The 55667-nt window shown below is 71.3% G+C and carries 54 protein-coding genes (1 of these 54 cut by a window edge); 34 read left to right on the top strand and 20 right to left on the bottom strand.

What is annotated here, in order from left to right; translation table 11 throughout:
* The 3 genes from ACZ4TO_RS01135 to ACZ4TO_RS01125 all read right to left on the bottom strand — a co-directional run.
* A protein-coding gene (locus ACZ4TO_RS01135; RefSeq protein WP_468023034.1) for a gamma-aminobutyraldehyde dehydrogenase crosses the window boundary here: on the bottom strand, positions 1-71 show its 5' end (the start). Its footprint begins 1369 nt before the window's first position; the window shows 71 of its 1440 coding nt (coding positions 1-71); it begins with the start codon at positions 69-71; its stop codon lies beyond the left edge, outside the window.
* A 17-nt stretch (positions 72-88) separates the two neighbouring features.
* Positions 89-487 carry a YybH family protein gene (locus ACZ4TO_RS01130; protein WP_382784295.1) on the bottom strand — a complete coding sequence of 133 codons (399 nt, stop codon included), beginning with the start codon at positions 485-487 and terminating at the stop codon, positions 89-91.
* A 72-nt stretch (positions 488-559) separates the two neighbouring features.
* On the bottom strand, positions 560-2095 hold the full coding sequence (locus ACZ4TO_RS01125; protein ID WP_468023033.1) for a purine-cytosine permease family protein: 1536 nt from the start codon (positions 2093-2095) through the stop codon (positions 560-562).
* 109 nt (positions 2096-2204) lie between these two features.
* Here ACZ4TO_RS01125 and ACZ4TO_RS01120 point away from each other — a divergent pair, with 109 nt between their 5' ends.
* Positions 2205-3653, top strand: coding sequence for a PucR family transcriptional regulator (locus tag ACZ4TO_RS01120; protein WP_468023032.1), 1449 nt, complete (start codon positions 2205-2207; stop codon positions 3651-3653).
* A gap of 100 nt (positions 3654-3753) precedes the next feature.
* On the opposite strand, the gene ACZ4TO_RS01115 is transcribed toward ACZ4TO_RS01120, so the two are convergent.
* Positions 3754-4386, bottom strand: a complete 633-nt coding sequence (locus ACZ4TO_RS01115; RefSeq protein WP_468023031.1) for a TetR/AcrR family transcriptional regulator — start codon at positions 4384-4386, stop codon at positions 3754-3756.
* A gap of 61 nt (positions 4387-4447) precedes the next feature.
* On the opposite strand from ACZ4TO_RS01115, the gene ACZ4TO_RS01110 reads away from it, so the two are divergent.
* Both ACZ4TO_RS01110 and ACZ4TO_RS01105 read left to right on the top strand, forming a co-directional pair.
* The gene (locus ACZ4TO_RS01110; protein WP_385037114.1) at positions 4448-5329 is read left to right on the top strand and encodes an ABC transporter ATP-binding protein; all 882 of its coding nucleotides are present in this window, start codon (positions 4448-4450) and stop codon (positions 5327-5329) included.
* The gene (locus tag ACZ4TO_RS01105; RefSeq protein ID WP_468023030.1) at positions 5319-6077 is read left to right on the top strand and encodes an ABC transporter permease; all 759 of its coding nucleotides are present in this window, start codon (positions 5319-5321) and stop codon (positions 6075-6077) included. The genes ACZ4TO_RS01110 and ACZ4TO_RS01105 overlap by 11 nt, the downstream gene beginning before the upstream one ends.
* An 8-nt stretch (positions 6078-6085) precedes the next feature.
* On the opposite strand, the gene ACZ4TO_RS01100 is transcribed toward ACZ4TO_RS01105, so the two are convergent.
* Positions 6086-6691, bottom strand: a complete 606-nt coding sequence (locus tag ACZ4TO_RS01100; RefSeq protein WP_468023029.1) for a TetR/AcrR family transcriptional regulator — start codon at positions 6689-6691, stop codon at positions 6086-6088.
* A gap of 198 nt (positions 6692-6889) precedes the next feature.
* On the opposite strand from ACZ4TO_RS01100, the gene ACZ4TO_RS01095 reads away from it, so the two are divergent.
* Positions 6890-7909, top strand: a complete 1020-nt coding sequence (locus ACZ4TO_RS01095) for an aldo/keto reductase (RefSeq protein ID WP_468023028.1) — start codon at positions 6890-6892, stop codon at positions 7907-7909.
* Between the two features lie 185 nt (positions 7910-8094).
* Here ACZ4TO_RS01095 and ACZ4TO_RS01090 read toward each other — a convergent pair whose 3' ends face one another.
* From ACZ4TO_RS01090 to ACZ4TO_RS01080, 3 genes are all read right to left on the bottom strand, one after another.
* A complete protein-coding gene (locus ACZ4TO_RS01090) occupies positions 8095-10464 on the bottom strand; it encodes a galactose-binding domain-containing protein (RefSeq protein ID WP_468023027.1) in 2370 nt (789 codons plus the stop codon).
* A gap of 99 nt (positions 10465-10563) precedes the next feature.
* Positions 10564-10977, bottom strand: a complete 414-nt coding sequence (locus tag ACZ4TO_RS01085) for a S26 family signal peptidase (protein ID WP_468023026.1) — start codon at positions 10975-10977, stop codon at positions 10564-10566.
* 69 nt (positions 10978-11046) lie between these two features.
* Positions 11047-11475, bottom strand: a complete 429-nt coding sequence (locus tag ACZ4TO_RS01080; RefSeq protein ID WP_385037131.1) for a hypothetical protein — start codon at positions 11473-11475, stop codon at positions 11047-11049.
* Between the two features lie 317 nt (positions 11476-11792).
* Here ACZ4TO_RS01080 and ACZ4TO_RS01075 point away from each other — a divergent pair, with 317 nt between their 5' ends.
* From ACZ4TO_RS01075 to ACZ4TO_RS01065, 3 genes are all read left to right on the top strand, one after another.
* Complete coding sequence (locus tag ACZ4TO_RS01075) at positions 11793-12503, top strand: VanZ family protein (protein ID WP_468023025.1); 711 nt, start codon at positions 11793-11795, stop codon at positions 12501-12503.
* A 68-nt stretch (positions 12504-12571) separates the two neighbouring features.
* Positions 12572-13315: a response regulator transcription factor gene (locus ACZ4TO_RS01070; protein WP_468023024.1), complete on the top strand. Its 744-nt coding sequence runs from the start codon at positions 12572-12574 to the stop codon at positions 13313-13315.
* Positions 13308-14411: a sensor histidine kinase gene (locus ACZ4TO_RS01065; protein ID WP_468023023.1), complete on the top strand. Its 1104-nt coding sequence runs from the start codon at positions 13308-13310 to the stop codon at positions 14409-14411. Before ACZ4TO_RS01070 ends, ACZ4TO_RS01065 begins: the two co-directional genes overlap by 8 nt.
* Positions 14412-14484: 73 nt before the next feature.
* On the opposite strand, the gene ACZ4TO_RS01060 is transcribed toward ACZ4TO_RS01065, so the two are convergent.
* Positions 14485-15075 (bottom strand): TetR/AcrR family transcriptional regulator, encoded by a 591-nt coding sequence (locus tag ACZ4TO_RS01060; RefSeq protein WP_382784330.1) that lies wholly within the window; start codon positions 15073-15075, stop codon positions 14485-14487.
* 159 nt (positions 15076-15234) lie between these two features.
* Here ACZ4TO_RS01060 and ACZ4TO_RS01055 point away from each other — a divergent pair, with 159 nt between their 5' ends.
* The 3 genes from ACZ4TO_RS01055 (at position 15235) to ACZ4TO_RS01045 (ending at position 17792) form a co-directional block, all read left to right on the top strand.
* Positions 15235-15687, top strand: coding sequence for an iron chaperone (locus ACZ4TO_RS01055; RefSeq protein ID WP_468023022.1), 453 nt, complete (start codon positions 15235-15237; stop codon positions 15685-15687).
* Positions 15688-16017: 330 nt separating this feature from the next.
* Positions 16018-16677, top strand: coding sequence for an RNA polymerase sigma factor (locus ACZ4TO_RS01050; protein ID WP_385037147.1), 660 nt, complete (start codon positions 16018-16020; stop codon positions 16675-16677).
* Complete coding sequence (locus ACZ4TO_RS01045) at positions 16674-17792, top strand: CU044_5270 family protein (protein ID WP_468023021.1); 1119 nt, start codon at positions 16674-16676, stop codon at positions 17790-17792. Before ACZ4TO_RS01050 ends, ACZ4TO_RS01045 begins: the two co-directional genes overlap by 4 nt.
* Before the next feature lie 21 nt (positions 17793-17813).
* On the opposite strand, the gene ACZ4TO_RS01040 is transcribed toward ACZ4TO_RS01045, so the two are convergent.
* The gene (locus ACZ4TO_RS01040; protein WP_451075160.1) at positions 17814-19223 is read right to left on the bottom strand and encodes a DEAD/DEAH box helicase; all 1410 of its coding nucleotides are present in this window, start codon (positions 19221-19223) and stop codon (positions 17814-17816) included.
* 357 nt (positions 19224-19580) lie between these two features.
* Here ACZ4TO_RS01040 and ACZ4TO_RS01035 point away from each other — a divergent pair, with 357 nt between their 5' ends.
* Positions 19581-21242 carry a sigma-70 family RNA polymerase sigma factor gene (locus ACZ4TO_RS01035; RefSeq protein ID WP_385037154.1) on the top strand — a complete coding sequence of 554 codons (1662 nt, stop codon included), beginning with the start codon at positions 19581-19583 and terminating at the stop codon, positions 21240-21242.
* A 138-nt stretch (positions 21243-21380) separates the two neighbouring features.
* Here the strand turns inward: ACZ4TO_RS01035 and ACZ4TO_RS01030 are convergent, their stop codons facing one another.
* A complete protein-coding gene (locus ACZ4TO_RS01030) occupies positions 21381-21977 on the bottom strand; it encodes a TetR/AcrR family transcriptional regulator (protein ID WP_385037157.1) in 597 nt (198 codons plus the stop codon).
* Positions 21978-22216: 239 nt separating this feature from the next.
* On the opposite strand from ACZ4TO_RS01030, the gene ACZ4TO_RS01025 reads away from it, so the two are divergent.
* Positions 22217-22825 carry an ATP-binding protein gene (locus ACZ4TO_RS01025; protein ID WP_385037160.1) on the top strand — a complete coding sequence of 203 codons (609 nt, stop codon included), beginning with the start codon at positions 22217-22219 and terminating at the stop codon, positions 22823-22825.
* 54 nt (positions 22826-22879) lie between these two features.
* On the opposite strand, the gene ACZ4TO_RS01020 is transcribed toward ACZ4TO_RS01025, so the two are convergent.
* Entirely contained in the window at positions 22880-23695 is an 816-nt protein-coding gene (locus tag ACZ4TO_RS01020) for an alpha/beta fold hydrolase (protein ID WP_468023020.1), read from the bottom strand.
* A gap of 318 nt (positions 23696-24013) precedes the next feature.
* A complete protein-coding gene (locus ACZ4TO_RS01015; RefSeq protein ID WP_382784355.1) occupies positions 24014-24985 on the bottom strand; it encodes an MHYT domain-containing protein in 972 nt (323 codons plus the stop codon).
* A gap of 263 nt (positions 24986-25248) precedes the next feature.
* On the opposite strand from ACZ4TO_RS01015, the gene msrA reads away from it, so the two are divergent.
* A complete protein-coding gene (gene msrA / locus ACZ4TO_RS01010; protein ID WP_382784358.1) occupies positions 25249-25761 on the top strand; it encodes a peptide-methionine (S)-S-oxide reductase MsrA in 513 nt (170 codons plus the stop codon).
* Between the two features lie 151 nt (positions 25762-25912).
* Here the strand turns inward: msrA and ACZ4TO_RS01005 are convergent, their stop codons facing one another.
* Positions 25913-27346: an MFS transporter gene (locus ACZ4TO_RS01005; protein ID WP_468023019.1), complete on the bottom strand. Its 1434-nt coding sequence runs from the start codon at positions 27344-27346 to the stop codon at positions 25913-25915.
* Positions 27347-27526: 180 nt separating this feature from the next.
* Between ACZ4TO_RS01005 and ACZ4TO_RS01000 the strand changes: the two genes are divergently transcribed.
* The gene (locus tag ACZ4TO_RS01000) at positions 27527-28519 is read left to right on the top strand and encodes an Lrp/AsnC family transcriptional regulator (RefSeq protein ID WP_382784365.1); all 993 of its coding nucleotides are present in this window, start codon (positions 27527-27529) and stop codon (positions 28517-28519) included.
* 19 nt (positions 28520-28538) lie between these two features.
* Here ACZ4TO_RS01000 and ACZ4TO_RS00995 read toward each other — a convergent pair whose 3' ends face one another.
* The gene (locus ACZ4TO_RS00995) at positions 28539-28904 is read right to left on the bottom strand and encodes a nuclear transport factor 2 family protein (protein ID WP_382784368.1); all 366 of its coding nucleotides are present in this window, start codon (positions 28902-28904) and stop codon (positions 28539-28541) included.
* 255 nt (positions 28905-29159) lie between these two features.
* On the opposite strand from ACZ4TO_RS00995, the gene ACZ4TO_RS00990 reads away from it, so the two are divergent.
* The 4 genes from ACZ4TO_RS00990 to ACZ4TO_RS00975 all read left to right on the top strand — a co-directional run bounded on the left by ACZ4TO_RS00990 (position 29160) and on the right by ACZ4TO_RS00975 (position 34348).
* The gene (locus tag ACZ4TO_RS00990) at positions 29160-29471 is read left to right on the top strand and encodes a WhiB family transcriptional regulator (RefSeq protein WP_468023018.1); all 312 of its coding nucleotides are present in this window, start codon (positions 29160-29162) and stop codon (positions 29469-29471) included.
* An 89-nt stretch (positions 29472-29560) separates the two neighbouring features.
* Complete coding sequence (locus tag ACZ4TO_RS00985) at positions 29561-29920, top strand: HflX-like GTP-binding protein (RefSeq protein WP_468023017.1); 360 nt, start codon at positions 29561-29563, stop codon at positions 29918-29920.
* Between the two features lie 774 nt (positions 29921-30694).
* Positions 30695-32245 (top strand): peptidoglycan-binding protein, encoded by a 1551-nt coding sequence (locus tag ACZ4TO_RS00980; protein ID WP_468023016.1) that lies wholly within the window; start codon positions 30695-30697, stop codon positions 32243-32245.
* 183 nt (positions 32246-32428) lie between these two features.
* Positions 32429-34348 (top strand): glycoside hydrolase family 5 protein, encoded by a 1920-nt coding sequence (locus ACZ4TO_RS00975; protein ID WP_468023015.1) that lies wholly within the window; start codon positions 32429-32431, stop codon positions 34346-34348.
* Between the two features lie 111 nt (positions 34349-34459).
* On the opposite strand, the gene ACZ4TO_RS00970 is transcribed toward ACZ4TO_RS00975, so the two are convergent.
* Entirely contained in the window at positions 34460-35095 is a 636-nt protein-coding gene (locus ACZ4TO_RS00970; RefSeq protein WP_468023014.1) for a MerR family transcriptional regulator, read from the bottom strand.
* A 79-nt stretch (positions 35096-35174) separates the two neighbouring features.
* Here ACZ4TO_RS00970 and ACZ4TO_RS00965 point away from each other — a divergent pair, with 79 nt between their 5' ends.
* A complete protein-coding gene (locus ACZ4TO_RS00965) occupies positions 35175-35672 on the top strand; it encodes a DUF4188 domain-containing protein (RefSeq protein ID WP_382784384.1) in 498 nt (165 codons plus the stop codon).
* Between the two features lie 23 nt (positions 35673-35695).
* Here ACZ4TO_RS00965 and ACZ4TO_RS00960 read toward each other — a convergent pair whose 3' ends face one another.
* From ACZ4TO_RS00960 to ACZ4TO_RS00950, 3 genes are all read right to left on the bottom strand, one after another.
* The gene (locus ACZ4TO_RS00960; protein ID WP_468023013.1) at positions 35696-36427 is read right to left on the bottom strand and encodes a hypothetical protein; all 732 of its coding nucleotides are present in this window, start codon (positions 36425-36427) and stop codon (positions 35696-35698) included.
* 333 nt (positions 36428-36760) lie between these two features.
* Positions 36761-37429: an alpha/beta fold hydrolase gene (locus ACZ4TO_RS00955; protein ID WP_451075171.1), complete on the bottom strand. Its 669-nt coding sequence runs from the start codon at positions 37427-37429 to the stop codon at positions 36761-36763.
* 236 nt (positions 37430-37665) lie between these two features.
* Positions 37666-39216: an FUSC family protein gene (locus ACZ4TO_RS00950; RefSeq protein ID WP_468023764.1), complete on the bottom strand. Its 1551-nt coding sequence runs from the start codon at positions 39214-39216 to the stop codon at positions 37666-37668.
* A gap of 171 nt (positions 39217-39387) precedes the next feature.
* On the opposite strand from ACZ4TO_RS00950, the gene ACZ4TO_RS00945 reads away from it, so the two are divergent.
* Together ACZ4TO_RS00945 and ACZ4TO_RS00940 are read left to right on the top strand one after the other, a co-directional pair.
* Positions 39388-39891, top strand: coding sequence for a MarR family winged helix-turn-helix transcriptional regulator (locus tag ACZ4TO_RS00945; protein WP_382784393.1), 504 nt, complete (start codon positions 39388-39390; stop codon positions 39889-39891).
* A gap of 11 nt (positions 39892-39902) precedes the next feature.
* The gene (locus tag ACZ4TO_RS00940) at positions 39903-41219 is read left to right on the top strand and encodes an alpha-amylase family glycosyl hydrolase (protein ID WP_468023012.1); all 1317 of its coding nucleotides are present in this window, start codon (positions 39903-39905) and stop codon (positions 41217-41219) included.
* A gap of 262 nt (positions 41220-41481) precedes the next feature.
* On the opposite strand, the gene ACZ4TO_RS00935 is transcribed toward ACZ4TO_RS00940, so the two are convergent.
* Positions 41482-42096, bottom strand: a complete 615-nt coding sequence (locus tag ACZ4TO_RS00935) for a helix-turn-helix domain-containing protein (RefSeq protein ID WP_382784398.1) — start codon at positions 42094-42096, stop codon at positions 41482-41484.
* Between the two features lie 440 nt (positions 42097-42536).
* On the opposite strand from ACZ4TO_RS00935, the gene ACZ4TO_RS00930 reads away from it, so the two are divergent.
* The 13 genes from ACZ4TO_RS00930 to ACZ4TO_RS00870 all read left to right on the top strand — a co-directional run bounded on the left by ACZ4TO_RS00930 (position 42537) and on the right by ACZ4TO_RS00870 (position 55335).
* Complete coding sequence (locus ACZ4TO_RS00930) at positions 42537-42806, top strand: phosphopantetheine-binding protein (protein ID WP_468023011.1); 270 nt, start codon at positions 42537-42539, stop codon at positions 42804-42806.
* A complete protein-coding gene (locus tag ACZ4TO_RS00925) occupies positions 42799-43566 on the top strand; it encodes an SDR family NAD(P)-dependent oxidoreductase (protein ID WP_385037204.1) in 768 nt (255 codons plus the stop codon). The genes ACZ4TO_RS00930 and ACZ4TO_RS00925 overlap by 8 nt, the downstream gene beginning before the upstream one ends.
* Before the next feature lie 25 nt (positions 43567-43591).
* A complete protein-coding gene (locus ACZ4TO_RS00920; RefSeq protein ID WP_382784404.1) occupies positions 43592-44065 on the top strand; it encodes a MaoC family dehydratase in 474 nt (157 codons plus the stop codon).
* The gene (locus ACZ4TO_RS00915) at positions 44065-44871 is read left to right on the top strand and encodes an SDR family NAD(P)-dependent oxidoreductase (RefSeq protein WP_328444547.1); all 807 of its coding nucleotides are present in this window, start codon (positions 44065-44067) and stop codon (positions 44869-44871) included. The genes ACZ4TO_RS00920 and ACZ4TO_RS00915 overlap by 1 nt, the downstream gene beginning before the upstream one ends.
* The gene (locus ACZ4TO_RS00910) at positions 44861-46222 is read left to right on the top strand and encodes a beta-ketoacyl synthase N-terminal-like domain-containing protein (protein WP_468023010.1); all 1362 of its coding nucleotides are present in this window, start codon (positions 44861-44863) and stop codon (positions 46220-46222) included. Before ACZ4TO_RS00915 ends, ACZ4TO_RS00910 begins: the two co-directional genes overlap by 11 nt.
* The gene (locus ACZ4TO_RS00905; protein WP_382784410.1) at positions 46219-47532 is read left to right on the top strand and encodes a beta-ketoacyl-[acyl-carrier-protein] synthase family protein; all 1314 of its coding nucleotides are present in this window, start codon (positions 46219-46221) and stop codon (positions 47530-47532) included. Before ACZ4TO_RS00910 ends, ACZ4TO_RS00905 begins: the two co-directional genes overlap by 4 nt.
* On the top strand, positions 47529-48251 hold the full coding sequence (locus ACZ4TO_RS00900) for an alpha/beta hydrolase (RefSeq protein ID WP_382784413.1): 723 nt from the start codon (positions 47529-47531) through the stop codon (positions 48249-48251). The genes ACZ4TO_RS00905 and ACZ4TO_RS00900 overlap by 4 nt, the downstream gene beginning before the upstream one ends.
* Positions 48252-48515: 264 nt before the next feature.
* Positions 48516-49517 (top strand): ACP S-malonyltransferase, encoded by a 1002-nt coding sequence (locus tag ACZ4TO_RS00895; RefSeq protein ID WP_468023009.1) that lies wholly within the window; start codon positions 48516-48518, stop codon positions 49515-49517.
* Between the two features lie 554 nt (positions 49518-50071).
* Positions 50072-50299, top strand: a complete 228-nt coding sequence (locus ACZ4TO_RS00890; RefSeq protein ID WP_382784418.1) for a DUF397 domain-containing protein — start codon at positions 50072-50074, stop codon at positions 50297-50299.
* An 81-nt stretch (positions 50300-50380) separates the two neighbouring features.
* A complete protein-coding gene (locus tag ACZ4TO_RS00885; RefSeq protein ID WP_468023008.1) occupies positions 50381-51184 on the top strand; it encodes an SAM-dependent methyltransferase in 804 nt (267 codons plus the stop codon).
* A 219-nt stretch (positions 51185-51403) separates the two neighbouring features.
* Positions 51404-53449, top strand: a complete 2046-nt coding sequence (locus ACZ4TO_RS00880) for an FHA domain-containing protein (RefSeq protein WP_468023007.1) — start codon at positions 51404-51406, stop codon at positions 53447-53449.
* Between the two features lie 135 nt (positions 53450-53584).
* A complete protein-coding gene (locus ACZ4TO_RS00875; protein WP_468023006.1) occupies positions 53585-54196 on the top strand; it encodes a TetR/AcrR family transcriptional regulator in 612 nt (203 codons plus the stop codon).
* Between the two features lie 158 nt (positions 54197-54354).
* Positions 54355-55335 carry a patatin-like phospholipase family protein gene (locus ACZ4TO_RS00870; RefSeq protein ID WP_382784429.1) on the top strand — a complete coding sequence of 327 codons (981 nt, stop codon included), beginning with the start codon at positions 54355-54357 and terminating at the stop codon, positions 55333-55335.
* Positions 55336-55667 lie beyond the last annotated feature (332 nt).

Raw genomic sequence — 55667 nt, 5'->3', positions numbered from 1 at the left:
ACGTCGAGCGTCCGGCCGTCGACGGCATCCGCGAACGCGCCGTCGATGTAGTTGCGGAACGTGCTGCTCATGGAAACGTCTCTCCTGGTCAGGCGGCGGTACGGGGCGAAAGGTGCTCGTGTACGGCGAGCCAGGCGCCGTCCTCGGAGCGGGCGAAGACGATGGTCTCCCGCTCGAGCACCGTCTCCTCGCCGGTGTGGGTGGCGACCTGGGTCTCCACGTCGTGGCTGAAGACGGCGGTGTCGCCGAAGGGCTGGATCGACTGCGCGGACGAGGTGCAGCCGAGGACGCGGAAACCGTCCTGCTCCACCCACTGCCGCCACAGGGCGCGGTACTCGGCCGTGGAGTTCAGACGCTGCGGCGTGGTGTGGAAGACGAACGTCGCGTCCGGCGCGAAGGCCCCGAAGTAGTCGTCGAGGCGGCCCTCGGCGAAGGCGGCGACGAGCGCGTCCGCGGCGGCCCGGATCTCCTGCACGGTGGTGCTCATGCTCGGCTCCTGATCAGGGGCGCCCGGCGGTCAGGGCCGGGCGCCCAGTCTGTGATGGGTGGCTGTGGTGGGTCAGACGGCCGCGGCGGGCTCGGCCGGCTTCTCCTCGGTGCCACCGGTGATCGGCGTGATCTCGGCGTCGGTCGAGCCGACGAAGCGGGGGCCTTCGGGCCCGTACACGGCGCGCGGCTCGGGGAAGAGGGTGAGTGCGGCGAGGTAGAGCACGACCGCCAGACCGAGGCCGACCGGCAGCGAGATGTCCGCGCCGTTGGCGAGGTTGCCCAGCGGACCGACGAACTGGCCCGGCAGGTTGGTGAAGAGGAGGGCCACGACGGCGCTGACGATCCAGGTGCCCATGCCGCGCCAGTTCCAGCCGTGCGCGAACCAGTAGCGGCCACCGCGCTGACGCCGGTTGAAGACCTGGAGCGCCTCGGCGTCGTACCAGCCGCGCCGGGTGACGTAGCCGAGCGCCATGACGACCATCCACGGCGCGGTGCAGGTGATGATCAGCGTCGCGAAGGTGGAGATGGACTGCGTGAGGTTGAGCGCGAAGCGGCCCAGGAAGATGAAACCGATGGACAGGACGCCGATGAAGAAGGTGGCCTGGACCCGGTTGAAGCGCGGGAAGACGCTGGCGAAGTCCAGCCCCGTTCCGTAGAGGGAGGTCGTGCCGGTCGACAGGCCGCCGATCAGGGCGATCAGGCAGAGCGGCAGGAAGTACCAGCCGGGGGAGACGGCCAGCAGTCCGCCGACGTAGTTCGGGGCGGCCGGGTCGACGTACTTCGCGGCCTTCGTCGCGATGATCGACGCCGTGGCCAGCCCGAAGACGAACGGCAGCAGCGTGGCGATCTGGGCGAGGAACGCGGCGCCCATCACCCGGCGGCGCGGGGTGTTCGCGGGGATGTAGCGGGACCAGTCACCGAGGAAGGCGCCGAAGGAGACCGGGTTGGAGAGCACGATCAGCGCGGCGCCGATGAACGAGGGCCAGAACAGCGGGTCGGCACTCGATGCGAAGGCGCCCGCGTATCCGGGGTCGAAGTCACCGGCGAAGGCGAAGGCGCCGAGCACGAAGAGGGCCGAGGCCGCCAGCACCGCGATCTTGTTCACGAGCAGCATGAAGCGGAAGCCGTAGATGCAGACGACGAGCACGAGTCCGCCGAAGATCGCGTACGCGATGCCGTAGGTGACGTCCGTCTCCGGGACGTGGACCAGCCGGTGCGCGCCGCCGACGAGGGCGTCGCCCGAGGACCACACCGAGATCGAGAAGAACGCGATCGCCGTCAGCAGCGAGAGGAACGAGCCGACGACCCGGCCGTGCACGCCCAGGTGTGCGGAGGAGGAGACGGCGTTGTTCGTGCCGTTGGCGGGGCCGAAGAGCGCCATCGGGGCCAGCAGGAGCGCACCCGCGACCAGGCCGAGGACGGTCGCCGCGAGCCCCTGCCAGAAGGAGAGCCCGAAGAGGATCGGGAAGGCGCCCAGCACGCAGGTCGCGAAGGTGTTGGCGCCGCCGAAGGCCAGCCGGAACAGGTCGATCGGCCGGGCCGTGCGGTCCTCGTCCGGGATTCGCTCGACGCCATATGTCTCGATTTCGGTGACCGAGGTCGTCACGGGCCCTCCAATGTCCGTTAGTGCACCGTTCAAACGGTGGCCTCCACAGTGTGAGGCCCCCGGTGACCTGCGACAATGGTGTCCATCACAGATGCGTACGATGTCATTTGTGGCCAGCGACAAACTCACCATCCAGGACCTGCTCTCCTCCCCGGCCCTTCAGCTCACGCTGAAGGCGGGCGGCGGTCTGGACCGGTCCGTCTCCTGGGCCCACGCCAGCGAGCTCGTCGATCCGACGCCCTGGCTCCTGGGAGCCGAGCTGATCATGACCGCGGGCCTGGCGATCCCCCGTACCGCGGCGGAACAGCGCGCCTATCTGGAGCGGCTGGACGACGCCGGGGCGTCCGGACTCGCGCTCTCGGCGCAGCTCCACATGCCCCCGCTGCACGACGCCTTCTTCCGGGCCGCGGAGGAGCGCGGCTTCCCGGTCCTCGAAGTGCCGCTCGCCGTCCCCTTCATCGCCGTCGCCCAGGAGGTCGCCGCCTCGGCCCAGGAGGAGGCGCGGCACCGGCTGGGCGCGCAGCTCCAGGTCTTCGGCGCGCTGCGCTGGCTGGTCACGGAGAACCTCGACACCCCGACACTCCTGCGCCGGCTCGAAGGCCTCTCGGGCTACGACGTCTGCCTCTGCACCCCCCAAGGGCGCCCCCTCCTGCCCGGCGTCCCGGTGCCGGACCCGGCCGTGCTGCCCACGTCCGTCGACGCCCCGCCGACGATCCCCGGCGGGTTCGTCCTCCCGGTGCCGGCACCCGGCGGCCCCGCCGGATTCCTCGTCGCCTACGAGCGCGAGGGCGCCCGTCCCGCGGGACTCGCCGTCGTCCAGCACATCGCCACCGTCGCCGCGCTGAGGCTGGCGATGGTGCGCAACGAGCGGGAGACGCTGCGCCGCGAGGGAGCGGAGACGTTCGCCGAACTGCTCCAGGAGGTCCTCGACCCGGAGGCGGCCCGCCGCCGGCTCGCCCGGCACGCCATCGAGGGCGACACCGTGCTCCTCATCGTGCGCCGCACCACCGACGAGGCCCTGCTGCGCTGTCTGGAGGACCGGCCCCATCTGCTGCTCACGCGGGGCGAGGACCGCTATGTCCTCGGGGCGCCGGAACTGGCGGCCGCCGTCGGCGAGCTGTCCGGCGTGGCGGCCGGGGCCAGCCGCCCCTTCCTGCCGGGGGTCGCGCTGAAGGTCGCCCAGCGCGAGGCGCTGTGGGCGGTGTCCAAGGCGGTCGAGTCCGGCCGCGCCGTCGTCCACTACGGCGACGACGGGGCGGGCCGCTGGCTGCCGGACGATCCCGCGGTGCTGACGGCGCTGGTGGAGCACGTGCTCGGCGGAGTCCTGCGGTACGACGAGAGCCATGACTCGCGACTGCTGGTCTCCGCCCGCACCTGGATGGAGCGCGACCGCCGCACCGAGTCGGCGGCCGCCGCGCTGCACATCCACCCCAACACGCTCGCCTACCGGCTGCGCCGTTTCGGCGCGCTCACCGGCCGCGACCTGACGTCGACGGCGGCTCTGGCGGAGGTCTGGCTGGCGATCCAGGCGGCGGGCGCGCTGGGCCTCACCGACTGAGCGCGCCCGGCGCGGCCCACACCCGGTCCGGCCTGCGGGTCCGGGCCATGGGTGCCCTACGTGCCCGGGTCGCGCGCGCTTCGTTTGGCCGGGCTACGGATCATTCCTCGCGTCGGGCGACCGCCTCGACCAGGCGGGTGATGTCGGCGAGATCGGCCTCGAACTCGGCGGTGAGGTCGAGGGGCAGGTCCAGCCACGGCCCGAGCGTGCTGTGGCCGGGGAGTTCGCTGTCGTCGAGGCGGCCCCGGCTGCCGCGCGGGTCGTCGACGCCGGGAGTGAAGCGGCCCGAGGCCTCGGACGCGGCGAAGCCGATGACGAACGTACTGATCAGGCGTTCCAGCCGGGGCACCTGGGGCTCGGGGACCCCGGCCTCGATGAGTGCGGTGTAGATGATGTCCACCGCCCGCAGGCCGTCCGGGGTGACAGCGGGCCGCGAGAAGAGCAGATGCGCGGCCCACGGGTGCTGCTGCGTCACCTTCCGGGCCGCGCGCGCGAGGGCGCGGAGCCGCGCGTCCCAGGTGACGTGCTCGGCCGGATCCGCCGGCAGCAACGCGGTCAGCAGCCGCCCGACCATGCCGTCCAGCAGCGCCGACTTGTCCTTGACGTGCCGGTACAGCGCCATTGGCGTCACCCCGACGCGATCGGCCAGGGCGCGCATCGAGACGGCGTCGACCCCGTGCTCGTCGGCGATGGCCACGGCGGCGTCCAGGATCTCTTCCCGTCTCCCACTCATGGGTCTACAGTGTAGACGTATACGGTGTAGACGTGTACGGCGTAGACCTCGTGAAGGACGGATGATGCTGATCGCAGAGGGACTGGTGAAGCGCTACGGCGCACACCGCGCGCTCGACGGGTTCGACCTGACGGTCCCGGCCGGGGAGATCGTCGGCCTGATCGGCCACAACGGCGCGGGCAAGACGACGTTCGTCGAGATCGTCGCCGGGCTCGTACGCCCCGACGCGGGCCGCGTCACGATCGCGGCGCTCGACGCGCTGCGGGACGGCCGGGCCGCGCGGCGCCGGCTCGGCCTGGCCCCGCAGGAACTGGCCCTGTACGGCGGCGCCACCGCGCGGGAGAACGTGCGGCTGTTCGCCGGTCTGGCGGGATTCCGTGGACGGCGCGGGGAGGCGGAGATCGCCCGGGTCCTGGACGAGCTGTGCCTGACGGCCGTGGCGGACCACCCCGTGGCCGCCCTCTCCGGAGGCCAGCGCCGCCGGGTCCAGGCGGCCACCGCCATGGTCGGCTCACCACCCCTCCTCCTGCTGGACGAACCGACCGCCGGAGCCGATCCGGAGACCCGCTCGGCCCTGCTGAGTGCGGTCAGGGCTCGGGCCGAAGCGGGCGCGGCCGTCGTCTACACGACCCACTACCTGCCGGAACTCGTCGACCTCGACGCCACGCTGGCCCTGGCGCGGTCCGGACGGATCATCGCGCGCGGCACACAGGAAGAGCTCACCCGCCACCTGCCGGGCGAGCTCAGGGTCACCTTCGCCGACCCCGGCGAACCCGAACTGCGCCGGCCGACCACGGACCCCGGCGCCGATCTGGCGGCCCTGCTCGCGTCCGGTCGTACGCCCGTGTCCGTCGACGTCCGCCGCCCCGGACTGGACGATCTCTACCGGTCCATGGAAGCCGCGCGGACCGCGACGCGGACGGAGGCCCTCGATGCCGCGTGAGTCCGCCGCCCGCCTGGCCGTGCTGGTCCGCCACAACGTGCTGCTGATGGCACGCGAACCCGGTCCGGTCCTGAGCCGGATGATCCTCCCGCTCGTCTTCATCACGCTGCTGCGTCCGCTCTATGTGACCGGGCAGGGCCGCACGGCCGGAACGGAACAAGCGGTCGTCGGCACGATGGTCACCTTCTCGCTGCTCGCCCTCAGCATCTGCGGCGGCGCGATCCTCACCGAACGGCTCGGGCGGACCTGGGACCGCCTGCGCGGAAGCGCCCTGCGTCCCGCCGAACTGCTCGTCGGCAAGGCCGCTCCGGCCTTCGTGGTGCTGCTCGTCCAGCAGTTCCTCGTCGTCGGCTTCGCCGTGTGCTTCCTCGGACTGCGTGTCCCGCATCCGTTCCTGCTGCTGGGCGTCCTGCTCAGTTGGAGCTGCACGCTCCTCGGCCTCGGCACCCTGCTCGGCGTGCTGGTCCGCAGTCTGGGCGCGCTCTCCGCCGCCTTCGACATCGGCGGCATGCTGCTGAGCAGCCTCGGAGGGGCGCTCGTCCCGCTCGCCGCGCTGCCGGCGTGGGTCGCGGACGTGGCTCCCGCCTCACCCGGCTACTGGGCCGCCCGCGGCCTGCGGGCCGCCCTGTCCGGCGACACCTCTGCCGTGGCGGAGTCCTGCGGCACGCTCCTCGCCGTGGCACTGGTCTGCGGCGCCGTGGCATCGGTCCGACTGGTGGGCCGCAGCGGCCGGTTGGTGGCGCTCTAGGCGGGCGGTCACGACTCCGCAGGCTTCGGCAGGCGGAGTCCGGCGACGAGGGTCTCGACCAGTCGTCGCGCGTCGTAGCGGGGGTCGTTGTGGGCGCCGATGCACAGGTTGCCGATGCCGCGCATCAGTTGATAGGCCGTCAGGTCCGCGCGGATCTCGCCGGCTTCGGCGGCGGCGTCGAGAAGCCGGGTGCACACGGGGAGCAGCCGGTCGAGGAAGTACCTGTGCAGCGCGTCGAACGCCGTGTTGTCGGGCTGCAGGACGGCGGCGAGCCCGTGCTTGGTGACGAGGAAGTCGACGAATAGGTCGGTCCATCGTGACAGCGCCGTGTACGGGGACGCGCAGTCGTGCAGCAGGGCCGGACCCGCCTCTGCGCAGGCCTCGACCTGGTGCCGGTAGACGGCGACGATGAGATCGGCCCGTGTCGGGAAGTGGCGGTAGATCGTGGCCGTACCGACGCCGGCCCTGGCCGCGATGTCGCGTACGGGGGCCTCCACGCCTGACGTGGCGAAGATCGCGGCGGCGGCGTCCAGCAGTGTCTCCTGGTTGCGCCGGGCGTCGGCCCGCCTGGGCCGGGTCGCCGCCTGCCCCGTGCTGTCCTCGCTGTCGCTCATCGCGCCCTTCCTCCTGCGGTCCGTCTAAACGGAACGGTGTTCCGTATCGCCTTGCTAAGTGGGACAGTGTTCCGTATCGTCAAACGGGACGGTGTTCCGTTTGTTCATGATGGCAGAACGGGGGCCGGGCGACCAGCCGCGCCGTCATCACGCTTCACCCGTATTCGAAGGCGTCACCCGTATCGAAGGAGTCAGGACATGCAGTACCGCACCTTGGGCCGCACCGGTGTGCAGGTCGGCTCGCTCGCGCTCGGCGCGATGAATTTCGGCAGGATCGGGCGCACCACCCAGGACGAGGCCACCGCCATCGTCGACGCCGCCCTGGAGGGCGGGATCAACCTCATCGACACCGCCGACATGTACGGCGACGGGGAGTCGGAGGAGATGGTCGGCAAGGCCATCGCCGGCCGCCGCGACGACATCGTGCTGGCCACGAAGGCGGGCATGCCGATGGGGGAGGAGCGCAACCACCGTGGCTCCTCGCGCCGTTGGCTGGTCACCGAGCTGGACGCCAGTCTGCGCAGGCTCGGTGTCGACCACGTCGACCTCTACCAGATCCACCGATGGGACCCGGCCACCGGCGACGAGGAGACGCTGTCCGCCCTGACCGACCTGCAACGCGCGGGCAAGATCCGCTACTTCGGTTCCTCGACCTTCCCCGCCCACCGCATCGTGCAGGCCCGCTGGGCCGCCCGCGAGCATCAGCTGAGGCCCTACGTCACCGAACAGCCCAGCTACTCCATCCTGCAGCGGGGCATCGAGGCCCATGTCCTGCCCGTGGCCGAGGAGTACGGGCTCGGAGTCCTGGCCTGGAGCCCGCTGGCCTCGGGCTGGCTGTCCGGCGCGGTCAGGAGGGGCCGGGAGATCACCACCAGCCGTTCGGCGTTCCTGCCGCAGCGATTCGACCTCTCCATCCCCTCCAACCAGGACCGGCTGGAGGCCGTGGAGCGCTTGGCGGTCATCGCCGAGGAGGCCGGGCTGACGCTGATCCAGCTCGCGCTCGGCTTCGTCACCGCACATCCCGCCGTGACGAGCGCGCTGATCGGCCCCCGGACACCGGAGCACCTGCGCAGCCAGCTCGCCGCCGCGGACACCGTCCTCTCCGCGGACGTGCTCGACGCGATCGACGCCGTCGTGGCCCCGGGGACCGACCTGGCTCCGGACGAGAAGTTCGACACCCCGCCCGCCCTGCTCGACCCGGCCCTGCGCCGCCGCTGACGGGCCCGGTGGAACGGGCCTGACGACCCCGCCCGGGTCAGAGTTCCGGAGCGGGGCCGCCAGGAGTCCGCCGGCCGAACGGGCTTTGCCGGCCAGTGTGTTCCCCGATCAGTCGATGATCAGGCGGTGATCAGGCGGTGATCAGCCGTGGATCAGCCGTGGATCAGCGGTGGATCAGCGGTGGATCAGCCGGTGTACGCCTCGATCTCGGACAACTGCCCTGCGGGCCAGCCGGTGTTGCCCGTGACGAGCACCCGCAGATGGCGGGTCGGGGTGCCCGACAGCGCGATCGTCACGGTGTTTCCGCTCGACGGATCGAAGGTGTATCCCGCCGACGGCTTCAGCGTGGTGAACGTGGTGCCGTCGGTGCTGCCCTGGATGCTCAGCGTCTGGGTGCGCGTGGCCCACGCCGTAGCCGGCGGCAGCTTGAGGACGACGCGCTTGACCGCCTTGGCGGCACCCAAGTCGACGGTGACGGACTGCGGGAAGGCGTTGTTGGCGCTCTCCCAATAGCTGTTCGCGTTGCCGTCCACGGCGTTGGCGGCGGGATAGACGTCCGTGTGGCTCGACTCGGTCACCGGCCGGTTCTTGGCGAGGTTGACGGTCGGGTCCGTGGGCGGGTCGGTCGGCGGGTCCGTCGGAGGATCGGTGGGCGGGTCGGTCGGGGGCGTGGTGCCTCCGCCGGGTACGCCGCCGTTGGTCCACTGGGGAGCGGGCCAGTTGCCGGTGCAGGCCGGCGGGTCCGCGTACCAGCCGCTGTTGCCGGCGCCACGGGTGATCACGAAGCCTGGACCGACGCAGTTGTGGATCGGGTTGGACTGGGCGATGTGGGTCGCCGTCACGTTGGTGAAGGAGGCCGTGCCGGTCGCCTGGATCTGCAGGGCGTAGGTGCCCGCCCCGTCGATCCGTACGTTCTCGAAGTGCAGCCCCTTCGTCGCGCCCTCGATGTTCATGATGGCGGCGTAGGAGCTGTCGAGGATCTCGCTGTCCGTGATGTTGATCGTCGCGTCCAGGGCTTCGTTGAGGCCGCTGAACCAGACCGCGCCGACCCCGAACTGCCAGTTGTAGTCGTTGTTGCCGGTTCTGATCAGGGTGTTGCGCGCGGCCGTGGTGGTGCCCGAAACAGCCGTTCCCTGACCGGAGTTGACGCCGGGATAGCGGTTCGCGACGTGCAGGCCACCGCCGTTGGTGATGGTGTCCGCCATCACGTTGTCGGAGATGGTGATGTCCTTGCCGCCGTACGTGACGATGTTGTTGGCGAGAATCGGCAGGATCACCGTGTTGAAGGTGAACTTGTTCTTGACGTTCGGGACGCTCTCCGCCCACATCGCCAGACCGTCGTCACCCGTGTTCCGGACGAACGTGTTGGTGACCGTGGAGTTGGTGACGCCCATGTGGAAGTTCACGCCGTCCGCGGTCTGGTCCAGGATGCGGCTGTTCTTGATGGTGAAGTTGTCCATCGGGCCGTCCATCCAGGCCCCGCACTTGGTGTGCTGCATCCACACGTTGTCGACCGTGGAGTTGGACAGCGCGCCGCCGATGGCGTTCACCTGGTCGTCGTCGACGCGCTCGCGAATGTCGCCGATGATCGCGAAGTCCTTGAGGGTGACGTTCTTGCTGCCGCCCTGGTTCGCGTACTTCCCGTACACGCCCACGGCTTTCGACCGGTTCACCGGGTCACGGCCGGTGAGGACGCTGTACCAGGGGCCCGCGCCGGCCAGCGTCACCTGGTCGACGACGATGTGGTCGCGCACCTGGAAGGTGCCCTGGGGGATGTAGACGGTCTTGCCCTGGGCCTTGCCCGCGTCGACGGCCGCCTGGATCTTGGCCGTCGAATCGGCCGCGCCGGTCGGGTCGGCTCCGAAGTCGCCGACGACGTCGAGGGCTCCGGACGGCTTGCCGATGGGCGCGCCCACCTGCTCGAAGTCGGCGAGGTCGATGGTGAAGGACGGGGAGGCGCTCGTGGACGACACCTGGAGGCGCACCTTGGTCCCGGCCGGCAGCGTCGAGCCGAGCAGGGTGCGGGTCTCGTCGTAGAAGTGGTGGGGGTTGGTGTCCCCGGGGTTGTTGTTGAACGGATAACCGCCGTAGTACCAGCCGTACTTGGAGGTCACCGGCACCGACTTGAGCTGGGTGCCGTTGATCTTCAGGTCGAGGTCGGCGTCGCGGCCGGTGCCCGCCGCGTTGTCGGGCAGCGAGTAGCGGAACGACATCGCGTTGGCCGGGGCGGTCAGCGTGAACTCGACGTACTCGCCCGCCGCGTCCAGCGTCACGGCCTGCCGGCCGGACGCCTCGGAGGGGAGATGGCCGTAGAGCCGGTCCGGGCCGATGAGGGTGCCGTTCGTGGCGGCGTACTCGGCCTCCTGTTCCTTGAAGGGGACGGCCGCGCCCCGGCCGGAGATCCCGACGGGGGAAGGGGCGGGTACACCGGCGGCGACGGCGTGGGGGGCCACCGCGACCGCGACGACGGTCCCGGCCGCGGCGAGCGCCAGCGACAGCGACAACGCCGTGCCGCGGCGCGTGAATCTGCCTAGGGGAGAGGGAGTCACAGGCATGCGTCCTCAGGGCTCGTGGGGTGAGCGGACGCAAGAAGGCTAGGAGTGGAGGCAAGAGAAGTCCATGAAGCTGCGCAAGATTGATACAGACTCTCGCAATTATTCGACGGACGCGTCTTTGGGGCGGTCGTCACCGTCGGTCCCGGCCGTCTGCCCGCCCTTCGGCCCGGCTGTCAGCACCTTGGCCGCGGCACCCGCCCGGGGTGTCCCGTCGACCGCGACACAGATACCGAAGACACGGTCGTGCCCGGTCCGGCCGTTGACGTGCCCCCGGTTGTTGCTGATCTGCACCCGCCTCCGCGCGGGTTCGAGCGACGACACCAGATGCAGGTACACGGTGCCGGCGACCCGGGCGAGGACGATGTCACCGACCGTCAGCTTCGAGCTGTCGACGGGAGCGACGGTCACGAGCTGACGGCTGCGGATCAACGGGACCATCGAGGTGCCGCTCGGCCGGAACTCCACGGTCTGCCCACTGGCAACTCTGGCTGCCACACTGTCCAATGCGCCCATGCGAGGAGCGTGACAGCCTCGGCGGGCCCGGCCCACCGATTTTCGACCCTGGGCCGGGGCGGAACCGGGTCAGCCGGCCGCGGGTCGCCGGAGTTCGCGGCGTGTGGTGAGCCAGTGCCCGGTGACGAAGAGCAGACCGATCGTGGCGGCCACGGTGAAGAGGGCGAACGAGGGGAACCCGTCGTCGCCGTCCGGGTAGCGGTCACCGCACAGCCGGGTCAGCCGAGGCTGCTCGCGGGCCGCCTCCAGACACACCCGAGTCCCCTTCGGCGGAAGGGGATAGCCGCCGTTCGGCACCTTGCGAACGGTGTAGCGCCGACCCGCCACGGTGTACGCGATCTCGTCGCTCTTCTCTCCCTTGCCGGTCGGGACCACCACGCGGATGACGACACCCGTGACCCGTATCCCGGTGTCGTCGAGCAGCTCGGCCTGTCGCCAGTCGTGCCGCATCACGCCTCCGCCGAGGGCGACGCAGACGGCGAAGACCGCTGCGGCCACCACATGCCTCCTCGCCCTGGGGGTCCGTATCCGCGGAGTCCTCAACGGCCGCTCACTCTCCTTCGCGTGGGCCGACGTCTGCCCCGGCCGCTCCTGTGGGCGGGCGAAGCGGTGCACGACCCCGCCCCTGCCGAACGCTGCGCCGATTCTGGCAGGCCGGCCTCCCACCGGAGGACCCCCGGTAACAGCCGATTCCGAAGGGCGAAGGGCGAAGGGCGAAGGGCGGAAAGCGGGAACGCGCATCAGGGCTCGATGTATCGCGGGTGTATCGAAAACCGCATACGTCCCCGCAACCGGTGACCCCCTTCACTGGGAGCATGAGCCACAACGCCTTCTCGCCGGCCTCGTCCCGCCGCATGCTCAGGTTCGTGCTTCTCGGGCTCGTCCTGCTCGCTCTGGCGAGTGGTCTGTTCGCCATCCGGCGGATGCTCCTGATGTCGGCCCCGCGGTGCATGGCCGGGCACTGGCACGGCTGCTACGACACGTTCAACGGTGTGGTGCTGATGACGCTGGTCGCGATACCGGCGGCCGTGCTCGTCACGTGGGCCCTCGCCCGCCGACGGCAGGCCGCAGGCCTCGCTTCGACCTGGGCCTGGCGCAGGTCGCTGGCCGAGGTGGGCATGGTCCACGGCACGGTCCCGTTCGTGTGGCTGACCATGATGCCGGGCCTCGCGCCCGGCGTCGCTCCCCGCCGGGTGAGCCTGGTGCCGCTGCGGGACTTGGTCACCATGGGGGCGGGCGGCATCGTCGGCAATCTGCTGGTCTTCGCGGCGCTGGGGTTCTTCGCCCCGATGCGGTTCGCGGCACTCGCGTCCCTGCCGCGGATCCTGGCGCTCGGCGCGGGCTGCTCGGTCCTGGTCGAGATCGCCCAGTACGTCCTGTGGCTGGACCGGGTGTCCTCCGTGGACGACGTCCTGGTCAACGCCACCGGCGCCCTGCTGGCCGGACTGGCCTCGCGCCGCTGGTGGCGCACCACCGAGCGGGCACCGTCGGATCGGTCCCGCCCCGCCCCGGCTCCGGTGGGCTGAACCGTGGTCCGCCGCGCACACCTCATCGGGATACATCGGCGATACGGCGTGCTGTCTAGGCTTCCATCATGCGTGTACTGATCGTGGAGGACGAGCCCTACCTGGCCGAGGCCGTCCGTGACGGTCTGCGGCTGGAGGCGATCGCCGCCGACATCGCCGCCGACGGCGACTCCGCCCTGGAACTGCTCGGCGTCAACTCCTACGACCTCGCGGTCCTCGACCGCGACATCCCCGGCCCCTCGGGCGACGAGGTCGCCCGGCGTATCGTCGCCTCCGGCAGCGGCATCCCGATCCTCATGCTCACCGCCGCCGACCGGATCGAGGACAAGGCCTCCGGGTTCGGGCTCGGCGCCGACGACTACCTCACGAAACCGTTCGAGCTGCGCGAGCTCGTCATGCGGCTGAGGGCGCTCGGCCGCAGGCGCGCCTACGCCCGGCCGCCGGTCCGCGAGATCGCGGGTCTGCGGCTGGACCCGTTCCGCCGGGAGGTCTTCCGCGACGGACGTCATGTCGCGCTCACCCGGAAGCAGTTCGCCGTGCTGGACGTCCTCGTCGCCGCCGAGGGCGGGGTCATCAGCTCCGAGGAACTGTTGGAGCGGGCCTGGGACGAGAACGCCAACCCGTTCACCAACGCCGTCCGCATCACCGTCTCCGCCCTGCGCAAGCGGCTCGGCGAACCGTGGATCATCGCCACGGTGCCCGGTGTCGGCTACCGCATCGATACCGGAGCGGACACCGGCGCGGACACCGGCGGTGACACCGGCGCGGACACCGGCGGGGACGACGCGCACCCCGGCGACGGCCATGGATAGAGCCCCAGGGCGCAGCGCCCGGCTGAAGCTCACCCTCAGCTATGCCGGATTCCTCTTCGTCGCCGGCACGCTCCTGCTGGTCGTGATGTGGGTGTTCGTGCTGCGCTGGCTGCCCACGAACGACCCCCGGCTCATCCAGAAGACGTACGGCGCCGTGATCATCGTCGGTCCCAGCCGCGCCGACCTGCTGCGCGGCTTCGCCCCCGCCGCGGCCGTCTCCCTGGGCTTCCTGCTGGTGTTCGGCCTCCTCGGCGGGTGGATCCTCGCCGGGCGGATGCTCTCACCGCTCGCACGGATCACGGACGCGGTACGGACGGCCGGGAGCGGGTCGCTGTCCCACCGGATCCGCATGAAGGGCCGACAGGACGAATTCCGCGAGCTCTCCGACGCGTTCGACTCGATGCTCGAACAGCTCGAGGCCAAGGTCGCCGAGGAGCAGCGGTTCGCCGCGAACGCGTCCCACGAACTGCGCACCCCGCTGGCGATCTCACGCACCCTCCTGGACGTGGCCCGCAAGGACCCCACGCGGGACCGCGACGAACTCATCGACCGCCTGGACGCCGTCAACACGCGGGCGATCGACCTCACGGAGGCGCTCCTGCTCCTCAGCCGCAGCGACCGCGGGAACTTCCCCCGCGAGGACGTCGACCTCTCCCTCGTCGCCGAGGAGGCCGCCGAGACGTTGCTCCCGTTCGCCGAACAGCGCCGGATCACCCTCGACGTCACCGGCGCGACGGCCCGGACCAGCGGTTCGGCGGAGCTCCTGCTGCGGATGGCGACGAACCTCGTCCAGAACGCCGTCGTCCACAATCTCCCCGAGGGCGGCACCGTGACGGTCCGCACCGGCACGGACGGGGGCACGAGCGTGCTGAGGGTCGAGAACACGGGTCGCCCGCTCCCACCGGAACGGGTGTCGACCCTCACCGAACCGTTCCAGCGCGGAACGGAACGCGTACGCACCGACGAGCACGCGGGCGTCGGTCTCGGCCTGGCCATCGTGGCCGGCATCGTCCGCGCCCATGACGGCACCCTCGAACTCGTTCCCCGCCCCGAGGGTGGCCTGGTCGTCACTGTTCGGCTGCCCGGCGCGGGCTGAGCGGTGCCCTCCGGCGGGTTCACCGCAGGGTGACGGCCGTTCAGCCGACTCAGCCGATGGCTCCGTACGCGGCTCAGTCAGTCGTTCCGTACGCGGCCATGAACATGTCCACGAGGCCGTCGACCGCGGCGGCGTCGATGGGGCGGGTCGACAGCAGGCTGCGGTAGTACAGCGCACCGCACAACACCTCGGCCGCGAACTCCAGGTTGGCCTCGGCCTTCAGCTCGCCGGCTCGTTGGGCTCGGGTGATCCGGTCGAGCGTGCTCCGCTCGACGGTGGCCAGGAAGCGTTCGTGCAGTGTCGCCCGCAGCTCGGAGTCGCCTTGTGCCTCGGCGATGACCGCGCGGTAGACCGGGCCGATCGGCGGGCTGGAGAGGGCCGCTCCGGAACGGAAGAACTGCTCGCGCAGATCCTCCCGGACGCTGCCGGTGTCCCGGTAGTCCAGATCGCTGGTCCACACGCGGCTGAGCGCGTCGAGCAGCAGTGCCGCCTTGGAGGGCCAGCGCCGGTAGATCGTGTGCTTTCCGACTCCGGCCCGGCGGCCGACCGCCTCGATGCTCAGACCCGCGTACCCGACCTCCGCGGCCAGGTCGAGCGTCGCCTGGAGCAGCTCCTCGGTGCGTGCCGCGCCTCGACGCCTCGGTGTGGCGGGCGGTTCCGTCATGAGACCACTCTATCGGCACGTGCCGTGCCGTTGACAACGCGGGGATCGCGCGGAATATTCGGAACTCATCGGCACGGTGCGTGCCGATGAGTTCCGGTGGCGGATCGTCACCGGCCCGCACAGGATTGCGGCGACGGATCATCGAGGGGGAGTTCTGCCATGAGCAGCACGGAAAGCGGTCGGCACGAGGGATTCACGGCCGAAGAGCGGGCCGCGATGAAGGACCACGCCAAGGAACTGAAGAAGGAGGCCCGCCGCGGTTCGCGCGCGGACAAGGCGGCCGAGGCGGAGCGGGACGTGGTCGCGAAGATCGCCGAGATGGGGGACTCCGACCGGATCATGGCCGAGCGGGTCCACGCCGTCGTCACCGCCGCGGCTCCGGTCCTCGCGCCGAAGCTCTGGTACGGCATGCCCGCCTATGCGCTGGACGGCAAGGTCGTCTGCTTCTTCCAGAGCGCGGAGAAGTTCAAGGCCCGCTACGCGACACTCGGTTTCAGCGATCAGGCGAAGCTGGACGACGGCCCGATGTGGTCCACCGCGTTCGCCCTGACCGAGCTGACCGCCGACGTCGAGGCGAGGATCGGCGCGCTCGTGAAGCAAGCGGTGAGCTGAGGCACCTCACGACGGCGCCCGCCGACACCCGGACGGTGTGTGCCTCGCCCGGCACTCGGGACGGTTGTGCCTCGCCCCCGCGCTTCCCGGACGAGGCACACACCGTCGGCACGGCACGGCACGGCACGGCACGGCTCAGCACCGGCACCGGCACGGCGCAGCACAGGCACCGGCACAGTACCGGCACGGCTCCGGCGCCCGTTCCGGTACGGCTCCGGCACCCGTTCCGGCCGCCTGGACGCCGGCGCCCTCCGAGGCGTGAACCTTTTCGTGGCCGGGGGACAAGTACCGGGTGAACGCTGCCCTTTCCTCCGACGACACGGACCACTCATGACTGATTCGCTGTGCCGCCCCCCAACGGGGGACGGCACGCCCGGCGACGCCGAGCAGGCCGAAGGCGCGCGGAGCGATGCCGCTCTGATCGCGGCCTCGCTCGACGAACCGGAGCAGTTCGCGGCGCTGTTCGACCGGCACGCGCCCACCATCCACCGGTACGTGGCCAGAAGACTCGGCGCCGACGCCGCCGACGACGTCACCGCGGAGACCTTTCTCACCGCCTTTCGGATACGGGGCCGTTACGACAGCGGCCGGGCCGGGGTGCGCCCCTGGTTGCACGGGATCGCGGCCAAGCTGATCAGCCGGCACCGCCGCGAGGAGGTCAGGGCGTTCAAGCTCCTCGCGCGCACCGGGCAGGACCGGATGGCCGAGACCTGGACGGACTCGGTCGACGACCGCGTCACCGCGCAGGCCGCCTCCAGATCCCTGGCGGGCGCGCTGGCCAAGCTCCCGCAGGGCGACCGGCACACCCTTCTGCTGTTCGCCTGGGCCGACTTCACCTATCAGGAGATCGCCGAAGCCCTCGACATCCCCGTGGGCACCGTCCGGTCCCGGCTCAACCGCGCCCGCAGAAAGCTCAGAGCGGCGACCGGCGAACGTGACCCGCTGACCGGCCCCCGCGAAGTGCCCGTACTCGAAGGTGATTCCGCATGAGCGAGCCGAACGAACTGACCGAGTCGCACGACCTGAAAGAGCTGCGGGCCCTGCGCGCCGACGCCCCGCTGCCCGACACCGACCGCCTCGCCCCGCAACGAGCCCTGCTTGCCGAGGAGTTCAGGTCAGGAGCCGAAAGGCGTCGACCCGCCTTCGCGCGAGGGGGGCCGCCCCGGCGCAGGATGTTCCTGGCGGCCGCGGGGGCCGTCACGGCGCTGGCCGTGACAGGGGGCGCCGTCGTCCTCCTGTCCGACGACACCCCCGGCACGGACACCGCCGTCCCCTCCGGTCGGCGCCTGCTCTCGGCGCGGGGTTCCGCCGAAGCCCTCGAACTGGCGGCGGCCACGGTGGAGAAGCTCGGAGCGACGGAGCCCGGACCGAAACAGTGGGTCTACGAGAAGTCGACCTCTTTCGGCCAACAGGCGCCCCAGACCACGGAAGTGTGGACCCGCTGGGACGGGACCGGCTGGGCGCGCCTTCCCGGTATCCCTCCGGCCGGGCGCATCGACCACTTCGACCGGAACAAGCTCCAGGTCACCTACGGGCCCAACCAGGAGGAGAAATGGAAGAAGGAGGGTTACGACGACCGCTCGCAGCGGCAGTTCTACCGCTTCCTCGCCACCCTGCCGAGCGATCCCGGCCGGATGATGCGGCGCATCCGTGAGGAGCACGCCATCGGTGACATCAAGGGCGAGACCCCGGCCCAGCGCGACTGGCGGGAGATCCATGTCCTCTACCGCTCGGTGCTGATCCCGCCGAAGGTGCAGGCGGGCATGTTCAGGGCGCTGGCAAGGATTCCCGGAGCCCGTGTGGAGAAGGGGATCAAGGATCCGGTCGGACGTCCGGCGATCGGCGTGACGGTGACCTACGACAAGCCCACGGCCTCGGGCTATCAGGGCAAGCAGGAGATCTTCTTCGACACCGCCACGTACGCGTACCTCGGCGAGTCGGCCGACCTGCCCGGAGAGCAGGGCATCCACGGATCGTCGCCCGACCCCCGGAACGCGAGCCCGGCCGCCCGGAACGCGAGGCCGGCCCTCGGGAACGGGAGCCCGGCGATCATCACCGTCCGCAACGCCTGGGGCGTCGTCGACAAGCCGGGCGCGCGCCCCTGAGCTCACCCCCGAGGGAAATCCTCAGCGGCTCTTGCGTACCCGGGCGGCCGCGCGGGCTTCCGCGGCCTTCCGGGCGTCCGCGGCCTTGCGGGACTCCTTGGCCGGCCGTCCGGGACGCGTGCCCATGCCCCGGAAGGGTGCGTTGCCCGTCGGCTTCGGTCCGGTCGGCGGGCGCTTGGCCCCGGTGATGGCGGTGAGCGCCGCCTCGCCCGAGCGCACCTGGGTGACGGTCGGCCGGACACCGGCCTCGGACATCAGACGGTTCACGTCACGCCGCTGGCCTGCGGTGACCAGGGTGACCACCTTGCCTGACTCCCCGGCGCGCGCGGTGCGCCCGCCGCGGTGCAGGTAGTCCTTGGCGTCGGCGGGCGGGTCGACGTTGACGACGAGGTCGAGCGCGTCGATGTGGATGCCCCGGGCGGCGACGTTGGTGGCCACCAGCACGTTGATCTCCCCGTTCTTGAACTGGGCGAGCGTGTGCGTGCGCTGCGGCTGCGACTTCCCGCTGTGCAGGGCGGAGGCGCGGATCCCGGCGGCCCGCAGATGACGGGTGAACTGGTCCACGCCCGCCTTGGTGTCCAGGAACATCAGCACCCGGCCGTCCCGCGCGGCGATCTCGGTCGCCGTCGCGTACTTGTCGGCGCCGTGGATGTTCAGCACGTGGTGTTCCATCGTGGTGACCGAGCCGGCCACCTGGTCGACGGAGGCGAGAACCGGGTCGTGGAGGTAGTTCCGTACGAGCTGGTCGACGTTGCGGTCGAGCGTGGCCGAGAACAGCAGCCGCTGACCGTCGGCGCCGACCTGGTCCATGAGGTCCGAGACCTGCGGCAGGAAGCCCAGGTCGCACATCTGGTCGGCCTCGTCCAGCACCGTGATCCGCACCTGGTTCAGGAGGCAGTCCCGGCGTGACACCAGGTCGGTCAGCCGGCCCGGCGTCGCGACGAGCACCTCGACGCCGGTCCGCAGCAGCGCCTGCTGCCGGTTGATGGACAGACCGCCGACCACCGTCCCGAGCCGTACGTTCAGGGTCCGCGCGTACGGTTCCAGCGCGTCGCTCACCTGCTGCGCGAGCTCCCGGGTCGGCACCAGGACCAGCGCCAGCGGCCGCTTCGCCTCGGCGCGGTGGCCCGCGATCCGGGTGAGCAGGGCCAGCCCGAAGGCCAGCGTCTTGCCGGAGCCGGTCTTCGCCCGGCCGAGGACGTCGTGCCCGGCCAGCGCGTTCGGCAGGGTCGCGGCCTGGATCGGGAAGGGTTCCGTCACCCCGAGCCCGGTCATCTCGGCCACCAGTTCCGCGGGCAGGCCGAGGGCGGCGAAGGACGTGGCGGGAGGCAGGTCCGCCGAGCGGGACGAGGGTGCCGCGCCGTCGCCTCGCGGCGCCGGCCGGTCGGCGCCGGCGTCGGAGAGTCCAGGGGCCGGCGGCTTCGCGTTCATGGGGAACCTTCCTCAGTCTGACGCCCGGAACGCCCCGGGGCCCGTACCACTCGGCACGGGCCCCGGCGACTTCGAAGCGTGCTCCCCATTTTACCAGCGGGGACATGACCGCCGGGCCGGGCCGCCGGGCGGGCCGGCGGTCAGGCGCCGGGCCGGACCAGCGGGTGGGGCCGACGGGTCCGGAAGCCGGCGCCCGATGCCCCGGGGTTCCCCGATGTGACCTTGTTCCTTGCCATCGACGGCCCGGTGTGGGAAGCATCTCCGCAACGAGTCTCCGAAGAACTGTTATCCGAGGTTCCGCGGGCGGTCTCCCAGGCAACGGCAGCATCGTTCGGAGTCGAGGACAGGGAAGTTTTCATGAGGAGACAGCACGCGGTGGAGCCGGCGGCACTGGTGACTGCCGCCCGGGCGGGCGACTCGGCGGCTCAGGACGCCCTGGTGAGCGCCTATCTCCCCTTGGTCTACAACATCGTCGGACGCGCGCTGAACGGCTCGGTCGACGTCGACGACGTCGTGCAGAACACCATGCTCCGTGCCCTGGACGGCCTGGACGGGCTGCGTGAGCCGGAGAACTTCCGCTCCTGGCTCGTGGCCATCGCGATGAACCAGGTCCGGGCGCACTGGCGGGACCGTCAGCTCGCCCCGGGCGGGGTGGAGGAGGCGGAGGATCTCGCCGACCCCGGCTCCGACTTCGTGGACCTGACCATGATGCGGCTCCAGCTCTCCGGCCAGCGCCGCGAGACCGCGCTGGCGACACGCTGGCTCGAACCGGACGACCGGGGCGTGCTCTCACTGTGGTGGCTGGAGTGCGCCGGTGAGGTGACCCGGACCGAGGTCGCCGAGGCACTGGAGCTGTCGCCGCAGCACGCGGCGGTCCGGGTGCAGCGGATGAAGGCCCAGTTGGAGACGGCTCGTGTGGTGGTACGGGCGCTCGCCGCCCGCCCGCCGTGCGAGGAACTGCGGGGTGTCCTCGCCTCCTGGGACGGCCGGCCCTCGGCGCTGTGGCGCAAGCGGATCGCCCGGCACGCCCGCGACTGCGTGCGCTGCTCGGGTCTGTGGAGCGGCCTGATGCCCGCGGAGGGACTGCTGGCCGGTCTGGCGCTGGTCGCCGTGTCGCCGGGGCTGGCCGCCGCGCTGAGCGACGCTTCCGGAGGGATGGCCGCCACGGGCTCGGCGTCCCGGAAGCCGGCCGCCGACCACGGGGACGCGGGGGCTCCGGGAGCCGGAGCCGGACACCGGGCGACGGGCACGAGGTCGGCCGCGCGCGGCGAGGCCCGTCGGCGCCGACGCGTACGGCGCCGGGCGCTGGGCGGCGCACTCGTGGCGGTCTGTGTGGCGGGCGGCGGCCTCTGGTACCTGGACACGGGACCCGGAACGAGCACCGACGGGGCGGCTCCCTCCCGTACCGCGGGCGACCCCGTCATGGACCTCTCGGCACCGGACGCCTCCCGCACCTCGCCCTCGGCGTCCGCCGGTGCCACGGCCTCGCCGTCGGCGTCCGCCTCGAAGAAGGCGAAGGCGAAGGCGAAGGCGTCCAAGTCGGCGCGTGCCGCCGAGCCGAGCAAGTCGGCCGGCGCCTCCTCGGCCGCGCCGACCCGGCGGGCGTCGAGCCTGGCCCGGGCGCAGTCGGCCCCGACCACGACCGTGGCGCAGGTGGTCGCGCTGGTGAACAAGGAGCGGGCGGCCGCCGGCTGCGGGCCGCTCACGGAGGACCCGCAACTGGAGAACGCGGCCCAGGCCCACTCCGACGACATGGCCGCGCGCGGCTTCTTCGAGCACACCAACCCCGACGGCGTCGACCCCGGCAAGCGCATCACCGCCGCGGGCTACCAGTGGTCCACGTACGGCGAGAACATAGCCATGGGTCAGCAGACCCCCGAGTCGGTGATGGAGTCCTGGATGAACAGCCCGGGGCACCGCGCGAACATCCTCAACTGTTCGTTCAAGAACATCGGGGTGGGCGTGCACAAGGGGTCGGGTGGTCCGTGGTGGACCCAGGACTTCGGCGCGAAGCTGTGAGGCCCGGTACGGGGGCTGCTTCCCGGGCGTGAGGTTCACCGGTCGCGGACGTGCCGGACCCGGCATGGGGGCGTGCCGGACCCGGCACGGGGGGCGAGCCGGGGACGCGGCGGACCCGGCATGGACGGCGAACGCGTCTCAGCCGACGTGCCAGCCGGGTTCGAGACGGTCGAGGAGCGTGTGGAAGGCCGCGTCCGCCCGCTCCCGGCCGTCCTCGGTGAGGGAGGCGACGACCAGGCCGAAGGTCGCGTCGACCAGGAGGGCGGCCTCCGTCCGGGCGCGGACCTGCGTCATGCCGAGGCCCCGGAAGACGGACGTGAGCAGGTCCGTCCACTCGGTGAGCACATCACGCAGCAGGGGCCCGTAGCGGTCCGGGTCGATCAGTCCCGCGGCCATGACCTCGAGGTAGAGGGGGAGGGCGGTGCGCAGGTCGGGGGCGTTGAACCGCCGCCAGGTCTCCTCCATGAAGCTGCGGAGTCCCGCCGGGTCACGCGGGGCCTCCGCCGAGCCGAGCGTGTCCCGGGCGTGCAGGAGCGGTCTGCGCTCGTCCAGGGCGAGCGCCTCGGCGACCATGGCGTCCTTCGTCCCGAAGTAGTACAGGAGCATGCGGTCGCTGGTGCCCAGGGCTCGGGCGAGGGGGCGCAGGGACAGTCCGGCGAGGCCGTTGCGCACCAGGTACGCGCGGACCCGGTCGGCCAGCTCGCGTCGTTTGGCCTGGTCGGACGGTCGTGGCATGGGCGCTCCGGAGGTCGCGGCGCCGCCGCAGCGGGGGCGGTGTGACACCGAACACGTTCCATATGTCCGGATCGGTACTCTTGGAAAGAATTTTTACCGTAGCAACCGCTACATGCATATTTGTTATCGTGACGGGCGTTACGTGAACGCGTGACCTGACACTTGTCCGGACCGGTCGACGACGGGTCCGTGCCGCTCCGGCGGTCTGGTTGCCAGCAGTGCGGAAGGGACTGATTTCCATGGCCCCGGGGGCCATCGACCTCAGCGCGGCACCACGCCGAGGGCGCTTCACCCGGCTCTACCGCAGGCCCGAGGAATCCGGGCGCGAGGGGGCCACGAGACGCGATCAGCAGAACGGGGCATCCGTGGAGGCAGCACCCACGTCGTGGCTCGCCAGGAACATGGCTCTCTGGGCGCGTGCGCTGCAACCCATACGCCCGTTCGACGCGCCCCGCGCCCGTGTCACCCCCTGGGAAGCCTCCTGGCCCCTGTCGCGGGAGCTGACCTCGGCCCGCCGGGCCCGCCGTCTGGTGACGGCCCAACTGGCCGAGTGGAACCTGGAGGAGCTGGCCGACACCGCGGAACTCCTGGTCAGCGAGCTCGTCACCAACGCCCTGTGTCACACGCGCGGCCCGCTGCGGCTCAACCTGTGTCTGCGCGACGACCGCCTCCTGTGCGAGGTCGAGGACACGGAGCCGCTGTGCCCCGTACGACGTGAGGCCGACCCCGACGCCGAGGGCGGCCGCGGCACCGAACTGCTCGACCTGCTCGCCGAGAGCTGGGGCAGCACCTGCACGCCCACCGGCAAGACCATGTGGTTCGAGGTGCCGACCCGGGACCCGTCGTAGGACCGGCCGGGAAGGACTCCGGCGAAGAGCCCTCGGCCCGGCGAGGCCCCGCTTTCAGGCGCGGGTGGCCACCTGGGTCGCCAGGAAGTCGAGGAGCGCGGCGTTGAAGCGGGCGGGCTGCTCCGCCCCCGGCAGGTGGCCGGCACCCTCGATGACGGTCAGGACCGCGTGCGGGACGAGCTCGCGGATCGCCTCGGCGTCGGCGACCGGGGTGTAGACGTCGTCGGCGCCGACCACGATCAGCACCGGGGACTGCACGGCGGCGAGCGTGTCCCGGTAGTCGAGGCGCTCGGCCCGGCCGCGCAGGGCCGCCGCGGCACCGCGGGGATCGGTGGCACGCATCATGCCCAGCACGTGTTCGGCGACGCGGGGCAGCGCTGTGACGTTGTAGTCGGCGAGCATCTTGCCGATGACCTCGTCGGCGTAGCCGTCCATCCCCTCCGCGAGGAGCCGGTCGGCCATGCGGTTGCGTACGGCCTTGCCCTCGTCCGTCTCGGCCGGCGCGGAGGTGTCCGAGAGGACGAGCCCGCGGACGCGGCGCGGGTGGGCGCGCTGCACCTCCATGGCGATCTGCCCGCCCATCGAGACGCCGCCCACCACGGCCCGGTCGATGTCCAGGTGGTCCAGGAGCGCGACGAGGTCGTCGGCGAAGTCGGAGAGATACACCGGGTCGGCGTCCACTCCGCTGGCCCCGTAGCCACGCAGGTCCGGGGTGATGACCCGATGTCCGGCCGCGACGAGCGCTTCCGTCTGAGGGGCCCACAGCGTCCGGTTGAAGGGATGCCCGTGGATCAGCAGGACGGGCAGCCCGTCCGGGGAGCCGCTGTCGTCGTAGTGGAGCGTCGTCCCACGCAAGCCTATGGAGGTCATGCGAGGCACCCTAGCCTGAAGATCATCATCCTCAGGCTCCATCCGGCGGGCCGGAAAAACCAACCCGCCGGAAGCGAAGACCCAGCCCGTCCGCCGGAAGCGAAGACCAAGCCCGTCCGCCGGAAACGATGACCAAGCCCGTCCGCCGGATACGAAGCCGAGAACCGAGACCGAGACCGAGGCTGCGGGCGAAGCCGGGCACCGCCAGCCGACCGGACACGGAGCCGGACACCGGACACGGACACGGACACGGAGACGGCCCGGCACGAGCGCGATGTGGGTCGCGTCGGCCGGGCCGTCGACGGGGCAGGGGAGGAGTTACTCCGCCTCGTACCGGGCACCGTAGGGATCACCGGCGCCCGTCTCGCGGTACTGGGCTCGCTCGTCGGCGCCGGGCCGCTGAGGCGCCGCCGACGGCCAGTGGTCGGCCTGCGGGACGCTGTGGACCACCGGTGCCGGAGAGTCCTGGATGCCCGCCACCCGCACCGGCATGACGTTTCCGCGTGCGACGACCTTGGAGCGCTCCTTGACCCGCTTGTCCCGGCCGGAGTCGCCGAGGATCAGGACCGGGTCGAACATGACGACGGCCGCGGCGAGGATGAGGAAGATGATCGGGCCGAGCAGCATCGGCAGCAGGAGCGAGGAGCCCTCCTGGCCGGTGATGGTCGGGGCCGTGTCGATGCTGTTGTGGAGATGGACGCTCAGGGCGGCCATGCCCGTGTAGTGCATGCCGGTGACGGCGAGACCCATGACGAGGCTGGCGCCGAGCGTGCGGATGAAGCCCTGCACGGAGACGGCGGCCCACAGCGCGGCGGTCGCCGCCACGAGGGCGATGATCACGGACAGGCTCACGGTGAACGCGTTGTAGCGCAGCTCTCCGTTGAGCTGCATCGCGAACATGCCCAGGTAGTGCATGGTCGCGACGCCGAGGCCGGTGATGGCGCCGCCCACGGTGAGGGCCGCTCGCGTGGCACCGCGGTGCCCCACGATGAAGACGCCCGCGGAGACCACCACGATCGCCACGGCGAGACTGAGCACGGTGAGAGGGACGTCGTAGGTGATGGGTGTCTCCGCCACGGAGAAGCCCGTCATCGCGATGAAGTGCATCGTCCAGATGCCGCAGCCCAGGGCGCTGGCCCCCAGGGCGAGCCAGCCGAGCCGCCACCCGGGTTCGTGGTGCACCGTGCGCACCACGCAACGCAGCCCCAGCGCCGAGCCCACACAGGCCATGACGTAGGCGGCCACCGGTGTGACCAGCCCGTAGCTGAAGCCGTCGATCGTGCCGTTCATCCGCTCCCTATCTCTTTACCGCTGACATACGAAGGACATTGAGCCCGTTTCCTGGTAGCGATAGCAAATCCTCGAGGGGAAGTTGATTGAAACTTGCGCGATCGTTATCGATCTCGTAGGGGCGCGGGAATTTCGACCGGCCCTTTCGGCCTTGTGCAGTGCGGTGCCGCGTCCTCGCGAGGGCGGGGCGGACGGACCGCCGACGGCGCGCGGGAGCGCGCCTGTGCGAGTCTGACGAGGACTAGGAAGAAGGGGTGCGTGCGATGAGCCGGAACGAGGAGAAGGCGCTGCTGGCCGGTGGCTGCTTCTGGGGCATGCAGGATCTGATCAGGACGTTCCCGGGTGTTCTGGACACGCGGGTGGGATACAGCGGCGGCGACGTGGCCAATGCGACGTATCGCAACCACGGCACGCATGCCGAGGCGATCGAGATCACCTTCGATCCCACGAAGACCGACTACCGGACGATCCTGGAGTACTTCTTCCAGATCCACGACCCGTCGACGAAGAACCGCCAGGGCAACGACATCGGCCTCAGCTACCGGTCCGCCATCTTCTACGTCGACGACGAGCAGAAGCGGATCGCCGAGGAGACCATCGCGGACGTCGACGCCTCCGGACTGTGGCCCGGCAAGGTCGTGACCGAGGTCGCGCCCGCCGGTCCGTTCTGGCAGGCGGAGCCGGAGCACCAGGACTACCTGCAGCGCTACCCCGACGGTTACACCTGCCACTTCGTCCGCCCGAACTGGCGGCTGCCGAGGCGCGCGGAAGCCTGAGCGGGGAACTGAAGGCCCGCGGCCCTACGGGGTCGCGGGCCTTCAGCGCGCACGGCCTCGGCTCGGGGCCTCCGGGCCTCCGTGTTTCCGTGCTTCCGGGCCTCCGCGTCTCCGGGCCCCAGGTCGGCGGCGGGTCGGCGGCGGCCGGTCGTCAGGGGGCCGCGCGGCGCGTGGTCATGAATGCGGTCGCCACCGCTGTGGCGGCCAGGACCACCGACGTGGCCCCCAGCGCGTGCTGCGCCGCGGTGCGGGCGTCGCCGGCCGCGTCCAGGTAGATGCCGCCGACGACCGCGACACCGAGAGTGCCGCCGAGCTGCTGGACGGCGTTGAGCAGACCGGCCGCAGACCCTGTCTCCTGCGGGCCGACACCGCTCAGTGCCGAGCTGAAGAACGGCGGGGTGAACAGGCCCGTCCCCAGTCCGGCCACGGCCAGCGCGGCGGGCAGCAGGGCCGGATACGAGTCGGGGGCCGCACCGCGATACGCGAGGACGGCGGCCGCCAGACCGACCGCGAGGACGGCCAGCCCGGTGTGCATGACGCGCGTGCCGTACCGCGTGACCAGATGCGTACCGGCGGCCCAGGACCCGGCCGCGAGTCCAGCGGACCACGGCAGCAGGGTGAGCCCCGCCCTGAGCGGGCCGTCGTGGAGGCCGAGTTCGAGGTGCAGCACGACGGTGATCATGACGCCGTTCATGACCGCGAAGAACAGGGTCGACGTGGCCAGGGCTGCGGGGAACGCGCGGCCCCGCAGCAGGGCCGGTTCGATCAGCGGCGCCCGGCCGCGGCGCCCGGCGCGGCGCTGGTGGACGACGAACACGCCCAGAACCACGACCCCCACGGCGGCGACGGCCCACCCGGTGGGTCCGGTGCTCCCGGCCGCCAAGGGGCAGACGACGAGCGCGGTGCCGGCCATGGCGAGGACCGTGCCCGCCGGGTCGAGGCGGGGCCGCGTCGGCGCACGGTCCTCGGCCAGGAACACCGAGGCGGCCAGGACCGCGGCGGCGAGCGGCACATTGACGAGGAAGACCGCGCGCCAAGAGGAGCCGAACAGATCGGCGTGGGTCAGGACGCCGCCGAGAACCGGCCCGAGGACCGCGGACAGACCCATGACCGGGCCGATCATGCCGAGCGCCCGGGTCAGTTCACCGCCCTCGTACAGGGCGCGGATCAGCCCGAAGGTCTGCGGGACGATCGCGGCCGCCGCCGCACCCTGCACGGCACGCAGCGCGATCAGGATCCCGGCGCCCGGTGCGAGGGCGCAGGCCAGGGACGTGGCCGCGAACACGACGACGCCGACGCGGAAGACGCGCCTGCGGCCCGCGATGTCGCCGAGCCGCGCGCCGGTCAGCAGACCGAGGGCGAACGCGAGGGTGTAGGCGGCGCTGAACCACGGGATCGTCGCCCGCGCACCGCCGAGGTCGGTGTGGATGACGGGGCCCGCGACCTGGACGATCGTCGCGTCGAGGAGGTTCATCGCCTCCGCGGTGAGCACCGCCGCCAGGGCGAGCCCGCGATGGCCCGGGTCGGGAGGGGCGACGGTGTCGGTCCGGCCGTGAGCGGCGGTGCGGATGGTGATGCGGGACATGGGTCTCCCCCCGGTGCCGTGCGGGTGTGTCGGGTCGGTGGTGGCCGGGCCCTGTGCGGAGCGGTCGCCGCCGCCCGGCCCGCGACCCGGGAACCACCGTGCCGCCCGGTCTCCCACCGCTTCCATCTCGTCGGACGTCTTCGGTGATTTCTTCCACGAGGGTCGGCTAATTTGGCGGACATGGTCGTACTGGACGAGCTGGACCGGGGTCTGATCCACGCCCTGCACGTGGACGCGCGGGCGCCGTTCACCCTCGTCGCCGAAGTCCTAGGCACCTCCACACAGACGGTGGTCCGCCGCTATCGGCGGCTGTACGCGCGGGCGGGACTGCGCGTCGTCGCTCTGCCCACACCGCGAAGCTCCGGCACGCACCAGTGGTTCGTACGTCTGACCGCGGCGACCCGCACCGCGCACGACATCGCGGTGGCGCTCGCCCGGCGCCCCGACACCTCCTGGGTGCGCCTGACTTCCGGAGGAACGGAGATCGTCGCGATCATCCACACCGCGCCCGCCGGTCCCGACGCGCACACGCTGCTGCTGCGGGACATCCCCCGCACCGCCGGGATCACCGCGGTGTCGGCGCACTACCTCCTGCACACCTACCTGGGCGGCCCGACGGCGTGGCGCGGCCGGATCAACGCCCTGGACGCCGACCAGGAGGCCCGGCTGCGCGCGCAGTCGCCCCGCCCGCAGGCGTCGGGCGGGCCGGACGCCCCCGACGCGGCCCGTCTCCTCACGGACGCGGACCGCCTGCTGCTGTCCGCGCTGCGCGAGGACGCGCGCCTCAGCTACGCGGACCTGGCCGCTGCCACCGGCACCTCGGCGTCCACCGCGGCCCGCCGGCTGGCCGAACTGCGGGCGCGCGACGCGCTGTTCTTCGACCTCGACATCGATCCCGCGGTGCTGGGCGTGACGGCGTCCGCGCTCCTGTGGATGCAGGTGGCGCCCGCGCATCTGGACACGGTGGCGACGGCGCTGGCGGGCCACGACGAACTCGCGGTCGTCGCGGCGACGACCGGCCCGACGAACCTCTTCGCCCACGCGCTGTGCCGCGACGCGGAGGCCCTGCACCACTACCTGACGCGGCGGGTGGCCTGGGACGCCGTCACGCGGATCGAGACGGCCCCCGTACTGCGTACGTACAAGGCGGCCACGACCCTCCGCCCGGGCTGACCCCGAACCGCCCGGCCGCTCAGACGTATTCGTTCCGCTTGAGCTCGATCACCCACGCCCGGCGTTCGCAGATCTTCCCGTCGCGCATGCGGAAGACCTCGGCCATCGACATGCGCATCGGCTCTCCCGTCTCACGCGCCACCGTTCCGGTGAGTTCGGCCATGATCACGTCGTCCTCCTCGACCATGCGGACGACCTCCAGCCGGGGAGGCGGGACGAAGCCGGGGCCCTCGATCGCGGCGTCGTACGCCTCCTTGCCGGTCAGATGGAAACCGCCGAAAACCGTCCACTCGATGTCATCGGTGAGGCAACTGAGAATCTGGGCGTGATCGTTCTTCCGGAAGCCGTCCAAATAGGTCTCGACGGTCTGTTTGTTCCGCGACATGGCTCCTGCTTTCCATCGGAAGGTTGGCTGAAAGACGGCCGCGCCGTGTAGCGATGGCGCTGATCGGGACCGTGAACCGTCGAGGCACCTCCATAGCGCCGCCGCGCGCGGGAGGCAAGCCGGACTCACTCGAAGGTGTGGTGCTGTACGGCAGATAGAGTGGCGGTCCTCGAAAGGCGTAGTGTCATATGCCGGTTGCCCGGGGCAGGTGGGCAACTCGCAGGCGGGGGCCAGGGGAGAGGACGGCATCACGAGATGACGAGCACCGACTGGAGCGACCGAGGATTGTGCCGTACGGCCGATCCTGACGATCTGTTCGTCGAAGGCGCGGCGCAGAACCGGGCCAAAATGCTGTGCGTCGGCTGCCCGGTGCTCACGGAATGCCTCGCTTATGCGCTGGACCAGCGCATCGAGCACGGCGTCTGGGGAGGCATGACCGAGCGCGAGCGCCGGGCCCTGCTGCGCCGTCGGCCCACGGTGACCTCCTGGCTGAATCTCCTGGAAACGGCCCGAGTGGAGCACGAACGCTCGCAGGACACCGCTGTCGTCGCGCCCAGGGCGAGCTGACCTCCCGGCCCGTGCGTCGGTTCCGCGGGCGCGACCGCCGCCCGGCTCGTCGCGGGCGGGCGGGGCCCGCGGGGCGCCCGGTCGGCTCCGTGCGCCTGACGGGCGCCGATGTCGTGCTCGTCGGCTATTTCTCCGCCAAGGAGAAGAACTTCGTCGCGCTCATGGATGCTGCGGCGGAGGAACTGACGGCACGCGGTGCTCGGGTCGTCGGACGGATCACGCAACGGCGTGGTGTCTCGGACGGCGGGGCCCGGAAGATGACCGTGCCCTATTCCTCACGCACGCTGCTGAGTTCCGGAAAGGTCCTCGAGGTGGCCGCTCGCTGCGAAGAGACCGAAGCCGACCTGGTGGTCTTCGCCACGGCTCTGACACACCGACAGCAACACGTACTGGCAGAGATATTCGATCGACCCACAGTAAGTCTCGCCGGGATCACCGCCGACGGCTGAGCCGGAATTGCGTGTGCCCCGCAATTCACCGTTCGTGTGCCAGGTGGCGGCGGACGGTGAGCGAACTCGCCCTGCGGGGAACGACCGTGCTCTTGTCGCCCTCGGCGCGTCGGGCTTCCTCCGGAAGGGCGTCAGACCGGGGCTGCCTGTCTTGCCCGGGGCTGCCGGTCTCCGTCGTGGCCGACGCCATGACCTCGCGGTGTTCTCGCCGCCGCGCCCCGAATGGGAAGCATCGAAGCGCCCATCGGCTTGGGACGCCCGACCGGACCAAACGAGGCCGGAGGCGACGCAATGAGACAGGCAGCCGAAAAGGACTGAATATGCAAAGGCTGTCATGTGTGCGTTTTTATCGGCCGCCGGTATCGATTAAATCGAGCCAGTTGTGTGGTCCGGCATTGTGCGCCGAGGAGTGAACTGTCACCGTCGTGCGCGGAACGACAGCCCGATCATGACTTCCCAGGGTCTCAACTCCACTGCAAAGTAAGGGAGTTGGCCGACAGATGTGTCGACCTGGCGCAAAGGCCAATTTCTCCTCCCTTTATCGGCTTGAAGGCAGAGGCGAGCGTCTGCCGGCGGGCGAAACCTTCCATGAACGACCCACCACGGCAGTGTGCGGATTCGGCCCGGACGATCTCCGACGGCGGTCCGCGGACCCAGCGAAGGAGACGTTTCGCGGTCATGAAGACGAGTCCATTTCGTGTGCACGACGACAAAAGACCCAGCGAGCATCGAGGCGCCACGAGCGCGCTACCGGGTTGGAGAGTCAGAACCGGGGTGTTCGCCGCCACGACGGCGCTCCTCACGGCCGGCACGCTGATCGGTGCCGTGCCCGCGGCGGCGGCACCCACGGCGATCAGGCTGACCTCCTCCTCCTGTCCCGGCGTGATCCAGCAGGGCCAGACGAACGGCTGCGTCACGGAGTTGCAGAACCTGCTCAACGCCCATGGCGCCGGACTGCTCGTGGACGGCGTCTTCGGGGCGAACACCCTCTACGCGGTACGCGAGTACCAGGCCTCCACCGCGATCGCCGTGGACGGACTGGTCGGCCCCCAGACCAAGGCCAAGCTGTACGCGACCGGCGGCTCGGCCCCGTCGCCGATCAACCTCACGTCCTCCTCGTGCCCGGCGAACGTCGTCCAGGGCGACAAGGGCGGCTGCGTCACCGAACTCCAGCGGCTGCTCCGCCACTTCGGCCACTCGATCGACGTGGACGGCGATTTCGGGCCGGCGACATACAGTGCCGTCCGCGGCTTCCAGTCGGCGCACGGCCTGTCGGTCGACGGCCAGGTCGGCCCGAACACCAAGCGCGAGCTGTACGACACCGACGAGTCGGCGTCCACCGCCCTGGACCTGCGATCGGCCTCCTGTCCCTCGAACATCGTGGAGGGGCAGAGTGGCGGGTGTGTCGCCACGCTCCAGGCCCTGCTGAACGGCAAAGGGCGACACCTCGACGTGGACGGCGAGTTCGGGCCGCTGACCGTGGCCGCCGTGAGGTCGTTCCAGTCCTCGGCGGGGCTCTCCGTCGACGGGCAGGTCGGTCCGAACACCAAGGCCGCCCTGTACGCGAACATCAGCACGGGCGGCGGCAGCGGCGCACCGGCCCCGATCAACCTGAACTCCGCCTCGTGCCCGGGCACCATCGTGAAGGGCGGGCGCAGCGGCTGCGTCACCGAACTGCAGAGCCTGCTCAACCACCACGGAGCGGATCTCGCCGTCGACGGCGAGTTCGGGCCGTTGACCGACAGCGCGGTGCGGGACTTCCAGGCGGAGAAGGGTCTGTCCGTCGACGGCCAGGTCGGCCCGAACACCAAGGCCGCTCTGTACGGCGCGGTCACCCCGCCCGCCTCGACCCCGCCCGGCGGCGGGTACGGCAAGATCCTCGCCGTGGCCGCGGCCGAGGTCGGCACCGTCGAGGGCAGCGCCCGGGCGAACAGCTACGGATCGGCCGTGGGCCTGTCGCTGTCCACCCGCAACTACGCCTGGTGCGCGACCTTCGTGAGCTGGGTGGCCAAGCAGACCGGGGCCAGCTCCTACCGCAACACCTATGTCTCGGGCTGGGTCAAGCAGGCCCGGGCCGGCAACTACCACCTCTCCGTGACGACGAACCCGCAGCCGGGCGACATCGTGGCCTTCGACTGGAACGGGGGCGACAACTACACCGGCGGGCAGGAACACATAGGCATCGTGCGAACGGTGAGCGGCGGCTCGGCCTTCACCACGGTGGAGGGCAACACCGGCAATCCCGACGGGGGTTCGGACGGGGTCTACATCAAGACCCGCAGCACGAACAGCGGCTACGACGTGACGTTCATCCGCGTCCGCTGACCGGCCGGCCGGCTCGCGGGCTGACCGGAACCCTCACCATGGCCGGGGCTTCCCGCTAGGCTCCGCCGAGCATGAGCCCGACGCGCCCCACACGCCGGAACATCGGCGACCGGCACCCCTTGGCGGGTGCCGGTGGGGGCCGACCCCTCTCGTTCGTGTACCGACACCCCTCACAGAGGTCCGATGCCTACCCTCAGATTTGGCAAGTACCTGACATTAGCGGCAAGCGCCCTCCTGCTGCTGGCCACCGCTCCGGGGGCGGTCGCCGCCACCACGGATCCGGCGCACAGTGCGCGGGGAACCACCGCCGCCGCGGCGGCCGAGACATGGAAGGCGCCGCTCTCCACCCGCGGACGGTACATCGTGGACGCCGACGGCAACCGTTTCCGGCTGAAGTCGGCCAACTGGGACGGCGCACAAGGCTCCTGGACCGGCAGCGGCAGCAAGGACGACCCGGCCAACCAGCACGCCGGCCAGAACTCCTACGGCATCCCCCTCGGCCTGGACCGCGCGTCGCTGCCCCAACTGCTCGACGACTTCCACCGGCTGGGCATCAACAGCATCCGGCTGCCCTTCTCCAACGAGATGATCCATGCGACGGCCCCCGTGCCGGACGCCGCCGTCACGGCCAACCCGGGGCTGCGCGGCAGAACACCGCTCCAGGTCTACGACGCCGTGGTCGCCGCCCTGACCCAGAGCGGCTTCGCCGTCATCCTCAACAACCACACCAACACCTCGCGTTGGTGCTGCGGCGTCGACGGCAACGAGCGCTGGAACAGCAGTCAGTCCACCCAGCAGTGGGCGGACGACTGGGTCTTCATGGCCCGCCGCTACGCCGGTGACCCGCGCGTGGTGGGCGCCGACCTCTACAACGAGGTGCGCCGCGACGTACTCGACGACCCCAACTGGGGCCTGGGCGACGCACACGACTGGTACGCGGCCGCCCAGCTCGCCGGGGACCGCATCCTCGCGGAGGCCAACCGCAACCTCCTCATCGTCATCGAGGGGATCAACTGGACCGGCATCCCGGTCGACGGCTTCGCGCACGGCCGTCCCACCCTCACCCCCGCGCGCAACCTCTCGCACACCCTCGTCGCCGCCCACAAGCTGGTGTACTCCGCGCACTTCTACGGATACACCGGTCCCAGCCACAGCGGGGCGACCGGCATCGGCGAGACCCACGACGCCCGCTACCAGGACCTCAGCCGTGACCAGCTCTACCAAGTCCTGCACGACCAGGCCTTCTTCGTCTCCTCCGAGGCGAACCAGCACTTCACCGCTCCCGTGTGGATCAGCGAGTTCGGCATCGGCGCCGGCGAGACGGGCGCGGCGGCCCGGACCTGGTTCGGCAACATCACCGACTACTTCGCCGACCACGACGTCGACTTCGCCTACTGGCCGCTCGTCGGCTGGGAGGGTCACGACGACTGGTCCCTGCTGCGCTACGACACCTCCGGCAACCGGTACGGAATCCTCGACCAGTCCGACTGGCGCGGCACCGCGTGGAACCGGCTCACGACCGCCCCGACCCGCACCGGACCGGTGGACGCCGTCCCGAGTTGGCACATGCTCGCCACCGATCACGGCGACTACGTGCAGTCGCTGCGGGTGCGCGCGGGCGGCGACTGGAACTCCGGTGCGTCCAAGGCCGTCTGCCCCGACGGCGAACGGCTGATCGGACTCGGCCACAGCGGTGTCCGCGCGCTGTGCACCGACGTCTCCACCGGTGACCTCCGCTCCCCGGCCGACACCCAGACGGTCGTCACCGACGAGCGCCATGTACCCTCGGGCGGCGACTGGGCCTCGGGGTACACCAAGTTGCAGTGCCCGTCGGGGAACTACCTCATCGGATACAGCCGCCGGGGCGGCCGTACCTCCGCCGCGCTCTGCGTGCCGGCCGCCGGCTCGTTGGCGGGCGCGGGGCGGACGGTGTGGTTCGACCGCTCCGACAACCGGCCCGCGGGCGCGGCCGGAGGCGACTTCGCCAACGGCGACTACAAGGGACAGTGCGCCGATGACGAATACGCCGCCGGAATCGCCTTCACGACCCGGTTCGGAGCCAGTCAGGGCCCGGCCGCACTGCTCTGCCGCAAGCTGAGCTGATCAGGACGCGCCCGTCTCGACGCGCGGCGCACACCCGGGTGAACGGTGCCCGGGTGCGCGCCGCGCCGCGACCGTCGTACGAGGGTTTGGCGTCCCGTGACGGGAGCGGCCTCAGAACCGCCGCTCCGATTCCTCCGCGTGGGCCATGCGCCGCAGGCTCAGCAGCACCGGCTCGTACAGCACCGTGAGCGCGACGGCCGCCTCGATCTGCTCGCTCGGGGTCGGCTGCTCCTCGACCAGGTCCAGGTCGGTGACCGCCAGTTGCGCCGCCAGCCGCCCGTACGGGAGCAACGCCTCGGTGTCGCAGGGGTAGCCGAGCCGGACCAGCGCGGCGACCGAGTCGATGAGCCGCCGGTGAGCGGGGCTGAACAGGTGCCCGCCCGGTTCGCAGGACCAGCCGAGCCGCTCCAGCAGCGCCTCCACCGAGCGGGAGGCCGTGGCCACCGCCGGATCGTCCTCGTCGGGCTTCTCGGCGGTGGGCAGCGCCCGGGTCGCCGCGCCCAGCCGCAGATGGTGGTCCAGCGACTCGTCCTCGGCAGCGGCGATCACCTCGCGCGCGTCGGCCACCGAGACCCCGCCGATCTGGATCAGCGCCCGCACCAGACGCAGCCGCCGCAGGTGGTTCTCCCCGTACTCGGCCTGGGTGGCGGAGACGCGGCGGCCCGGCTGGAGCAGTCCCTCGCGCAGGTAGTACTTGATCGTCGCGGTCGACACTCCGCTGCGCTCGCTCAGTTCCGCCAGCCGCATCCTGTTGCACCTTTCATCGGACAGTGGCACTATCCAAACATGGATCGTGCCACTATCCAATACGGGAACGGGGAGTCTCATGGGTAATGCACCGACATCCGGGCGACGGGTCACGGCGGCGGCCGAGGGCGACGTCGTCGTCTTTCTCATCGGCATGCGGATCAACCGCTGGCTGGCCGTCCGCCACTGGCTGCCGACGCTGACCGCGATGCCGCGCATGCTGAAGGAACTCTCTCGGGACAGCGAGAGTGGGCTGCTGGGCCACCGGTTGCTGAGCGGAGGACCGCGCGTGTTCACCGTCGCGCAGTACTGGGAGTCGCGCGAGAAGCTGCTCGCGTACGCCTCCGATCAGACCCGGGAGCACCGCCCCGCGTGGGCGGCGTTCAACCGAGGGCTGCGGAACAGCAACGGGGCCGTGGGCATCTGGCACGAGACGTACATCGTGCCGGCCGGTTCGTACGAGTCGATCTACGTCGACATGCCGCCGAGCGGTCTGGGCGCGGCCTGGGGAGTCGAGCCCGTCGAACGACGTGGGGAGCGCGCGGCGCAGCGGCTGGCGGGCAAGGCCCCCTCGTAGCGCCGGACCGACGGCCCGAGCCGCTACCGCGCGCGCCGGTCCCGCCCCGGGTGGGTCCAGATCCGCAGCGGGCCGATCGCTTCGAAGCCGTGCCGCAGGGCGGCGGCCAGGTCGTCGCCCTGCTCGTAGCCGACCACGGGCAGGGCGGGGAACAGCGCGTGGACGGCGTTCAGTACGCCCGGCCAGGCCGCTTCGGGGCCGCCGTCGCGGGCGAACACGTTGGACACACCGACCAGGTGGTCGCTCCGGCTCGCCACCGCTCCGGCGGCCACGCGGCCGTCGGCCGCGCGTCCGGCGAGCACGAAGGTGGCCGGGTCGTCGAGCAGTTCGGGGCGGAACAGATCGGCGCCGCCGTTCCCGTCGTCCCAGGCGGACGCCCAGTCGAGCAACGCCCCGGGATCGTCCACCACGTTCCACGCGAGCTCCGTGGGTCCGGTGGGCGGGGTCGCCGGACGGTGGATCCACTGCGCCTCGAACAGGACCCGGAAGCCGGCCGCCGTCAGATCGAGGTCGGCGAAGCTGTCCTTGACGGAGGCACCCGGTGCGGAGGTGTCGATGCGGGCCGCGAGTGCGGCCGGGTCGGCGCCGGGCTCCAGCGTCACCGCGTCCGGGTAGTACGGCGGAGTACGGGCCGGGGCGGCCCACGCCTGCCGCGTGAACGCGCCCTCCACACCGTGTGATCGGCTCATCGCGGCGCACCACTCGGCGTTGTTGCGGGCGGCGGCACGGACCATGGGAGGGTTCGGCGTCTTCATGAGTGCGGATCATGGCACGCCGGCCGTGGCGGCTCCTCGCCCTTTTCCGCCGGCAGCCTCCTCGCCCCGCTGGCCAGGACTCTCTTCGCGGGGTCTGACCGGGCCGCTCTTCGCCCTGTCCCTCCGGGTGGACACGATCGCCCGGAGGGACAGGACTGGAGGGGGTGAGGGCCCGAGACCGGGCAGGGATTCGGGCCCTCACGTGTCGCGCATCCGTCGGGGGCGTTTGCGCGCTGACCACTTCAACGAGCTTCGTGTCCGGGGGATACGTTTTCGCCGCGGGGCCCGGCCGGCCTGGCCCCGGCGGGTCCGAGGACCACGCGGATCGGTCGCTCAGGGCAGCCGCTCGACCAGCCTGTCGACGAGCGGAGACGGGTGGGAGAGCGCCGCCAGGTGTCCGCCGGGAATGGTCTCGGCCTCGATCCCCAGGCGGTCGCGCGCCACCCTGCGCTGGAAGCCGACGGGGAAGAACCGGTCCCCGGTCGCTGACAGCACCCGTGTGGTGGTGTCCGGCCATCGCTCGATGTCACAGGGCTGGCCGAAGGCGATGTCGGCCTCCGGCCGCTCATGGCCCTCACCGGCCGCGACGATCTCGGCCGGGACGTCGTGCAGGAAGTAGGTGTCCAGGTCGAACTCGGTGCCGTAGCCGCCCGCTTCGGCGGCGGCGAGGCGGGCCGGCTCCGAACCGGTGTTGCCCCACCACTGTCCGGGCGTCTCGCCCGGCAGCGGCACCATCGCGTTGACGAGCACCAGCAGCCCGACCGGAACACGGTCGCAGACCATCGGTGCCGTGAAGCCGCCCATGGACTGCGCGACCAGCACGGTGTCGGTGCGATCGCCGATCGCCGCGACCACGGCGTCGGTGTACTCGGGCAGCCCCGCGGACTCGTCGGCGCCGGGCAGGTCGACCGCGACCGCCTCGTGCCCCCTCGCCCGCAGTTCGGACACCACGGGATGCCAGTACCAGGCCGAACCCCCGGCCCCGGGAATCAAGACAAACACCCTCGTCCTCGCCTCCGTCCGTTTTCACCCTCACGATGCAGACCGCCGGGAGCGACGAAAGTCATCGGTCGCGGTGACGACCTGGCAGCCCTCGTGACCGATGGTCCGGCCGGACGGCGCCGCCGCGGCGCAGAACACGCGGACGAAGTCGCGCTCCCGCACGACCGTGGCCTCCTGGCACTCCACGCAACGGCGGAACGCCGTCCGATGGGTGAGCCCGCCGCCAGGCCTGCCCGTCAGCCGGCCGCGGCCGCCGGTGTCTCGGGCGCGAGGACCGGTGGGGGTCCGAACAGGGAGCTGAGTACGGCGAGTTGGGTGTCGATCGCCTCGAGCGCGGTCAGGGCGGTGGGCACGGAACGGTCGGCGGGAGAGCTCGGCCCGGATGGGGCGAGCCGCTCCCGCGGGGGCGCTTCCGGCGTGGACGGCGGGGTCGGGCGGCGACCGATCGCACGGCGTACGGTCAGGGCGTGCGCCGCGATACCAGCCCGCCGCTCGGTCACGGCGGGGTCGGTGGCCAGCGCGTCGGGGGCTCGTCCGAGGGCGTCGGTGAGCTCGTCGACGGGATCCGCGCAGCGCCGCAGGGCCGTCACGGACCCGAGCGTGACCTGGTCCGGGCGCCGGTGGGCGGACAGGGCGCGGGGGACGGGCACGGCGGCCAGGATCCGCATCGGGGCCGTCACCGTCGCCAACTGCTCGACGCGGTAGGTGAATCGGGCCTGTGCCAGGCGGACGGCCGGGCCGTTCCGCCAGTCCGCCTCCATCAGCTCGCCCAGTCCCGACAGCGCCGCCGCGGTCCGGGCCCGTACCACCGCCTCGGTGCGGATCGGCAGCACGAGCCAGGAAGCCGCCACGCCGAGCACCGCGCCGACCGCGATCCCAGCCAGCCGGGTGTCCAGCAGATCTCCGGGGTTCTGTCCGAACCAGTCGTAGAGCAACGAGAGTACGGCGGTGACGCAGGCCGCCCAGTACGCGTAACTGAGTTCACGCAGCCACGTGGCCACGGCCAGCACGACGAAGATGACGACCACCGCGGTGTCCGACCGTGGCCCGAACCCTCCCGAGACGGCGGTCGCCACCACCGTGCCGGCCGCGGCGCCCAGCGTGCGCCAGGCCCCCTTGACGAGCACGTCGCCGCGGCTGCGCGCACCGCTGCACACCAGGAAGGCCGTGAGGACCACCCACGCCCAGTGGTCCGGCCACAGATCCCGGCCGATGGCGAACGCCGCGGTGAGTGCCGCCGCCATCTGCAGCGCCATCCGGGTGCTCACGCTCGGCCGCCGCCCTGGGGGGCGGGGTGCCGCGGTCACCCTGGCCGAAGGGGGCCGCCTGACGAGACCGGTGCGCTGGGCGGTCCACGTCACGACGGTTCCCCAGACGACCGCCGCCAGCGCCGTCACCGCCGCCCAGGCGGTGCCCTCGTGTCCGCCGGCGGGAACCGTGCCCGCGGGCACCACCAGGACCGCGATCAGCGGCAGAACGACCAGCGTGCCCGCCCGCGTCGCACGGGCGCCGAACCGGCGTACCCAGATCGCCCCGGCGACCCCCACGACGAACGCGGCGTCACCCGCGAGGGGGTGTTCTTGGATCAACGTGCTCAGTTCCGTGCCCGCCGCGGCCGCGCACGGCAGCACGACGCAGGCCACCAGCCGGTCCGTCCGGTCGAAGAGGCGCTGCACGCGGCCGAGCGCCGAGGCGATCACCACCGCCTGCACGACACTGTCCACGCGCAGCCCTGCCTCGTGCTCGACGAGCAGCGCCCAGCCGTACGTGCCGAGCACCGTGGCCATGGCCACGGCCGTCGTCCGCAGGTGCGTCCCTCGTGGATCGAAGCGCAGCGCACGACGCGTCGACCTCGGAAAACTACGCACCACGTAGGATCACCGCCAAGAGAACCGCTGGAACAAGCCATCTGGAGTCGATCACTCCAACAGGATCGTAAGTGATACCTTAGCAATGTGATGGGAGAGCGAACAGAACACGAGGACGCCGGACGATCCCGGTCCGAGGCGCGGGACGGCCGCGCCTCCGCCGAGATCCGCCAGGGCGTCATCCGGCTCGCCCGCAGGCTGAGCGCGGAGCGCCCCGCGGACGGGCTCAGCCTCAACAAGAGCAGCGTGCTCGGCCACCTGCGCCGCAACGGCCCGATGTCGGCCGGCGCGCTGGCCGCCGCGGACCATCAGCAGCCGCAGTCCCTGACCCGGGTCTTCGCGGACCTCGAACAAGAAGGCCTGATCAGCCGCACGCGCGACACGCAGGACGGGCGGCAGCGCGTGGTGGAGCTGACGGAGGCGGGCCGTGCGGCCCTCGCCCGTGACATGGCGCAACGCGACGCCTGGCTCGACATCGCCCTCGTCGAGCTCACCGAGACGGAGCGTCAGGTCCTCCTGCTCGCCGCCCGCCTGATGAACCACCTCGCCGACTCCCCGGCCGCCGTGTCCGGCTCCACGACCCGACCCCACTGACGGAGGCTCCCGTGTCCTGGCCCGACCACGCCATCTGGTGGCACGTCCATCCTCTGAGCTTCCTCGGCGCGGAGCCGGACGCCCTGCCCGCGGACGCGCCCGTGCGGCACCGGCTGCCGGTCCTCGTCGACTGGCTCGACCATCTGATCGGGCTCGGCTGCAACGGCCTCGCCCTGGGCCCGGTCTTCGCCGCCGAGAGCCACGGCTACGACACGACCGACCCCTTCCGTGTCGATCCGCGCCTGGGTACCGAGGCGGACCTGGTCGAACTGATCGACCGCGCCGCGTCGCGCGGGGTCCGCGTCCAGCTCGACGGCGTCTTCAACCACGTCGGCAGGTCCTTCGCGCCCTTCGCCGACGTGGCCCGGCGCGGTGCCGCCTCCCCGTACGCGGACTGGTTCGTCCCCGAGGGTGACGACTTCCGTACCTTCGAGGGGCACCGTCATCTCGTCGCGCTGAACCACGCGGCCCCCGCGGTCGCCGACCATGTCGTCGACGTCCTCGGTCACTGGCTCGACCGGGGCGTCGCCGGCTGGCGGTTGGACGCGGCCTATGCGGTGCCCCGGCCCTTCTGGCGGACCGTCACGGACCGGGTCAGGTCACGTCACCCCGGCGTGTGGTTCAGCGGCGAGGTCATCCACGGCGACTACGCCTCGTACGTCGTCGAGGGCGGACTGGACACCGTGACGCAGTACGAACTGTGGAAGGCGATCTGGAGCTCGCTCAACGACCGCAATCCGCACGAACTGGCCTGGTCGCTCAAGCGTCACAACGCCCTGCTCGACACCTTCGCCCCGCAGACGTTCGTCGGCAATCACGACGTCACCCGCGTCGCCAGCCGGCTGGAGGAACCCCGTCACCTGGCGCACGCGCTCGCCGTGCTCTTCACCGTCGGGGGGACACCCTCCGTCTACGCGGGCGACGAGCGGGCCCGTGAGGGCGTCAAGGAGGACCGGGTGGGCGGGGACGACGCCATCCGTCCCGCGTTCCCCGCCACCCCGGCGGATCTCGGCGCCGAAGGGATGGCCGTGCAGCGGCTTCACCAGACCCTGGTGGGTGTGCGTCGACGCCACCCCTGGCTCGTACGTGCCCAGACCCGGGTCCACACCCTGGACAACACCGTCCTCAGCTACACCCTGGCCGCGCCCGACGCCGGTTCCACTCTGGCCGTCGCCCTGAACTTCGGAGCCGGTCCGGCCACCGCGGGCATTCCGGCCGCCGCGTGGACGTCCGTCGCCGGTGACGCCTCCGTCGATTCCGGAACGGGTACCGTCTCGCTTCCCCCGGCGGGCTGGTTCATCGCCACGACACCGGGAAGCCACAACTGATTCCGGTCCCGGCCGGACGTGATTCCGGGCCGATCGACCCTGATTCCGAGCCGATCGACCCTGATTCGGGGACGGCCGACCCTCGTTTCCCGGAATCGACCATGGCGAGGAATCGAGGGTCGTGCGCCCGTCATGGCAACCGGGCGCACAAAAATCGTCGATGCGTCAAATCCACCCTCTCGAGAAACGCTTCCTCAGTGTCCGCCGTCCCGTGATTTCACCTTGTTGAAATGTTCCCGGCAGTGGATTTCGGACAGATGAATCACGCGGCGTCCGCGCCGAATGCGCGAGCCCACGCATTGCGCCAGAGCGTGAGCCGGCGCCCCTGTTGTCCGCATGCCTGTACATAGGCGACGAGGAGTTCCTCGGACGGCATGCGAAAACCGGCCAGAATGTCCGCGACCGTGCTGCGCGGCAAAGGGCCGGCCCCGAGATCGCGGGCCTTCTTCTCCATTTCACGCAGGGACGGCTGGCCGGCGGCGAGCCGGGCCTGGTGCATCGCTTCGAGGAGGTGGGCCGGGTGGTACACGAGTTCCAGCCTGCGTCCGGCACGTGGCGCGGACTGCACCTCGCGGCCGTCGGGAGTGTGGCCGGATTGCCGCGCCGCCTGCTCCCAGCGCAGCCGGGCCTCGCGCCGGGTCGCCCCGCAGACCTGCGCATACGCCTCCACGACATGGCGGCGGGGCAGGAAGGTGCCACGGTCGGCGCGGGAGAGGGTGACGGCGGAACACGCCGGGTCCGCGATCCGCAGTCCCTCGGTGAGCTCGGCCATCTGTCGGTAGGTGAGTCCGGATCGTTGGCGCAGCGAGCGCAGCCATTGCGCCAGTTCATAACACTGCGCGGATTGCGGGATCGGTGTTCGGCTCCGCCCCACCATTGCCCCCTGGATGTCGAGACTGCCGGACGCGTGACGCGTCCGAGGGTATGTCGATCGACGAAGCCCACTGATTCGGCCGATGCCGGGGCCCGGGCATTGCGTACCACGAGGGGGCCCGTTTTGGTCTTTACTTGGGCTCACATAGATCGACGCTATGGATGGCCTCGACGAAGAGTCAAGATGGCTTTACTTTACTTTACTCTGCATGGGGATCCCTTTCCTTTCGGTGGATTTTTGGTTCATTTTGTCCGAGAAGCGGAGTGATGGGGTCCGTGCGTCGACATGGGGTTTTACGCGAGCGACTCCCGAGCGGCCCAGTGGGTGTCCCGAATCCCGCTGCATAACGGCCTTGCTGGCTCATTCACCGCTCTGGTGACATGGATTTGCCCGACCGGAGGTGCCGGCCGGCCCTGCTCCTGTCACATCTACGGAGGAATGCGATGACCACCGTGTCGAATGCCGCCCAGGTCGAAATCATCGAGCTGCTCAAGGATGTCAAGCCGGGCATAGCCGACCAGACGATCGAGCCCGGACAGTCCGTCGTCGAGGACCTGGGCCTCGACTCGCTCGACCTGCTCCAGCTCGCCCGTCGCATCAACCGGCACTTCGGCGTCGAGTTCGACCTCGACCAGTGGAACGCCGAAGCCGACGAGCACCACCGCAGCATCGCCTCGATCGTGGCCGTCGTGGCCGCCGGCAGTCGTGCCTGAGCCGGCCGCGGCCCCCCGCGTCGCGCTCGTCACGGGCGGATCCCGGGGGATCGGCGCCGCCGTCTCCTACCGCCTGGCCGCCGACGGACTCACCGTGCACCTCGTCTGCCGCAGCGCCCTGGACGCCGGACGCCGTGTGGTCAAGGAGATCGAGGCCGGCGGCGGCCGGGCGGTCCTGCACCAGGCCGACATCGGCGACGAGTCCGACGTCGAGACCCTGGTCGAGCGGGTGACCGCACAGGAGGGCGCCCTGCACGTCCTGGTCAACAACGCGGCCGTGATCGACGACCAGCTCCTCGCCGTGACCCGCACCGACCGCTGGGAGAACGTCCTGCGGACCAATCTCACCGGCCCCTTCCTCACCAGCAGGGCGGTCCTGCCCACGATGCTGGACCAGGGCTGGGGCCGCATCATCAACATCTCCTCCAACTCGGCCCGTACCCCGGGACCGGGACAGAGCGCCTACGCGGCGTCCAAGGGCGGCGTCGAGGCCCTCACCCGCGCCCTGGCCGTCGAGGTCGGACGCAAAGGCATCCGGGTCAACTGCGTGGCGCCCGGCAAGGTCCGCACCGAGATGACCGCGGCCGTCGCCGACCAGCTCGGCTCCGACAGCGACGGCACCCGCTGGGGACTGCCCGAGGACATCAGCGGACTCGTCGCCTTCCTCGCCCGTGACGAGGCGGACTACATCCAGGGCCAGACGTTCACGGTGGACGGCGGCCGCATGGTCATGCGCAGCCCGGGCCGGCGATCCCGGTGAAGCAGGGACGAACGGAGGAACAGCCGTGGGGGCCGTGAAGTACTGGGAGGACCTGGCACAGGCACCGGTGCGCCGGTTCGGACCCGTGGTGTTCGGCGGAGCGCTGCTCGACCAACTCCTCGACCTGATGGGGGAGAAGCACCCGGTGCACGACAGCGACGACTTCGCCCGGGGCACCGACCGCCGGCAGCGCATCGTGCCCGGAGGCTTCATCCACTCCATCACCTCGGGCTGGGTGGTCCAGCACGGCTCCCCGGCCGCCATCGTCGGCCTGCGCAGGCTCAGCTGGGACTTCGTCAGGCCGCTGTACCCCGACACCCCGTTCTGGTTCACCACCGCCACCGACCGGGCCGAGGAGATCGACGACCGGATCGGCCTGGTCGAGACCACACGCCGGGTGTTCGACGAGAACGACCGGACGTACGCCATCGGACGCATGAGCGTCGTCGTGCTGCGGCACGCCGCGCAGCGGACCGCAACCGTGGAAAGGGTTCAGTGATGGACAGTCAGTACCAGCCCCTCAAGGGGCGGGTGGCCCTGGTGACCGGCGGATCGCGCGGCATCGGCGCGGGCATCACCCGTAAACTCGCGGCCTGGGGAGCCACCCTGGCCGTCAACTACGTCGACCGCGAGGGCCCGGCCAAGGAACTCGCCGAAGAACTCGGCGAGCAGGGTACGGAAGTGACCCTGCACCGCGCCGACCTCAGCGAGCCCGCCGAGATCGAGAACCTGATCGCGGAGATCGGCGAGATCCACCAGGACCTGCACATCCTCGTCCAGAACGCGGCCGCCACCAAGTTCGCCCGACTCGCCGAAGCCTCCCTAGGAGACTGGCAGTTCGTGCAGGACACCAACTCCCGGGCCACCTGGCTGCTCGCCAAGCACGCCCTCCCGCTGATGCGTGAGCGCGAGGGCGCCCGTTTCATCACGATCACCAACTCCACGACCACGCGCATCATCCCGCGCGCCGGACTCTTCGCCGCAGCCAAGGCGGGACTCGAGGCGCTGACCGACTACCTCTCCTACGAGCTGGCGCCGTACGGGATCGTCGCCAACTGCGTACGTCCCGGACTCGTCCAGACCGGCGTCTTCAAGGTCCGCCCCGACTTCGCCCACGGCGTCACCAAGGAACTGTCCGTCTCCCCGTGGCCCGGGGACCGGATGACCACACCCGAGAACAGCGCCGACGTGGTCGCCCTGCTGTGCCTGGAGGAGGCGTCCTGGATCGCCGGGCAGACCATCACCGTGGACGGCGGCTACCGCCTGTGGGGCGGCATCAGCGGCGGAGGCCGGCGTGCCGAGTGAGCGATCCGCGGCGGAGAGCGTCGGCGTGCCGAGTGAAGGCTCCGCGGCGGAGGCCGTCGGCGTGACGGGAGAGCACGCCGGCGGGCGGGAACGTCCCGACATCGTGGTCACCGGCATCGGCGTGATCTCCCCGGCGGGCCTCGGCGCGGCCCGGCTGTGGGAGGCCATGGCAGCGGGCAAGACCTTCTTCGACACCGGCGGCCACGACGGGCCCGCCCCCGCGCTGCCGTGGCCGTCCGCCTCGGTCGACACCACCGAGATCACCTGGCCCGCCGGCCGAGACTGGGCCAACGCCGGCAAGTACGCCAACCAGTCGGCCCGTTGGGCCGTCGCAGTGGCCCGCCAGGCGCTGGAGCAGGCCGGGATAACCGGCGACACCGAGGACGTACGCGGCGGCACCGTCATGGCCGTGGGCAGCAGCAGCGACGAACTGAGCGACGTCATCCCGCAACTCGCCTCCCGCTTCCGCGGCGACCCCAGGCCCCTCGCGAAGTTCCTCCACGACGAGGTCCCCGACTACTCCTACATCCGCGGCATCCCCTCCCAGCTCGGCCAGTTCGTCTCCATGGCCAGCGGATTCCGGGGCTCCAACGTCGCCGTCTACGGCGAGGCCGCGGCCGGCGGCACGGGCGCACTGGCCCTGGCCGTACGGCTGTTGGAGAGCGGCGAACTCGACCGGATGCTCGTCGTGGGCGTCGGAGCACCCCTCACGACCACCGCGATGGCCGCCTTCGACCAGGACGAGCCCCTCGGCACACGCGCCACGGCCGGCGCCGGACCCTTCGACGCCGACAGGTCGGGCACCCTGCTCGGCCAGGGGGCCGCCGCCGTCCTCCTGGAGCGCGCCGACACCGCGCGCGGCACGGCCCGCGCCCGGCTCGCCGGCTGCGAGGTCCTGGTCGCCGCCGACATCACGGCCTCCGCGGAACTCGTCGTCGACACCGTTCTCGCCGACGCGGACACCACACCCACCCTCTGGTGGGCACACGGCGCGGGCTCCGACCGCCTCGACCGCGTGGAGACCGGGGCGGTACTGCCCCGCGCGGGCAGCCTGCCCGTCACCGGCTCGAAGGGCACCATCGGCAACGCCTTCGAATGCTCGGCGCTCATCGACACCGCCCTGGTCGTGGAGAGCCTCGGACGCGGCGCGCTTCCCCCCGTGGGCCTGCTGCGCCGCCCCGATCCCGCACTCGGCGGCCTCGACCCGGTGATGGGGGAGACCCGCCCCCTGGGACCGGCGCCGACCGCGCTGATCACCGCGTTCACCCAGGGACACCACGCGACGGCGGCCGGAGCCCTCGTCATCGCATCGACGCACGGGACGGCCGACGACGGGAAGGCACGGACATGAGCGACGACATCGTCATCACCGGCATGGGGGTGATCACCCCCATCGGCGGGGACGTCGAGACGTTCTGGTCGGCCAACCTCGAAGGCCGCTCCGGGGTCGTCCGCGAAGAGCGGATGGACACCACCGGACTGCCCTGCGGCTGGACGGCCGGGCTGATCCCGGAGGACGTCAAGGCGAAGGTCGCCGCCGACTACGGCGCACCCGACCGGTCCTGGGGCGACTCCCTCATGCTCGCCTCGGTGGACCAGGCGCTCGCCGACGCCCGCCTCGGCGAACTGCCCGCCCAGGAGGGGCCGGCCGCACTGGTCTACGCGCGCGTCTGGCCCGGCCCCACCGGCTCCTTCCCGCAGGACTACATCACCCACATGGAAGACCTCGCCGAACGCTACGACCGGATCGGCAACGAACCCTCGGCCGTCCTCGAGTCCCTGCGCGGCAGGCATCTCCCGCCGGAGACACGGGACTTGTCGGCCTATCCGACCGAGATCGCCGACCGCCTCGGCACGGCCGTCGTCCCCGTACGCCTGGAAGCCACCTGCTCAGGCGGCCTGCGCGCCATCGCCGAAGCCGCCCGGCTGCTGCGTTCGGGACGCGCGCGGTACGCGGTGGTCTCGGCGGCCGTCTCGCGCAACACACCGTACGTGCTCTCCCAGTACGGCCAGCTCATGGCGCTCTCCCGCTGGAAGGGCGACCCCGCGCTGGCCTCCATGCCCTTCGACAGACGCCGTACGGGCATGGTCATCAACGAGTCGGCCGGCGCGCTCGTCCTGGAGACCGCCGAGCACGCGGCCCGGCGCGGGATGACACAGTCGTACGCCGTCATCGGCGGCTGGGGCCTCGCCGTGGACACCCGCCACATGACCGCTCCCAGCGTGGACATGATCGAACGCGTCATGCGGACCGCCCTCGAACAGGCCGGAGCGCACCCGGACGACGTCGACACCGTCAACGCCCACGGCACCTCCACCCGCCTCAACGACGTCACCGAGGCCCGCGCGTTGCACCGGCTCTTCGGCGAACGGATGGCCGAACTCGACGTCAGCGCCGTCAAATCGCTGACGGGGCACGGCTCCGCGGCCTCCGGCGTGGTGGAGACGGCGGCGGCCGCCCTCACGATGTGCCGGGGGATCATCCCGCCCGTCACGACCTCCACCGAGCCCGATCCCGCCTGCGCCGTGCGCACCTCCCTCACCCCGGTCCGGCGACCGGTCGACACCGTGCTGAAGAACTCCTTCGGATTCGGCGGCCAGTACGCCTCGATGCTCTTCCGGCGACCGGCCGCGCCACGGCCGGCACCCCAGCCCGCATGAGCACGGTCCACCGGCTGCAGTACGAGACGGAGGAACCCACCCGGCCGCACCGTGCCACCGTCGTGTGGCTGCACGGCATCGGCCAGGCTCCGGGTGATCTGATGGCCGTGACCCAGCGGTTCCGGCTCGCCGAGGCGGGCGTGCGCGGGGTGTTCCCGCGCGCCCCCGTCACGGCTCCCAGCCTGCTGAGCGGGCTGGCGGTGCCGTGCTGGTTCCCGCAGAACCTCCTCGCGATCGACCGGATCGACGTCGAGGGCCTGCTGGCGGCGCACCTGCCGCTCACGACGCTCCTGGACGCGGAGGCCGACCGGATCGGCGCCGGGCGGATCGTGCTCGCCGGCTTCTCCCAGGGGGCCACGGTCGCCCTGACCATGGCCCTCACCTACGCCCGACGGCTGGCGGGCGTGGCCCTGTACGCGCCCTTCATGCCGCCCGACCTGCCCGCGCTGCTCCCGACCGGCCGGCCCGAGCCCGCCAACAGCGGTCTGCCCGTGTGGATCGGACACGGGGCCAGGGACTGGGTCGTCCCCGAACGCAGCGGTGCCGTGCTCAGGGACCTGCTCTCCTCCTGGGGACATCCGGTGACCTGGCAGCGCTATCCCGGCGGGCACGAACCGTTCGCCGGGGTACGGGCCTCGCTGCCCGTCTATCTGAGTCACGTCCTGGACGTCCACGTACCGCAGGCCCCCGGGACGGGCCCGGCGGCACGGGCCCGCTGACCGGGGCTCGGGGACCGGACCGGCGGTGGTTCCCAGCCCGGGATTCACGGGCGCAGCGGCGGCAGGCGCCCGCAGCCCGGGGTTCACGGGCGCAGCGGCGGCGCGCGCCCGCTGAGCGGGGCTCCCGGGCGCACCGGCGGCACGCGCCGCTGACCGGGGCCCCGGCACGCGCCTCGCACCGCCCGGGCTTCCGGAACCGACCTCCCCCTTCCGGTTCCGGAAGTCCGGGCCACCCGCACGTCGACCGGAAAGGCGTCCTCACCGATGGCACAGGAGTCACCCCCGAGCACGGCTCACCGTCCGGAGACCGTGCCGTTCGGCGTCGGTCTGCTCTTCCCCGGGCAGGGAGCCCAGCGCCCCGGCATGGGGGAGCCCTGGCGCGACACCCCGCACTGGAAGGTCGTCACGCGCCTCTCAGAGACCTGCGGACAGGACCTCGGCCGGCTGCTTCTCGACGCCGGAGCCGAGCAGCTGACCCGCACCGACAGTGCCCAGCTCGCCACCTTCACCCTGGAGATGGTGGTGCTCGACGCGCTGCGTACGGCGGTCGGTGACCTGCTGCCCGCGGTGTGCGCCGGACACAGCCTCGGCGAGTACGCGGCCCTGACCGCCGCCGGGGTGCTCGACCCCGAGGACGGCGTCCGCCTGGTCGCCGAACGCGGGGCGGCCATGGAGGAGGCCAACCGGATCACGCCCGGCACCATGGCGGTCCTCGTCGGTCCGGGCATCGTGCCCAGGACGCAGAGGCTCGCCGCCCGGATGCGGTCCCTGCGCCGGGCCCAGGTGTGGGTCGCCAACATCAACGGCGCCGAACAGGTCGTGATCTCCGGCACCGCCGAGGCGGTGGCCGCGCTGGCCGACGAGGCCACGCGCGACGGCGCACGCGCGATCCGCATCCCGGTCGGCGGCGCGTTCCACACCCCCTTGATGGCGCCGGCCGCTCAGCGCCTGTCCGAAGCCGTCGACCGCGCGCCTCTTCACCCGGCGCGCTGCTCGGTGATCGCGAACGTCGACGCCCGCGCCCACCTCCACGATCAGGAGCGATGGCGAGCGAGGATGCTCCGCCAGCTCGTCACGCCCGTGCGCTGGGCCGGCTCCATGCGCACGCTCGCGGCCACGGCCCGCGGCCGTCTCCGCCTCGTCGAGGTCGGCCCCGGCTCCACACTGGCCAACCTCGCCCGCAGGGCCCTGCCCGACGCCGTCCCGGTCCGCTCCGTCGCGACTCCGGCACAGGTGGAGGCCCTCGCCGCCGACTGGTGGCCGTGACCGGGGCATTCGACGCGGAGGCGGACGCCTGCCACGACCACGTCCGTGCTGTGAACTCGTAAAACCGAAAGGGTAGTTCGGGGCGAGGTGAGGTGGCGCGGGGATCACCAAACCTGTCCTTGAGGGGGAAGGTCATGGCAGACTGCTCGGCGTCCAGGGGGTCGATGAGGCGTGAGACGTGAGGGCACCGCGGTCTGCTCCGACCGTGCGCGACGCGGTGCCGGACGTGCCGCCGCGTCAGCGGTGACGCATGAACCGCCGAACCCCCGCGTCTTACAGGTGAGTTGTCGTCGGCGCCGCTCCGCCCGCCCCCGGAGGGGCTCGGCTCCCTTTCCCGCTTCCCGCCCCACATGTCCCGGACACCGTCGGCATCCCACCCGCCTCGACCCCGCCGGTGCGGCGAGGTACGCGACCAAGTCCCCTGTGTCGCACGGGGTTTCGCCGCACCGCGACGAACTCCGCCCGAAGCGCGTGATGTCCGGCGGACGAGTGCCCAAGCCCAGCCACACGACGTACCGGGGAGTCCCTGGTCACGTCCGCAAGGAGACAAGACCATGAAGCACGCCGTGAACGCCGCCGCAGAACTGGGAACCCAGGGGTGGAGCAAGCCTTGGAGCGCCGGCGACGACGGTTGCGTCGAGATCAAGGAACTCGGCGGCGGCGTCGTGGCGGTCAGGCAGGCGACCGACCCGGACGGCCCTGCCCTCATCTGTGCCTCCTCGGTCATCGCCGAGTTCGTCGGCGGTGCCAAGGAGGGACGGGCGGACTTCCTCGTCGCCTGACGCGCGTCCGCCGGACAGCGGTGCCCGGCACCGACCCCACCACCTTCCCCACGATCACGCCCGTAGCGGCGGAGGACCGACGTGACAGACACCGGAACAGGCCCGGACGAGATCGACACCAGCAAGCCCCAGTCGGCGCGCATGTACGACTACTTCCTGGGCGGAAAGGACAACTACCCCGTCGACTGGGAGGCCGCCGAGCAGGTCATCTCCTTCTTCCCCGCGGTCAAGGAAATGGCCCGCACCAACCGGGACTTCATGCACCGGGCCGCCCGGCTGCTGGCGCGCCGGGGAATCCACCAGTTCCTCGACATCGGCACCGGCATCCCGACGGAGCCGAACCTCCACCAGATCGTCCAGGCGATCACCCCCTCCGCGCGCGTGGTGTACGCCGACAACGACCCGATCGTCCTCCGGCACGCCGAGGCCCTGCTGCACAGCGATCCGCAGGGACGCACCGCGTACATCCAGGCCGACGCGCAGGAGCCGGCGAAGATCCTGACGGCGGCGCGGCAGACCCTCGACCTCGACCAGCCGGTCGCCCTGTCGATGGTGGCCCTGCTGCACCTGGTGGGGGACGAGGACGACCCGTACGGCATCGTCGCGGAACTCGTCGACTCCCTCGCTCCCGGAAGCTACTTGGCGCTCTCGCACGCGACGGGGGACTTCGACCCCGAGGCGTGGGAGCGGGTCGTCGAGGTCTACCGCAAGGGCGGGACGACGGCCCAGGTCCGCTCGCGCGAGGAGTTCGCCGGATTCTTCACCGGACTCGAACTGCTCGACCCCGGCATCGAACTCGCCGCCGGGTGGGATCCCGAGGGCCGGCGGGCGCGCACGGGGGGCGAACAGATCCCGTTGTACGTGGGCGTCGCGCGCAAGCCGTAATGCGTCCGGTCCCGGCTTCCGGGGCCGGACGGCCTCTCCCGAAAGGCTCCGGAATCGGGCATGATGGGGCATCCGTACCGGTCAAGCGACCCTACGCCGTTGTCGGACTGAACCGCTCACCGCTCCCGTACGTCGAGTGAACGTCGCCCCGCCCGTCCGTCGCACGCTGCCCGGCCGTGCCCGCCGAGCCGTGTGCGCGGGGGCGCCGCGACAGCAGCAATGTCGTCAACCTGGGGAGGAAATCCAGTGGCGCCGGTGCTTGTTGGACGCGAAGGACTACTGGCCGGAAAACGAATACCGGTGATCGGCACCCGGGTCACGTTCGGACGCAACCCGGAGAACACCGTCGCCCTCTCCAGCCTGAGCGTGTCGCGCTTCCACGCGGAACTCGTCCTGGACGACACCCAGGGCTACGTCCTGCGCGACTGCGGCAGCAGCAACGGCACGCTGGTCAACGGCGAGGAGATCGACTCCCGGCTCCTCCAGCCCGGGGACGACATCACCATCGGCGACCAGGAGTTCCGGTTCGAGGTCGCGGACGCCATGGAGACGATCATGGCGCTCTCCCTGCCCAGGTCGCTGACCCATGGTGACGAGGAGCTGGAACGCGGGCCGGTGCTGCGGGTCACCATCGCGGGCGGAGGCCCCGTCGGCCTGTCCCTCGCCCTGCTCCTGGAGCACTTCCTCGGCGCCCAGGTGGACATCACCGTCTACGACAGCCGGTGGCGCAAGCAGGGCCGCAGGATCGTCTGGAAGGACGCGAGCCAGGGCAACGTACGGCGCCAGCAGGTGGTCACCGTACAGAGCCGCCAGTACCTCAGCCTGCCCGCGGAGGTGCAGGCCCGGCTCTTCGACCCGGACAGCTACACCGAGATGTGGCCGTCGGGCCCCGACTCGATCGGCGACCACCACCCGCGCAACATGCGCATCGCCTATATCGAGGACCGGCTCCTGGAGGCGGCGAACGAGAAGCGGAGCCGCATCCAGCTCGTTCCCGCCCGGTTCAGCGTCGAGGAACAGCGCGACGCGCTGGCCGGGCAGCACGTACTGGCGATCTGCGACGGCGGACGGTCGCACACGCGCGAGCACTTCGCCGCCAAGTTCGGCAAGGCGGACGAATCCATCTACTCGCTGAACGACCGCCATCTCCAGGACGTCGTCCTCGGCCTGCGGGTGAAATCGGCTCTGGCCGACCCCATGGCCGTCCTGCTGACCGTCGGGCAGAACCGGTTCCTGCTCAACTCCCTGCGCGGCGAGGGCTTCCTCAACATGCGCCTGACGGACGCGGAGGCCGCGGAAGTCGTCGGCATCGACCCGGTCCGCCGCGTCTTCGAGGAGTGCATCGCCTCGCGTCCCTGCCTGATGGGGCGCGACGAGCACGGCGACTTCCGGTGCTCCACGCACAGCACCCTGTTCCTGCCGGCCCTCATCAGGGGCTCCGCCCTCTGGAAGCGGGTGGGCGAGGGGCTGCGCCTGTTCGGTGTCGAGCCCGGGGAACTCAGGGCCGTCACGTCGTTCCGGCTGAGCATGGTGCAACGCCCGCGCTTCACCGCCGAGTTGCTGCCGCCGACGGCCAACTCGCCGGGTACGTACGGATTCCTGCTGGGCGACGCGGCCAACGCCATCCACTTCTGGCCGGGCCGGGGCCTCAACAGCGGCCTGGCCTCGGCGATCTCGCTCGCCCGCTCCCTCAACAGCGCCTGGAACGGCAAGCCCTTCCGGGACGCGGACTTCCTGCGCCACGAGGCGGCCATGTCGATGCTCCAGTACCGCCACAAGAGCCGCGCCTGGAAGGCGATGGTGACCACCGACGACAAGGGCGCCACCTGGGCGATCAAGGACATCATCGCGCACGGCATCGACGGGATCATCGAGGACCCGGACCGCGAGGCCGACACCGCGACGCTCCTGGAGCGGCTGCGCGGGATCCGTTCCCGCCTGGCGACCCGCATGTCCGGCATGCCGGACGACGAGGCGATCCTGGAGCGGCTGGGAACCCTGGAGGACAGGACGCTCCGCATGCTGGTGCTCAGCGGCGCGTGGGACACCCTCACCATGGGCGGCGAGGAGGTCGACATCGACATCTTCTACGGCCCGGACTCGGCCGCTGCTGCGGCGGCCGTGGAGGCCCTGGATCCGGCTGCTCCCGCCGACCCGGGCGCTCCCGCAGATCCGGCGGCTCCCTCGGATTCGGCAGGTCCCGCAGATCCGGCGGCTCCCGCGGATCCGAGGGCTCCGTCGGACCCGGCGGTGGCCGCGGGCTGAGGCTCCTGTGCGGGCCGGCCGGTGGGCGTCGGCCCGCTTGCCGTTCGCCGGCCGGCGGACGGCGAAGGTAACGTGGGCGAACAGTCCCATGCCGCCACAGCCCATCAAGGCAAGACCATGCGGGAGTGAACGAGCGTGCCCAGCGAGCGAGAGCGGGGCGTCCCGGTGGTCGGTCGAGCCGCCCAGGCCGCGGCGACGAGACACCAGATCGTCCGGACGGCCCAGCGGTTGTTCGCCGGCCGTGGTTATCAAGCGACCTCCTTGCAGGCGATCGCCGACGAGATGGGCCTGACCAAAGCCGCGGTCTACTACCACTTCCGGACCAAGGCGCAGATCCTCCAGGCCGCGCTCGATCCGACGGTGGAGGAAATGACCGTACTCCTGGACGAGTTGGCGGGAATGCCGTCACGCCGGGAGAGACTGGACGCGTTCGCGGTCGGCTGGGTCGACTTCCTGGTGCGCAACCGCGAACTCGGGACCATGCTCCTGCACGATCCCGAGGTCAGGGCCGCCAGCGTCTACGCCGAGAACGACACGCGCAGGCGGCGGGTCCTGCGGGTGCTGTTCGGCGGCTCGCCCACGCCCGCCGAGCGCATGGCGTACGTGATGTGTCTGTGGATGCTGGAAGGTCTCGAGGAGCTGTCCGACCTCGCGGACGACGATCTGAGGGCCGCCTTGCTGCTGACCGCTCGAGCTCTCCTCGCCGTCCCGGCGGCCCCGGAGATCGCGGGTCCTCAGAGGGCGTAGGGACCCGCGGGCGCTGCGCCGCGAGGCGGCGTCTCGCCGTGCCGTCCCGTTTGGCTAGCCGCTGGCTAGTGAGTGGCTGTTCATTGGTAAAGTGAATGTCCCGCGGGCGGTGTCACACCCGGCGGCCCCCCGAGCTGTCCCCTGGAGACCTGACCGCGATGACGACGACCGCCTCGACCCCTGCCGCCACGCCCGAACCCGAGGAGCCGCACGAGGTCTGGCGTGTGCTCACCGAGCGCGCGCGAACCGGCAGCCAACCCGGCGCGCGCACCGACGGGCACCGGGTCGCGCTGGCCATCGAGGGCGGCGGGATGCGCGGCATCATCGCCGGCGGGATGGCCCTGGCCCTCCACGAGCTGGGACTGACCGACAGCTTCGACGCCGTCTACGGCGCCTCCGCCGGTGCCGCCTCCGCCGCGTGGCTGCTGAGCACGAGCCCGCAGTCGCTGCGCTTCTGGGCGGTTCCCAAGTACGCCAGGACGCTGATCCGGCGCTCCAACCCGCTGCGCGGCAAACCGCTCGTGGACCTGCACGCCTTCTACGAGGTGCTCTACCGCTACGGCGACGAGGACTGCGCGCCGATGGACTTCGACTCCATCCTCGCGAGCGGCATCGAGTACCACCCGCTGGCCACCGACGCCGAGACCGGGGAGTCGACCGACCTGCGGCCCTTCATAGCCGACGCCGCGGAACTGCGCCTCGCGCTGCGGGCCAGTGCCTCCCTGCCCCTCCTGGCGGGCGAGCCGGTGACGCTGCGCGGACGCCGGTTCTACGACGCTGGCGTCTCCGAGTCCATTCCCTACCGGACGGCGCTGGCCCAGGGGGCGACCCACGTCATGGTGCTGCGTTCGCGTCGCGCGACCGACGTCGCGCGGCCGTCGCGCTCCGCCCCGCTCATCGCGAAGACGGTTCTGCGGCGTGAGCCCGCGGCCCTGCGGCAGGTGTTCCTCGACCGCGAGACGCGGCTGGCCGAGGACGACGCCCGTCTGATCGACCACGCGGCCGTCGTCTCGATCCGCCCCGCCCCGGATTCGCCGACCGTCAGTCGTCTGGCACGCGAGGGCGAGCTCCTCGAAACCGCACTGGAAGCGGGCCGCACCGCCGTGCACGACGCCTACGGTCGTCTGTACGGCAGTTAGGCGCCGGTCCTGGAACTCCTGGAGCAGGTTCAGTTCGGGGACGGGCGAGTACGACTCGCTCATACGACTACGACCTCCTGGGCAGCGGGCAGCGGGCAGCGGGCAGCGGGCAGCGGGCAGCGGGCAGCGGGCAGCGGGCAGTGGGCAGGGGGGCGGCAGCTCAGGGGCGGCGAGGTGGCCGTGGTGGTCTGATAGCATTGATCTTGAGCCGATCGGGGGAAGTCACTCCGGTTCGCGATGCGTTGGTGGTCCAAGGAAAGACGCCCCGCTTCCTGCGGGGAAATGCAGGTGCAAGGCCTGCCCGGCGCTCCATGAAGACCCTGTTCCGTTTC

The organism is Streptomyces sp. NPDC028298, assembly GCF_055565895.1.
Note: the sequence above shows the minus strand (reverse complement) of the source record. Positions and strands in the feature narration are given on the sequence as shown.

What these genes read in the sequence shown, in the direction of transcription:
- ACZ4TO_RS00895 (WP_468023009.1), top strand. Translation starts at nt 48,516, where the DNA reads ATGGCACAGGAGTCACCCCCGAGCACGGCTCACCGTCCGGAGACCGTG.
- ACZ4TO_RS01055 (WP_468023022.1), top strand. Translation starts at nt 15,235, where the DNA reads ATGAGCAGCACGGAAAGCGGTCGGCACGAGGGATTCACGGCCGAAGAG.
- ACZ4TO_RS00950 (WP_468023764.1), bottom strand. Translation starts at nt 39,216, where the DNA reads ATGGCCACGGTGCTCGGCACGTACGGCTGGGCGCTGCTCGTCGAGCAC.
- ACZ4TO_RS01090 (WP_468023027.1), bottom strand. Translation starts at nt 10,464, where the DNA reads ATGCCTGTGACTCCCTCTCCCCTAGGCAGATTCACGCGCCGCGGCACG.
- ACZ4TO_RS00935 (WP_382784398.1), bottom strand. Translation starts at nt 42,096, where the DNA reads ATGGTGGGGCGGAGCCGAACACCGATCCCGCAATCCGCGCAGTGTTAT.
- ACZ4TO_RS01060 (WP_382784330.1), bottom strand. Translation starts at nt 15,075, where the DNA reads ATGACGGAACCGCCCGCCACACCGAGGCGTCGAGGCGCGGCACGCACC.
- ACZ4TO_RS01020 (WP_468023020.1), bottom strand. Translation starts at nt 23,695, where the DNA reads ATGACCTCCATAGGCTTGCGTGGGACGACGCTCCACTACGACGACAGC.
- msrA (WP_382784358.1), top strand. Translation starts at nt 25,249, where the DNA reads ATGAGCCGGAACGAGGAGAAGGCGCTGCTGGCCGGTGGCTGCTTCTGG.
- ACZ4TO_RS01075 (WP_468023025.1), top strand. Translation starts at nt 11,793, where the DNA reads ATGAGCCACAACGCCTTCTCGCCGGCCTCGTCCCGCCGCATGCTCAGG.
- ACZ4TO_RS01065 (WP_468023023.1), top strand. Translation starts at nt 13,308, where the DNA reads ATGGATAGAGCCCCAGGGCGCAGCGCCCGGCTGAAGCTCACCCTCAGC.
- ACZ4TO_RS01100 (WP_468023029.1), bottom strand. Translation starts at nt 6,691, where the DNA reads ATGAGCGACAGCGAGGACAGCACGGGGCAGGCGGCGACCCGGCCCAGG.
- ACZ4TO_RS00945 (WP_382784393.1), top strand. Translation starts at nt 39,388, where the DNA reads ATGGGAGAGCGAACAGAACACGAGGACGCCGGACGATCCCGGTCCGAG.
- ACZ4TO_RS01130 (WP_382784295.1), bottom strand. Translation starts at nt 487, where the DNA reads ATGAGCACCACCGTGCAGGAGATCCGGGCCGCCGCGGACGCGCTCGTC.
- ACZ4TO_RS01070 (WP_468023024.1), top strand. Translation starts at nt 12,572, where the DNA reads ATGCGTGTACTGATCGTGGAGGACGAGCCCTACCTGGCCGAGGCCGTC.
- ACZ4TO_RS00870 (WP_382784429.1), top strand. Translation starts at nt 54,355, where the DNA reads ATGACGACGACCGCCTCGACCCCTGCCGCCACGCCCGAACCCGAGGAG.
- ACZ4TO_RS00965 (WP_382784384.1), top strand. Translation starts at nt 35,175, where the DNA reads ATGGGTAATGCACCGACATCCGGGCGACGGGTCACGGCGGCGGCCGAG.
- ACZ4TO_RS01005 (WP_468023019.1), bottom strand. Translation starts at nt 27,346, where the DNA reads ATGTCCCGCATCACCATCCGCACCGCCGCTCACGGCCGGACCGACACC.
- ACZ4TO_RS01030 (WP_385037157.1), bottom strand. Translation starts at nt 21,977, where the DNA reads ATGCCACGACCGTCCGACCAGGCCAAACGACGCGAGCTGGCCGACCGG.
- ACZ4TO_RS01110 (WP_385037114.1), top strand. Translation starts at nt 4,448, where the DNA reads ATGATGCTGATCGCAGAGGGACTGGTGAAGCGCTACGGCGCACACCGC.
- ACZ4TO_RS00880 (WP_468023007.1), top strand. Translation starts at nt 51,404, where the DNA reads ATGTCGTCAACCTGGGGAGGAAATCCAGTGGCGCCGGTGCTTGTTGGA.
- ACZ4TO_RS00990 (WP_468023018.1), top strand. Translation starts at nt 29,160, where the DNA reads ATGACGAGCACCGACTGGAGCGACCGAGGATTGTGCCGTACGGCCGAT.
- ACZ4TO_RS00900 (WP_382784413.1), top strand. Translation starts at nt 47,529, where the DNA reads ATGAGCACGGTCCACCGGCTGCAGTACGAGACGGAGGAACCCACCCGG.
- ACZ4TO_RS00915 (WP_328444547.1), top strand. Translation starts at nt 44,065, where the DNA reads ATGGACAGTCAGTACCAGCCCCTCAAGGGGCGGGTGGCCCTGGTGACC.
- ACZ4TO_RS00960 (WP_468023013.1), bottom strand. Translation starts at nt 36,427, where the DNA reads ATGAAGACGCCGAACCCTCCCATGGTCCGTGCCGCCGCCCGCAACAAC.
- ACZ4TO_RS00970 (WP_468023014.1), bottom strand. Translation starts at nt 35,095, where the DNA reads ATGCGGCTGGCGGAACTGAGCGAGCGCAGCGGAGTGTCGACCGCGACG.
- ACZ4TO_RS00890 (WP_382784418.1), top strand. Translation starts at nt 50,072, where the DNA reads ATGAAGCACGCCGTGAACGCCGCCGCAGAACTGGGAACCCAGGGGTGG.
- ACZ4TO_RS01000 (WP_382784365.1), top strand. Translation starts at nt 27,527, where the DNA reads ATGGTCGTACTGGACGAGCTGGACCGGGGTCTGATCCACGCCCTGCAC.
- ACZ4TO_RS01085 (WP_468023026.1), bottom strand. Translation starts at nt 10,977, where the DNA reads ATGGGCGCATTGGACAGTGTGGCAGCCAGAGTTGCCAGTGGGCAGACC.
- ACZ4TO_RS00975 (WP_468023015.1), top strand. Translation starts at nt 32,429, where the DNA reads ATGCCTACCCTCAGATTTGGCAAGTACCTGACATTAGCGGCAAGCGCC.
- ACZ4TO_RS01105 (WP_468023030.1), top strand. Translation starts at nt 5,319, where the DNA reads ATGCCGCGTGAGTCCGCCGCCCGCCTGGCCGTGCTGGTCCGCCACAAC.
- ACZ4TO_RS01025 (WP_385037160.1), top strand. Translation starts at nt 22,217, where the DNA reads ATGGCCCCGGGGGCCATCGACCTCAGCGCGGCACCACGCCGAGGGCGC.
- ACZ4TO_RS01050 (WP_385037147.1), top strand. Translation starts at nt 16,018, where the DNA reads ATGACTGATTCGCTGTGCCGCCCCCCAACGGGGGACGGCACGCCCGGC.
- ACZ4TO_RS01035 (WP_385037154.1), top strand. Translation starts at nt 19,581, where the DNA reads ATGAGGAGACAGCACGCGGTGGAGCCGGCGGCACTGGTGACTGCCGCC.
- ACZ4TO_RS00995 (WP_382784368.1), bottom strand. Translation starts at nt 28,904, where the DNA reads ATGTCGCGGAACAAACAGACCGTCGAGACCTATTTGGACGGCTTCCGG.
- ACZ4TO_RS01040 (WP_451075160.1), bottom strand. Translation starts at nt 19,223, where the DNA reads ATGAACGCGAAGCCGCCGGCCCCTGGACTCTCCGACGCCGGCGCCGAC.
- ACZ4TO_RS00905 (WP_382784410.1), top strand. Translation starts at nt 46,219, where the DNA reads ATGAGCGACGACATCGTCATCACCGGCATGGGGGTGATCACCCCCATC.
- ACZ4TO_RS00930 (WP_468023011.1), top strand. Translation starts at nt 42,537, where the DNA reads ATGACCACCGTGTCGAATGCCGCCCAGGTCGAAATCATCGAGCTGCTC.
- ACZ4TO_RS01015 (WP_382784355.1), bottom strand. Translation starts at nt 24,985, where the DNA reads ATGAACGGCACGATCGACGGCTTCAGCTACGGGCTGGTCACACCGGTG.
- ACZ4TO_RS01045 (WP_468023021.1), top strand. Translation starts at nt 16,674, where the DNA reads ATGAGCGAGCCGAACGAACTGACCGAGTCGCACGACCTGAAAGAGCTG.
- ACZ4TO_RS01095 (WP_468023028.1), top strand. Translation starts at nt 6,890, where the DNA reads ATGCAGTACCGCACCTTGGGCCGCACCGGTGTGCAGGTCGGCTCGCTC.
- ACZ4TO_RS01115 (WP_468023031.1), bottom strand. Translation starts at nt 4,386, where the DNA reads ATGAGTGGGAGACGGGAAGAGATCCTGGACGCCGCCGTGGCCATCGCC.